Genomic DNA, 57,671 nt, shown 5'->3' with positions numbered 1-57,671 from the left:
GGATTAGCTCCTAAATCCTTCGACTACGCTCAGGATGACAATTATAATTTAAAAAAATCAGTTAGTATTTTGATATACAAATCGACTCCTTCTTCAATTTCATTTACAAAAATAAATTCGTCTGCTGAATGTGACCGCAAAGTTTCTCCAGGCCCTAGTTTTAAAGACTGACAACTCAAAACCGACTGATCGGAAAGTGTCGGCGAACCATAAGTTGTTCTTCCCAAAGCAATTCCCGCCTGAACCAAACCGTGTGAAACTGGAATTGACGATGCGTTTAAATGCATGGATCTTGGTGTTACTTCGGCGTTTACATTTGCTTTTACAACTTCCAAAATTTCAGCATTTGTGTAACGATCTGTTACGCGGATATCAACCACTAAATCACATTCTGAAGGTACTACATTATGTTGTTTTCCTGCACTGATTTGTGTTACGGTCATTTTTACAGGACCTAAAACGTCTGAGATTTTATCGAATTTATAGTTTTTAAACCATTCCATTATCGGAATTGATTTATATATTGAATTATCATCGTTTTGATGTGCTGCGTGGCTTGCAGTTCCTTTTACTTTTACATCTAAAACCAATAAACCTTTTTCTGCAACTGCTAATTGCATTAAAGTTGGTTCTCCAACAATAGCGCAATCTAATTCTGGCAAATGCTTTAAAACACTATTTAATCCATTTTTTCCGCTGCTTTCTTCTTCGGCGGAAGCCACAATTACAATATTGTGCGAAAGATTTTGATTTTCGTAAAAATGAACAAAAGTCGCTAATAATGAAACCAAGCATCCGCCTGCATCATTACTTCCTAATCCGAATAGTTTTCCGTCTTTTTCAATAGCTTTAAACGGATCGTTTGTATACGCCTGATTTGGACGTACAGTATCGTGATGTGAGTTTAATAAAAGTGTTGGTTTGTTTTCGTCGAAATATTTGTTGAAAGCCCACACATTATTGTTTTCTCTTTTGAAAGGAATTTCATTTTGATTGAACCAATTTTCGATTAATAAAGCTGTTTGGTCTTCTTCACTTGAAAATGAAGGGGTTTCGATTAGTCTTTTTAATAAACTAATTGCTTCCTGAGTAAGCGTATTTATACTTTTCATAAGTTTGGTTTCTTTGCCACGAAGGCGCGAAGTCACAAAGTTTTTAATAAAAATTGTGACATTTTTGATTTGCGCAAATTTCTAAAATTAAATTTTAAAAGCACTGCGCAGTGCTGTTTTTTTGCCACTAATTACACGAATTTTCACAAATTATTTTTTTGTAACAGATTTAAAATCAAAATAAACTTTTTAATGTAAGTCTAAAATTATTTTCTCTTTTAAAAGAAAAAATTAGAGTCAATTCGTGGCAACATCTTTTATAATGTAATCGTTGTATGCAGAATATCTGGATTTTGGAGCATTTTATGATGCCCTATTTTGATTTTCTGTACACCTCTTGATAAACTGTTGAAGCAATTATCCAGTTTTGGAATCATTCCAGAATGGATTACTTTTTCTTCTTTTAGTTTATTATATAATGCTTCGTTGATTTCTGTTATTACAGATGAATCGTCTTCTGAGTCTTGTAAAACGCCTTGTTTTTCAAAACAATATGTCAACGTAACATCAAAAACTTCAGATAATGCAATTGATAATTCGCTTGCAATTGTATCTGCATTTGTGTTTAATAATTGTCCGTTTTTATCGTGCGTAATTGCACAGAAAACAGGAACAACGCCTGCTTCTAATAAAGTTGCCAGTAATTTAGTGTTTACTTGTTTTACATCGCCTACAAATCCGTAATCGATTGTCGGGTGATTTCGTTTTGTGGACTGAATTAAATTTCCGTCAGCTCCAGAAAAACCAATTGCATTATTATCTTTTGCCTGCAATTGTGCAACAATATGCTTGTTGATTTGTCCTGCGTAAATCATTACCACAACATCAAGCATTGGAGCATCTGTAATTCGGCGTCCGTCAATCATTTGCGGAACCAAACCAATGCTCTGCGCCATTTTTGTAGCCGATTTTCCTCCGCCGTGAACTAAAACTTTATAGCCTTCAATTTTAGAAAAATCGGTTAAGAATTGTTCTAATTCTGCTGGATTGTCAATGATGTTTCCACCTATTTTTATTACTGATACGTTCATTTCTTTCAAGGTTCAAAGGGACAGAGGGACAAAGGTTCAAAGGTTTTTCTCAAGGCTATAAAACCTCTGATCCTTTGCAACTTTGAACCTTTGCACCTATAAATTATATTTTCTTCAAAATCTTTTGTAAAACTAATTGTGCCGAATAAGTTCTATTATTCGCTTGCTCGATTACGATTGAATTTTCTCCGTCTAAAACTTCGTCGCTCACAATTACGTTACGACGAACTGGAAGACAGTGCATGAATTTTCCGTTGTTGGTTAAAGCCATTTTTTCAGCTGTAACAGTCCAGTTTGGATCGCTGTTGGTTACTTTTCCGTAATCGTTGAAGTTGCTCCAGTTTTTTACGTAAACGAAATCGGCATTTTCAAACGCTTTGTTTTGATTGTATTCAATTTTGCAGTCTTTTGTAATTTCCGGGCTTAACTCATAACCTTCTGGGTGAGTGATTACAAAATCCATGTCTTTTTGCATCTGCATCATTTCTACGAATGAATTTGCTACAGCCTGTGGCAAAGCTTTCGGATGTGGTGCCCATGAAAGTACTACTTTTGGTTTGTGTTTCGTTTTGTGTTCTTCCATTGTAATGGCATCTGCTAAAGATTGTAGCGGGTGACGTACAGCGCTTTCCATATTCACGATCGGTACTGTAGCATATTTCAAAAATCCTGAAATTACTGTTTCCTGATAATCTTTTTCTTTATCAACCAAACCTGCAAAAGCACGAATTGCAATAATATCACAATATTGGGAAACTACTTCTGCTGCTTCTTTAATGTGTTCAGATGCGCCAGAATTCATCACTGCTCCATCTTCGAATTCTAATGTCCATCCTTCGTTGGTAAAATTCATTACCATAACGTTCATTCCTAAGTTTAAAGCCGCTTTTTGAGTACTCAAACGCGTTCTTAAACTTGGATTGAAAAATAACATTCCTAATGTTTTGTTTTTACCTAATTTTTTATTCTTAAGCGGATCTTTTTTGATCTTGATCGCACTTTTTACCCATTTTGATAATGAGTCTATGTCTTTTATTGAAATATAATTCATGTCTTTTTGTTTAATTTAGATAATGTGATAATTAGAAAATTGGATAATTTTGCATTATCTGATTAACTAATTTTCTAATTGACTCATTAGATTATTTTCGTAAAAGGAATCTCTTCCTTTAATGCCTTCAAAATAAAATTATCATTTAATCCGTTGACAATCCAGGTTTCTATATTTGCTGCTTTTGCAATTGCTGCAGCTTCTATTTTAGACTGCATTCCTCCTGTTCCGTGTGATGATTTTGATTCACCGATTTCTTTTTCAAGTGTTTTTAAATCATTAACTAATTTTATCGTTTCCGGAATCTCATCATGAATAGAATCTTTCGTATAAATCCCGTTTGTATTTGTCGCAATTATCAGAATATCAACATTTAAAAGAACTGCCGTTAAAGCCGCTAATTTGTCATTATCTCCAAACCGAATCTCATCTGTGGCAACGGTATCATTTTCATTGATAATCGGAATGTAATTGTTCTCGACCAAAACGTTTATTGTATTGACAATGTTTACTTTAGATTGTTCTTTTTCGAAATCAGAATAAGATAATAAACATTGCGATGTCAATAAACCTAAATCACTGAAATTTTCATGGAAAATCCGCATTAAATGTGGCTGTCCAATTGAAGCTAAGGCTTGTTTTAGTGCAATTTCTTTTCCTTTACTTTCGAGTTTTACAAATTGCTTTGCTGCCGCAATTGCTCCAGAACTTACAATTACAAATTCGTAATCTTTGTTTAAAGCTGCAATTTGCATTCCGAGGTCTTCAATCTTTCCCCGCGAAATATGATTGGTTTCTTTGGTTAAAGTATTACTTCCTATTTTTAATAAAATCCTTTTTTTTGACATGTCTTTTGTTTTTGCCACGAAGGCGCTAAGGCACTAAGTTATTTTTAACGCAAAGGGCGAAAAGTTTTTTTATATTTTTTTTGTTTACAAACGCTAAGTTAGCAAAGCTTTATATATAGTTAAATTCCAAAAAATAAATTCCAAATTCCAATAATCTGAAATCAAAAATCGTTAATCATCAATCTAAAATCTGAACTCTAAAATCTAAAATTATCGTATTTGTCCTTCTCCGTAAACGTACCATTTATTCGTTACGAGATGTTGAAGGCCAATTGGGCCGCGTTGATGCAATTTATCGGTGCTTATCGCTAATTCTCCTCCTAAACCAAATTGTCCGCCGTCTGTGAATCTTGTTGATGCATTTTGGTAAACTGCGGCTGCGTCTATCGCTTCCATAAATTGCTGAGCAGCTTCGTTATCTCTTGAAATAATTGCTGCCGAATGTCCGCCGCAATATTTGTTTATTTTTTCGATGGCATTTTCCTGAGAATCGATGGTTCCAATTACGATTTTATAATCTAGAAATTCTTCGTACCAAATATCTTCGTTTTGAAGTGTTTTGGTATTTTCGAAATTTGCTAAAGATTTATCTACAATAACTTCCACTTTTACCTCTATTAAAGCTTCGATCAACATTGCTGTGAAACCTTCAAAATTTGGCAGTTTAGAATCTATTAAAACTTTATCTAATGCATTGCAAGCTGATATTTTAGATGTTTTAGCATTTAAAATTACTTTTAAAGCTAAATCTGTATCAGCATCTTTATGAACGTAAACAAAATTATTTCCTCGTCCGCTTACGATTACGGGACAAGTTGCATGTGCTTTTACAAACTCAATTAGTTTTTCTCCGCCTCTTGGAACTATTAAATCGACTTTTTGAGTTGGTTTTTCTAAAAAAGCCTGCGTTTCTGTTCTGTTATAATTCAGATATTCAACCCAGTCTTTTGAAACTTCGTTTTCTTCTAAAGCTTTGTGCCAAAGACTTACGATTTTTAAATTTGATTTTAGAGATTCTTTTCCTCCTTTTAATAAAATCTTATTTCCGGATTTAAAAGCGATTCCACCCGCTTCGATTGTAACATCTGGGCGAGATTCGTAAATAATTAAAATCGTTCCGAAAGCAGCCGTTTTATTTATAACTTTTATTCCATTATCATGAGTAAAATGAAAACGCTCAACTCCAACGGGATCTTCTTGAGAAGCCAATTGGTTTAATGATAAAATCATTTCGTCGACTTTTTTATCATCTACTTTTAAGCGTTCTTCCATCGCTAAATCTGTGCCGTAGTAATCAGCAAGATCTTCTTGATTGGTCAAGATAATCTGGCTCCGGTCCTGCTCGACCAGCTTTGCCATAGACCGCAAAACCAGATTGCGTTTTTCAATTGATAATGGATTCATAATTTGTAGTTGGTTGGTTGTTTTTTGGTTTAGTTTCTTTTTAGAAACTTATATTTTAAACCTGACGGGTTTTAAAAACCCGTCAGGTTTAACGTAACGAGAATTAGTTTTTTAATTCTTCCAAACTTTCTTTTAAAGCTTTTACAAACGTATCAATATCAGTTTTTTTCACAGTTAATGGAGGTAAAATTCTAAGCAGATTTTTATTGTTTGCGCTTCCTGTAAAAATGTGTTTTTCAATAATTAGTTTTTTTCTTAAAGCTGCAACATCAAAATCAAATTCAACTCCAAGCATTAATCCTTTTCCTTTTACTTGTTTGATGCCTTCCACTTCTTTGATTTTTTCTAGGAAATATTCATAAACTTCATTTACATTTTTTTGTAAATCAAGTTTTTCGATTACATCTAAAACCGCAATTCCTGCTGCACAAGATAAATGGCTTCCGCCGAAAGTTGTGCCTAATAATCCGAAACTTGCTTCAAATTTTGGAGAGATTAAAATAGCTCCAACCGGAAAACCGTTCCCCATTCCTTTTGCAACTGAAATAATATCAGCATTGATTCCGTAGTGTTGGAAAGCAAAGAATTTCCCGCTTCTTCCGTATCCTGATTGTACTTCGTCTAAAATCAAAACAACATCGTGTTTTTTACATGCTTTTTCTAAAGCCTGGAAAAACTCAGTTGTTCCTTGGTCTAAACCTCCAACTCCTTGAATTCCTTCTATAATTACTGCTGTTACATCTCCTTTTGCTAATTCTGCTTCAACTAATTCGATTTGGTTTAGAGGTAAAAAAGTAACTTCCTGCTGTGCATTTAATGGCGCAACAATCTTTTTGTTATCTGTAACGGCAACAGCTGCAGAAGTTCTTCCGTGGAAAGAATTATCAAAAGCCACAACTCTTGATTTTCCGTTATGGAAAGAAGCTAATTTCAAAGCATTTTCATTGGCTTCAGCACCAGAACTGCATAAAAACAATTCGTAATCTTCAAGACCAGAAAGCTTTCCTAATTTCTGTGCCAATTCAACCTGCAAAGGATTCTGAATCGCATTTGAATAAAATCCTAAATGGTCTAATTGATTCTTCAATTTTGCTACATAATCCGGCTGTGTGTGTCCGATAGAAATCACACCATGTCCGCTGTATAAATCTAAATATTCTACTCCTTTGTCGTCAATAATTGTACAATCTACTGCTTTTACTGGAGTTATGTCGTATAATGGGTAAACGTTGAATAAGTTCATTTTTGTTTTTTGTTTATTTTGTTTCAGGTTTCAAGTTTGAGGTTACGTACAGAACGTGAAACCTGAAACTTAAAACTTGAAACTATTATTAAAATCCGCTTGGTCTCAAATTTAAACCTGTGGTTTCTTCTAAACCGAACATTAAATTCATGTTTTGAATTGCTTGTCCTGAAGCACCTTTGGTTAAATTATCTATAATTGATGTTATGAGAACCCGGTTTCCTTTTTTCAATAAACTAATGATACATTTGTTCGTTTGCACCACTTGTTTCAGGTTAATGTTTGTTGTAGTAACGGTTACAAAAGGTTCATTTTTATAGAAATCTTCGTATTTCTCTACTAATTGTTCCAAACTATCATCACATAATGTATATAAAGTTGCAAAAATTCCTCTTGGGAAATCTCCTCTGTTCGGAATAAAAAGTAATTCGCTTTCAAAATCATCTTGCAGCTGAACCAAACTTTCTGAAATTTCACCTAAATGCTGGTGTTCAAAAGCTTTATAATGCGACATATTGTTGTTTCTCCAGCTGAAATGAGACGTTTCTGAAAGTCCAACTCCTGCACCAGTACTTCCGGTTGTAGCATTAATATGAACATCATTATTTAACATATTATGTTCTGCTAATGGCAACAAAGCCAATTGTATAGCTGTAGCAAAACAACCAGGATTTGCAATATAATTTGCTTTTTTGATTTCTGCTTTGTTCAGTTCAGGTAAACCGTAAACAAAATCTTTTCCTTCGAAATGTGCATCTTTATTTAATCTGAAATCATTTCCTAAATCAATGATTTTAGTGTGGCTTGCAAATGCGTTTTGCTGTAAAAATGAAATTGATTTTCCGTGACCTAAACATAAAAATACCACATTTACGTCAGGATTTATTATATCCGTAAAATTCATTTCGATATCACCCATCAAATCGTGGTGCGCCACAGAAAGTGGTTTTCCGGCATTTGTTGTACTGTAAACAAAATCGATGTTTACTTTTGGATGATACATTAAAATTCTGATGAGTTCTCCGGCTGTGTAACCCGAACCACCAATTATTCCGACATTAATCATAGTTTCTATTTTTTTAACTAAAATTATTTTTATCTAAATTCTTATTTTGAGTTGGTAAAAATGCTCTAATTACAAAAAAGAGAATTATTACTTCTATTAGTAATCCCAGAAAAAGCATAAATCCTCCTCCAAAAAAAGCTAACATAAAAGGCACTGTACTAAATATCGCGAATACTTGATTGATTAGTTCAATTGGACTTGGAAAAATCAAAATTGTATAACTTATAGCTATTATTGAAACAGAAAAAAAACCTGCTACAAAATTTCTATTAGTAAAAAATACTGTACTTAAATTATCTTTAAAAAAGAGTGCCAGTCCCAGCATTATTAGTATTATAATAAATACCAAAATCCCAATAACCATTATGCCTCTGCCAAATTAGTCATGATCTAATTGATTTACAGATGAAAATATGTTTTGTGCATTTCCAAGAATCTTAATAAATCCTTTTGCATCATCAGATGTCCATGCATTGTTCATTTCTCCATATTGACCAAAACCTGTGTTCATTAAATCGTTTTTAGATTCGATTCCGTCAAGTGAGAAATGATATGGTTTTAATGAAACTGTTACCGTTCCGTTTACTGTTTTTTGTGTGTCTTGCAAGAAAGTTTCAATGTTTCTCATCACCGGATCTAAGAACTGACCTTCATGGAATAGCATTCCGTACCAGTTTCCTAATTGTTCTTTCCAGTATTGCTGCCATTTTCCAAGCGTATGTTTCTCTAATAAATGGTGCGCTTTTATAATAATTAACGGTGCAGCAGCTTCAAAACCAACTCTTCCTTTAATCCCGATAATCGTATCTCCAACATGAATATCTCTACCAATTGCGTAAGCATTCGCCAGTTTTTCAAGAGCAACAATATTATTTGATGGTTTATCTGTTTTTCCGTTGATTCCAACTAATTCACCTTGCTCAAAATGCAACGTTACTTTTTCTTCTCCGTCTTTTTTCAATTGAGATGGATAAGCTTCACTTGGCAATGGCTGACCAGAAGTTAAAGTTTCCTTTCCTCCTACGCTTGTTCCCCAAAGTCCTTTATTGACAGAATATTGTGCTTTTTCCCAAGAATAGTGAACTCCGTTTTTAGATAAATAATCTACTTCTTCTTGTCTTGAAAGTTTTAAATCTCTAATTGGCGTAATAATTTCGATTTCCGGAGCAATAGTTTGGAAAATTAAATCAAAACGAATTTGGTCATTTCCTGCACCTGTACTTCCGTGTGCGATAGCGTTTGCTCCTACTTTTTTAGCATATTTTATAGCTTCAATTGCTTGAAAAACACGTTCTGCACTTACTGATAATGGATAAGTATTGTTTTTTAATACGTTTCCGAAAATCAAATATTTTATAGCTTTATCATAATATTTATCTACGATTGTAAGGTTTGCGTGTTGTGCGCTTCCTAATTCGTAAGCTCTTTTTTCAATGGCTGATAATTCTTCTGCGTCAAATCCTCCTGTATCTACCAATACAGTGTGAACTTCGTATCCTTTTTCATTTTTTAAATATTTCAAACAATACGAGGTATCTAATCCTCCGCTATAAGCTAATACTACTTTTTTCATTTTTTATAATTTTGGCTAATACTTTCGTATTTAGCAGTTTGAGATTTTTTTTTGGTTAAATTTTAAATAAAAAAACAAATGACAATATTTTATTTAAAAATAAAGCCTGTTTAATTTTTTTAAGTCTGCTTAAAACAGCCTCGTTAAAAGGATGTCTTGGCGGCGTTTTTTGTTTTTCTTTTGGGTCGTATAACATTCCGGTGCAAAGGCACATTTTGTTTTCTTTGCTTTGCAGGATTTGGTAATTAGTACAAGTTTTACATCCTGACCAAAAACTAGGATCTGTCGTTAATTCTGAGAAAGGAACGGGTTTATAACCTAATTCAGAATTGATTTTCATAACTGCCAAACCAGTTGTAATTCCGAATATTTTAGCGTCTGGATATCTCTTCAAAGAGTAATCAAAAACTTTAGATTTTATCTTTTTTGCTAATCCTAAACTTCTGTAGTCAGGATGAACGATTAATCCGGAATGTGCCACAAATTTTCCGTGCTGCCAGCTTTCGATATAACAAAAACCTGCAAATTTTCCGTCTGCCAGAGCAATCATTGCATCACCATTCGACATTTTTTTCTGAATATACTCAGGAGTTCTTTTAGCAATCCCCGTACCTCTTAACAAGGCAGATGATTCTATCGTATCGCAAATTTCCTGTGCGAATTTGAAGTGTTCTTCCTGGGTAACAACAATAGAGATCTTCATTTCAATAATTGAAGTTAGAGTTAAAAATTAAAGCATATTGTTTAGTTTGAAATCCAGAATTGAATCCAATAAAATTAAGCAAAATAGAAGTAACATCTTCAAAATCAAAAAGTTGATTAAGAAAATTTACAAAATAATAAATACTTTTAGGATATGTTTGTCCAATGGACAAATTATGTGATTTCAAAATGAAAAATGGATATGAATAAATATACGGCTATAAAACTCAGTGAATACTATAGAGATAGTATCCGTACTTCGGGAGAAGTAATCGGTGAGTTTGTCCGTGACAAAGAAGTTGTATGTAAACTTATTTTATTCATCGGTGCAAAAGTACATTATTTTTTTATTCACAAAACAAAAAATCAAAATTCTAACATTTTTTTAATGAAAAGTTATTTTTTTGAAAGATGCTAAGGTTCTAAGATGCTGAGATTCTAAGATTTTAAATTCGTGCACGCAAACTTGAAACTTGAAACTTGAAACTTAAAACTTGAAACTTGAAACTTAAAACTTGAAACTTAAAACTTGAAACAAAAACAAAAACAAAACCCGATAGCTATAAATAACTATCGGGTTTTTAAATACTTCTATTTTTGAATTATTACTTTTTCGTAAATGGAATTACTTGTCCATTATCTATAAGTATCATATCGAAACCTGTTTTGGCTTCGTTGAATTTAAATTTCAATCCTGCTCTTTTTGATTCAAAAGTATCTTTTTCACCTGCAACAGGAGTTAAAGTAAATTTTGGATAGTTTGGAAGTTCCGCATTTAAAACGCTGTTTTTCTCTGTCAATTCAATTGTTAAAGGTGATTTTACAGTAACATAATTCCCTACATAACCATCTAAAATAATATCCTTTTCAACTTTTCCCTTTCCTGCTGTCCACACGTTATTACTTTCGTTATAATCTGGGAAAGCATGATCTGGATCTAATGTAATGCTTTCAATTTCTTCTGTTGAATTGTGTTTGAAAGACCACTCGTTGTTACGCTGCCAAATTTCTACCGGAAGCTTAACTCTTGTTATTTTTCCGCTTTTTGTTTTAACGTCTAAAACAATTGGCATTGGCATTTTGTCGAAGTTCTCAACATTAATGATTACCCCTTTTGCCGGATCATTTTTTACATATTTAATCCAATTGATTCCCTGATCAAATCTCCAGTTATTTACGAACCAGCTTCTCCAGAACCAGCTTAAATCTTCACCTGCAACATTTTCAATTGTTCTAAAGAAATCGTCCGGAGTTGGGTGTTTGTAAGCCCAGCGCTCTACATAAGTACGTAATGCTTTATCAAAACGCTCTTGTCCTAAAACCTGCTCTCTTAAAATAACTAATCCTGCACTTGGTTTTGCATAACATAAAACGCCAATATTAGCTTCCTTCATATTATCAGGAGAACTCATAATGGTTTCTAATTTTGGATCTGTAAAATATTCTGCTTCTTCGTGTAAATTAGATGCAGGCTGTTTGTATTCGCCATTATTAAAATCGTAAGAACTTACAGAGTTAATAAAGGTATTGAAACCTTCATCCATCCAGGCAAAATAACGCTCGTTTGAACCTACAATCATTGGGAACCAAATATGTCCGAATTCGTGATCTGTAACTCCCCATAAATCATCTCCTTTAGATTTCCATCCGCAGAAAACAATTCCCGGATATTCCATTCCACCCTCATTTCCTGCTACGTTTGTAGCTGCAGGATAAGGATATTCAAACCATCTTTTAGAATAATTTTCGATAGATGCTTTAGTATATTCTGTAGAACGTCCCCAAGCATCATTTCCTGAACTTTCTACAGGATATGCTGATAATGCTAAAGATTTTTTTCCGCTTGGTAAGTTTATTTTTGCTCCATCTAAAATAAAAGCCGGAGATGATGCCCAAGAAAAATCACGTGCATTTTTAATTTTATAATGCCAGGTTTTTTGTGCCGAAGCATTACTGTTTGCAGTTGCAGCAACTTCATCTGCAGAACGAATTATAACAGTTTTATCACTTTGAGAAGCATCTTTATATCTTTTCAATTGTTCTGCAGAAAACACTTCTGCTCCGTTTACTAATTCACCAGAACCTACAACGTAATGGTTTGCAGGAACGGTCAATTTTACATCAAAATCTCCATATTCTAAATAAAACTCAGAAGCTCCTAAATATGGTGCCGTATTCCAGCCTCTTACGTCATCATAAACACACATACGCGGATACCATTGTGCGATTGTGAATATTTTTCCGTTTTTAGTTTCTAAAACTCCCATTCTGTCTGAACCTTCAAATGGTGCAATGAATGAGAATTCGATTTTAATTTTTACAGAAGCTCCTTTTGCTGCTAATTCCTGTGGAAGGAAAATCTGCATTCTGGTATCTGTAACGATATATTTTGCCTCAACTTCTGTTTTGGTTTTCCCACCAGAAATTACTTTTACAGATTTAATTTTATTTCCTCCGTCAAAAACCTGACCTTGAGCTCCATTACGGCTTCCGGTTAAAGGCACAACAGCATTTCCTCTAGAATCTTCTTTGAACAAATTTTGATCTAAATTCAGCCAAAGAAATCCAAGTTTATCAGGACTATTATTTGTATATGTAATTTCATCTGTACCTACAATTTCATTTGTAGTTCCGTTTAGCTTTGCCGTTATTTGATAATCAGCTCTGTTCTGCCAATATTCAACGCCTGGCTGACCGCTTGCAGTACGAGTAGAAGTACCGTTTTTAGTATAAAAATGTGGTGCAAATGCATCATGATAATTATAATTGTTTGCTGGATTTGCTGTCGTCGCCGGCGGAGTCTGCTGCGCCCAAACTGAAGAAATCCCAACAAGTAAAGCCATGGTTAAAAAGGCTCTTGAAGATTGTTTTTTCATATTTTTTAGCTGTTTATGTAGCAAATTAATGAAAAAAAAAGCTATTTACAGAGAAAACGAAAAGGATAAATTTAATTTTAGCAAAAATTTATTAAAAAAATAATTCTAAGCTTTTTCCTAAAAAATAAAATTTATAAAATATATTTACATCAAGATTTAAGACTAATTCTTTTCAATAAACAACATTTTGAGCACAACTATATCAAATTCAACACTTAAGGCTTCGATTAAAAATGCCGGAGCAGAATTGTTCTCTTTAAAAGACAATCAAAATAAAGAATATATCTGGGAAGGAAATCCTGATTTTTGGGGCAAACACTCTCCTATTCTTTTCCCTATTGTTGGTACATTAAAAAACAATACTTACACTATTGATAAAAAAGAATATCAATTGCCAAGACATGGTTTTGCAAGAGATATGGAATTTCAACTTGTTGAAAAAACAGGAAATAGTGCTGTTTTTTCTTTAGAATCAAATGCCGAAACTTTAAAAAAATATCCATTTGAATTTGAACTGCAGCTTATTTATACGTTAGAAAATACTACGTTAAATATAGAATATGTGGTTATCAATAAAAGTGAATCAAAAATGCCTTTCTCAATTGGAGCGCATCCGGCGATTGCACTTCCTGAAAAGTTTGAAAATTATGCTTTTAAGTTTGAAAAAGCTGAACCTTTGAAATATAACCTTCTTGAAAATGATTTGATTTCGAATAAAACCGAAACTTTAAAAACTACAGAAAATGTTGTTCCATTAAACTATAAACTTTTCGAAAATGATGCTTTGGTTTTTAAAACACTAGAATCTAATTCATTAACTATTCTCGAAAATTCAAAACCTTATGTGCAGGTTGAATTTGAAGATTTTCCGAGTTTGGGAATCTGGACAAAAGATCAGGCTCCTTTTGTTTGTATTGAACCTTGGTTTGGATATTCAGACACAGCAGACAATTCAGGCGATTTGTTTAAAAAAGAAGGTATTTTGATTTTAGATGTCGACCAGTCATTTCATTCAAAATTCAGTATTAAAATAGTATAATTTAAGATGTTAGAATTTAACTTTCACCCATTTCCGGTAATCGAAACGGAGCGTTTACTTTTAAGAAGAATTACGAATGATGACGTAAATGAAGTTTTTGAATTGCGTTCGAATCCTGAAACTATGAAATATATTCCGAGGCCATTAGTTAAAAATAATCAAGATGCATTGGAACATATTGCTATGATTGAGGAAAAAATAGAAACCAATGTTGGAATTAATTGGGGAATTACTCTAAAAGATAATCCTAAACTTTTGGGAATTATTGGTTATTACAGAATGCAGCCCGAAAATCATCGTGCAGAAATTGGTTATATGTTATCGCCAGATTTTCATGGAAAAGGAATTATTCCCGAAGCTGTAAATAGATTAATTCAATACGGTTTTGAGGATTTAAAACTGCATTCGATCGAAGCGGTAATTGATCCTGAAAACTATGCATCTGAAAAAGTATTACAAAAATGCGGATTTGTAAAGGAAGCTCATTTAAAAGAAGCGGAACTTTATGAAGGCAAATTTTTGGATAAAGTAATTTATTCTTTGCTTCAGAACTAGGCATTTTACTATTCCGCACAAAAAACATTTCTTGTTAAAATCATCTATTCCTGCAATAGTAGATGTGCTATTGCGTTATATTTGTGGCCGAAAACAGATTACGTCCGCGATCACAAAAAAATACCATGAAAAAATTATTCGCCTTTATTGTTCTTTTTTTATCTATACAATTACAAAGTCAGACTTTTATAAAATTTAACGGAGCTACTGCTTTAGTTGGGATTCCAAATGTTGGTATCGAAACCAGTATTGGCGAAAAAACTACTTTTAGTTTTGATGTAATGGCTTCTTTCTGGAAATCGTTTAACGGAAATAATCCAATGGAATTTTACACTTTTACTCCAGAAGTTCGTTATCATTTTAAAGAAAAATACAACGGATTTTATGTTGGTGCTCACGCTGGTCCTGATTTCTATCAATTACAAAAATGGAATTACTGGGATACTAACAAATATGAACACGGATTTGGTTACCGTTTAGGAGTTACTGTAGGTTATAATATTAAATTAAACGATAAATTTTTACTGGATATTTTTGCCGGAGGCGGATGGCATCAGGGTTTTTACCACGGATATTATAATGACGGAACTCCAGGCAGATATGAAAAAGCGCCTAACTGGAATAAAAGCGGAGAATGGCTTCCGTATCGCGGCGGCGTGATGATTTCCTATAAACTGAACTAAAATCAGCTGAATTTAGGAAGCGTTTTTACATATAATTCTTCTACTTTTTTTCGCGCCCAATCGGTTTTTCTTAAAAAAGTAAGACTTGATTTTACACTAGGATTTGCGGTAAAACATTTTATAGGAATTAATTCTCCTAAAGTATCAAAACCATAATAATCAACCAAAGTTTCTACAATCTTTTGAAGTGTGATTCCGTGCAGCGGATCTTTAGATTTACTTTCCATTTTATATAATTTAAATAATACAAAAGACCGTTCCCAAAAAGAACGGTCTTTTTTGCAAAATTAACGAATTCACCTAATACAATTCGTTAAAAGCTAAAATTAGAATACGAATTTAAATCCAAAAGAAAGCGGTGAAGTTAAATTTGGATTACTTCCTGCTAAAACCGTGTTATAAAACGGATCTACATTTGCAACATGCGCCAACCCAAAATTTGTAACCGTCGTTTTTTCTCCATTTTTAGGCTCAATAGTCGTAGAAGTAAAATTAGCCAAATCGTAAGAGAACTCAACTGAGAAGTTTTCGTAACAAAATAGTCAAAACCTCCTGATACAGATAATCCTACCTGATTAACTTTCAACTCGCTTTCTTTTTCATTTTAAGTTTGTTTTATAATTACAGAACAAACTTATGAGTAAGCTTTTGTGCCAAAGCTGATTAAAATCATAGATTAAAAGAAATCTTTAATTATATTTGACAGTATGAATGTCTTGCATTTTTCTTACTTTTGCCACCATGTTAAAATCAGTCAATATACTTAATAAGAGAGCTCGTTTTGATTACGAGATAATCGACACTTATACTGCCGGAATTGTTTTGGCGGGAACCGAAATCAAATCAATACGTTTAGGGAAAGCGAATATTACAGAAAGCTTTTGCGAATTTAGCGGTATGGAGCTTTTTGCTATCAATACCTACATCGAAGAATATTCGTTTGGAAACCAGTTTAATCATAAATCAAGAAGCGAACGTAAATTGCTTTTAAATAAAAAAGAATTAAAAACACTTCATAAAAGCGTTCAGGCAAAAGGTCTTACAATCGTTCCGCTTAAATTGTTTACCAATGAAAAAGGTCTTGCAAAACTGCAGATTGGTCTTTGTAAAGGAAAGAAAAACTACGACAAACGTGAATCACTAAAAGAACAAGATACAAAACGTGACTTGGACAGAATTAAAAAAGCATACAACTAATCTTTCATTTATTCTGGCTAAATCTATGTTTATCAAAATTTTATAGTTATTTTTATAGAAACAATATAACTGTAAAATATGAAAAAGTATTTAATTCTACTCATTGCAATTCTGTCACTTTCAGGTTGTGGCAGTAATACAACTATTGTAAATAGCTGGAGAGATCCAAAGATAACGGTTGCCCAGGAACACTTTAAAAAAGTCCTGGTTGTTGCTTTAGTTAAAGATGAAGCTTCGAGGAGAATTACCGAAAATCGAATTGCATCAAGTAACCCGATTTTTAAAACTTCTTACCAATATTTAAACGAAACTACCAAAGATCTCACAAAGGAACAAAAACTAAAAATTCTTCAGGACGAAAATTTTGACGGCGTTGTAACCATGCGTTTGGTAAGCACCGAAAAAGAAACGACTTATGTTCCGGGATCTTATACCGGAATGTATTACGGCGGTTTTGACGGCTTATATTCTGGAGTTTATGGTTATGGTTTTGGAAACTGGTACGGAATGTATTCTCCTGCTTACTATGATCCCGGATATTATCAGGAAACAACTTATTATATGGTTGAAACCAATATTTTTTCTTTAAAAGAAAATAAACTAATCTGGACCGGAACTACAAAATCAGATTATGTTACAGACTTAGGCCAAACTGTAGATGCTATTATGCAAGCTGTGGTAAAAGAAATGAGAAAAGACGGTTCCTTACCTCCAAAATAAATTCAAAAGAAAGCAATATTATATTATTGCTTTTTTTATGATTTAAAAAATGACTAAATTTGTCAAGACTTAATTTTTCATCAAAAAATGAAATCACTTTTAAAAAATGCAAGAGAACAAAAGGGCTTAAAAACGCGTGAACTGGCGCAGCTTGCCGGAATTGATCAGGCATTAATAAGCAAATTTGAATCGGGAACGCGAAAACCTACTAAAGATCAAATTACAAAACTCGCCCAGCTTTTAGAAATTGATTACGAAACTTTAATGATTGCCTGGCTAAAAGAAAAAATTCTTTATGAAATTGGTGATGAAGAATTTGCTTTGAAAGCTTTAAAAATGGCAGAAGATGAAATCAAATACAACAAAACTATATCAAATCTTAAGCTATCAACTTCTTTAGAAAAAATCTTAAAAGAAATTGATCTTCTAAAAGAAAAATTAGACTCTTACAAGCAGTTTGACAGCTTTAAGATCAAACAAGCTTTAGAACTTGAATATACCTTTGAAAGCAATAGAATTGAAGGAAATACAATGACACTTCGTGAAACTGATATGGTTATTAATGAAGGTTTGACCATTTCCGGAAAAAGCATGAGAGAACATCTTGAGGCAATAAATCATCAGGAAGCCATTGGTTTTATTAAAGATTTAATGAGCAAAAATAATTCATTAAACGAACGTGATCTCTTATCTATTCATAATTTAATTCTTAGAGGAATAATTCCGGAAGATGCTGGACGTTATCGAAAAGTTCAGGTTATGATACAAGACAGCAGCCACATGCCGTCGCAGCCTTTGTTAGTTCAGCAAGAAATGGAGGAATATTTTATTTGGTATGAAATCAATAAAAACAAACTTCATCCGGTTATTTTAGCTGCTGAAATGCATGAAAGATTAGCAACAATTCATCCTTTTATTGATGGAAACGGAAGAACTTCAAGATTAATCATGAATTTAATTTTGATGCAAAAAGGATATTTAATAGCCAATATTAAAGGTGATTATGAAAACAGAATCCGTTATTATCAATCTCTGGAAACTGCTCAGACCAAAAAGGATAAAGAAGATTTTTTGCTTTTTATAGCTCAAACACAAAAAGAAAGTTTAGAAAGATATATCGCAATTCTTACTCAATAAAAAAAGGGTGTTTAAAAAGTCTAGACAACTCCTTTACTATAATTATTAAGTTTATAAAAACTGAGTTTTTCATTTTTTATCAGACATCATTCCGTAGGAATTTTTCATCGGTAGAAAAAATAGCAACCACTCAAATTTACACGTTCCGTAGGAACGTTTGATATACCTAATTATTTAAAATAATCAAAATCAAACGTTCCTACGGAACGTATAAACATCAACAACAACAACATAATTTTCTACCAATGAATTGTTCCTACGGAACATATATGTTGTTGAATACTAAAAAAGGCTGTCTCGATTTCTGACACAGCCCTTAATTTTTTTAATTTTTATCTTCTAATAAAGGAACAAATCTAAATTCTCCAAACTCGTGTTTTTCAAATTGAGTTTCGTTCTTTCTAATTAACAAAGTCATAATCTGAACGTCTTCTCCAAGTGGAATAACCAGCCTTCCTCCTATTTTTAATTGTGCCATTAATGGCTGCGGAATAAATGGCGCGCCTGCCGTTACAATAATACTGTCAAACGGAGCATAATGTGGCAAACCTTTATATCCATCTCCAAAAGAAACATGTTTAGGACGAATGTTTAACTTCGGAAATAAAATTGAAGTCTGTTTAAACAATTCGTTTTGTCTTTCGATAGTATACACTTTTGCTCCTAAAGCAAATAAAACTGCCGTTTGGTAACCTGAACCAGTTCCAATTTCCAGAATCTTGTGATCTCTTTTTACTTCTAACAACTGCGATTGAAACGCAACAGTATACGGCTGCGAAATAGTCTGCCCTGCACCAATAGGAAAAGCCTTATCCTGATAGGCAAAATCTTCAAAACTTGAATTCAAAAAAAGGTGTCTTGGGATTTTTTTTATCGCATCCAGAACCGCTCTGTCAGTAATTCCTTTTTGTTCTAAAGTGCTTACTAATTGATTACGAAGCCCTTGATGTTTTGCAGTGTCTTTCAAAATAAGTAGGTTTTATTTTCGCAAAAATAAGAAAACAAATCATCAATTATCAAGTACTTTTTAATCATTTAATTTCTATTTTTGATTTATTCTCTAACATGAATGAATTCTAATATTTTATGAAAAAAATTATACTCGGTTTATCTTTACTTTTTTCGCTCTTAGGCATTTTAAGATCCTTTTTTTTCGTTTTTTATGATTTTGAAGAGGTAACAGAATTTCTAAATTTTATAGTATTCAGGATTCAGCCATATGGTTTCGCAGGAATGGATATCTATGTTCCAAGACACTTAATTAATGGAAATGCAGAAGGCGGTTCAATTTCAATGGGACTTATAAATTTGTCTTTTTTTCTAACTTTTCTTTCGGGTACTATTATTTATTATTTTTCAAAATATAAGGAAACAAAGCTGTTAGTTTTCAATTACAGCTTAATGTTTTTAGATTCTATAATAAAAGTATTTTATTTTGTTGCTCTTTTTAATATTAGCAAACTCCGCGTTTATGATGTTCTCTATATTATAGTTACTTTATTATACATTTTTATACCCTATTATTTCATAACCAAGGAATTAAATCCTAAGATTATTGATAATGACAATCAAATAACAGAAAACAATCTCGAAAACTCATCAAATTCTAAGCGTTTTATAAATTTACTTATTGATTCTTTCGTTATAATTGTTATTGTTTTTGGATTTATCAGTTATGCGGAAAGAAATCAAGAATCAGCTTCTGTTTTCACTTATTTTAGAATAGTATTTGGAGATAAATTTGCTGCTATAACATTCTTTTGGACCATTAAATTTATATACTATTTAGTATTTGAGTCAATTTTAAAAACTACGCCTGCAAAATTTATAACTGCTTGCTATGTTACAGATGAAGAAGGAAATCCGCCTTCCTTTTCGATGATTTTAAAACGAACATTACTAAGATTTGTTCCATTCGAAAGTTTCTCTTTCTTAATGGGAAAACATATACATGACGATTATTCAGATACTTATGTTATCAATAAAAAAACTGATCGTACAATTGAAAATTACTATATACAATTTCTAACAATTGCATTCGGTATACTATTAGTCATCTACTTTTGTATGTCATTCAAAGAAATATTATTTCCTCAATAAAAAAAATGAAAGTATAGCAAATCAAAGATTAATTTATAAAAACTAAATCTTTACTGCATTCATTTTCACGTTCGACAAATAAATTATATTTTTGTTTAAAATACATTCTCATGTTAAAAGTAGGAGTTTTAGGTGCTGGTCATCTTGGTAAAATACATTTACGCTTATTACAACAATCTGACAAATACGAATTAGTTGGATTTTACGACGAAAATCAAGAAAATGCCGAAAGAATCTCAAAAGAATTTGGCTATAAAAATTTCAGTACAATTGCAAAACTTATACACGCTGTCGATGTAATCGACATTGTAACTCCAACACTTTCTCACTATAAATGTGCAAAAGTGGCAATTAAATCAGGAAAACATATCTTTATTGAAAAACCAATTGCCAATACCGTTGAAGAAGCGGAAGAAATTATCGCATTAGCAAAAGAATACAACGTAAAAGGACAAGTTGGTCATGTTGAGCGTTTTAATCCAGCCTTTATTGCTACAAAAAACATGATCGAAAATCCGATGTTTATAGAAACACATCGTTTGGCCGAATTTAATCCGCGTGGTACAGACGTTCCTGTAGTTCTGGATTTAATGATTCATGATATTGATGCAATTTTAAGTGTTGTAAAATCAAAAGTAAAAAATATTAATGCAAGCGGCGTTTCGGTTATCAGCGAAACTCCTGATATTGCCAATGCCAGAATCGAATTCGAAAATGGCTGCGTTGCCAATTTAACTGCCAGTAGAATTTCTTTAAAAAATATGCGTAAATCACGTTTCTTTCAAAAAGATGCCTACATTTCAGTTGACTTTTTAGAGAAAAAATGTGAAGTCGTTCGTATGAAAGATGCACCGGAAGTTCCTGGAGATTTTGATATGATCCTGCAAAATGCCGAAGGTGTAAAAAAACAAATCTACTTTACAAATCCTGATGTTGAGCAAAACAACGCAATTCTTGACGAATTAGAATCTTTTGCACATGCAATAAATACAAATACAACTCCGGTTGTAACGCTTGAACAGGCAACAGATGCATTACGTGTTGCTTATCAAATTATTGATTGTTTCGATAAATAATATAAAAATATAACTCATTATTTTTAAGGTTTAAAGCTGGCAGAAAAGCCACTTTAAACCTTAACTTTTAAAATTTAAATACCAAAAAAAAAATGAAAACTATAGCTGTAATTGGTGCAGGAACAATGGGTAACGGAATTGCTCATACATTTGCACAAAGCGGATTTACTGTAAAATTAATCGACGTTTCTGAAAAATCATTAGATAAAGGAATGGCAACTATTGCGGCTAATTTAGACCGTATGCTTGCAAAAGGAACAATTACGCAGGAAGACGTTGCTAAAACAATCACTAATATTATTACTTATACCGATATTAAAGACGGCGTTGTTGGTGCTGATTTAGTTGTAGAAGCTGCAACTGAAAACGTAGAATTAAAACTAAATATTTTCAAGCAGTTAAACGAAGCTTGTTCTCACAATACCATTTTAGCAACCAATACTTCTTCAATTTCAATTACACAAATTGGTTCTGTAGTTGCACATCCTGAACGCGTTATTGGAATGCATTTTATGAATCCGGTGCCAATCATGAAATTGGTTGAAATCATTCGCGGTTACAACACAAGCGATGAAGTAACTAAAATCATCATGAATTTATCTGAGAAATTAGGTAAAGTTCCTGTTGAAGTAAACGATTATCCGGGCTTTGTAGCAAACAGAATTTTAATGCCAATGCTAAACGAAGCAATCGAAACGTTATATAATAAAGTAGCCGGAGTTTACGAAATTGATACCGTAATGAAATTAGGAATGGGACACCCAATGGGACCACTTCAATTAGCTGATTTTATTGGTCTTGATGTTTGCTTAGCTATTTTAAACGTAATGTACGAAGGTTTCAAAAACCCAAAATATGCTCCTTGTCCATTATTAGTAAATATGGTGAGAGCAGGAAAATTAGGAGTGAAATCTGGAGAAGGTTTTTACGATTACAGCGAAAGCAAAAAAGCAGAGAAAATTTCTAAGCAGTTTGTTTAAGTTTTTTAAATATGATATCATTTGAGAGTGAATATAAAAATTTTAATCAACGCCTTTTTACTTTAAAAAATGTGTCATTCCTGATTGAATTCTTTACTTATTCATGTCTAATTATATTTTTTAATCTTTCGAAATTTTATACAATAATAATTGGGCTATTTCTTTTAGCAATATGTAGCTTTATCCTTATTAGCAGAAGCAAAACCAACATTGATTTAATAACCTTTCAGGAAAATAGAATTATTTTAAATGGTGAAACATTTAATACGAAATGGATAAAATCAATAGATATAAAAGAAACTTATATACAGATACTGAGTATTGGTTCTCGACAAGGATTACGTGGTGCGATTTTTTATTTAAAAATAAAAAATAAAGAAGATCACTACATTATAAACTCATTCGACACCTATTCTGACGAAGGAATAATACAGATTTTTAATGAGTTTAAAAAGTTCAAGGAAGAAAAAATAATTGTAGACGAAACATTAATATTATTGAGAATTCAAGAAAAAATAGAAAAATGTCAATAGCATTAAATTTAAATACTATCAAAGCAAGTTTACCTGAACACGTAACCTTAGTTGCCGTTTCAAAAACAAAACCTGTTTCGGACTTAATTCAAGCCTACGAAGCTGGTCAGCGCATTTTTGGAGAAAACAAAATTCAGGAAATGACTGAGAAATGGGAACAAATGCCAAAAGATATTCAATGGCATATGATTGGTCATGTTCAGTCGAATAAAGTCAAATTTATGGCACCATTTGTGAGTTTGATTCACGGTGTTGACAGTTTGAAATTATTACAGGAAATAAATAAACAAGCTTTAAAAAACAACAGAACAATAGATTGTCTTCTTCAAATATATATTGCCGAAGAAGAATCTAAATTTGGTTTAGACGAAAACGAATTAAATGAACTTTTAACTTCTGTGGAGTTTAAAGAGTTAAAAAATATTCGTATCTTAGGTTTAATGGGAATGGCAACCTTTACAGAAGATCAAAATCAAATAAAAAAAGAATTCACCCATTTAAAATCGATTTTTGATTCTATTCAAACACTGCAAACTGAAAACTGCAAACTGAATACTATCTCTATGGGAATGTCCGGAGATTATCAACTTGCAATAGAATGCGGCAGCACAATGGTTCGCATTGGAAGCAGCATTTTTGGAGGTCGTTAACTCTCAAAAATCACCTATCGTAAGACGCACTGCGGTGCGCCTCTACAAAAAACTGAATACTAAAAACTGAGACTGAACACTTAATTTGTACGCAATACTTGACATAGAAACTACTGGAGGACAGTTTAATGAAGAAGGAATTACCGAAATTGCCATCTATAAATTTGATGGACATGAAGTAATAGACCAGTTCATAAGCCTTGTCAATCCTGAAATTCCGATTCAGCCTTTCGTAGTAAAACTGACCGGAATCAATAATGCTATGTTACGCTCAGCTCCAAAGTTTTACGAAGTTGCCAAACGCATTATCGAAATAACTACTGACTGCGTTATTGTCGCGCACAACGCATCTTTTGACTACCGAATTTTACGAACAGAATTCAGACGTTTAGGCTACGATTTTGAAGCCAGAACGCTTTGCACAGTTGAATTAGCCAAAAAATTAATTCCAGAACAGCCATCGTACAGTTTAGGAAAACTAGTGCGTGCCCTCGGAATTCCAATGGCCGACAGACATCGCGCCAGCGGAGACGCCATGGCAACCACAAAGCTTTTCAAAATGCTTCTTGAAAAAGATGTCGAAAAAACAATCGTAAAAGACTTTATAAAGCTCGAAATAGAAAAAGGAATTGCGCCAAAATTCCTGGATCTTTTAAGCCAAATGCCAGCTAAAACCGGCGTTTATTATATTTATAATGAAAGTGGAACTCTAATATACATCGGCAAAAGCCAAAATATTAAAAAGAGAATTAATCAGCATTTTACCGGAATCACAACAAAAAGTAAAAAAATACAAACCGAAGTTTTTACCATAACTTATGACGAAACCGGAAGCGAATTAATTGCTCTTTTAAAAGAAAGCCAGGAAGTAAAAATTAACCGTCCAAGATACAACCGCTCGCAAAAAAAATCATTTTTCCCATTTGCCCTTTATTCAGAAAAAGATTCGAATGGTTATTTGAATTTAAAACTTGAAAAAGCTGACGGACGTAAAAAAGAAATTACATCTTATGCTTCTTTGCAGGAAGGTAAAAACGCACTTTTTAAATTTACCGCAAAATATCATTTATGCCAGAAATTGACCGGTTTATATCAAAGTAAAAAAGAGTGTTTTCAGTATAAAATAAAAGAATGCGACGGCGCCTGTATTGGCGAAGTCACTCCGGAAATTTACAATTTAAGGGTACAGCAGTTCGTCTCTGAAAACAGTTTCGAAAACAAAAGCATGATTTTAATTGACAGAGGCCGAAATGTAAACGAAAGAAGCGCTATTTTAATCGAAAACGGAACCTATCAGGGTTATGCTTATTACGATCTTAACTATCAGATTAACAATATTGAAATCCTAAAAAATATCCTAATTCCAATGTCTCATAATCGCGATGTAAAAAACATAATCCAAAATTACATCCGCAAAAGCAAATCTCTTAAAATCCTCCATTTTTAACAAAACAAAACTTTCATTATCTTCGTAGATATGAAAAATAGAAAATCAAAATACGAAACCTTTAGAGAAAAAATCAAAATTATCCTGTATGGCACAAACACCATTTTAGGACGAATGTTTGATTTAGTTCTTTTAGGTTTGATTTTATTGAGCGTTTTATTAATTATGCTCGATACAGTTGAAGGAATTAGTCAAAAGTATCATGAACAGCTGCTCATTTGCGAATGGGCTATTACTGTCTTTTTTACAATTGAGTATATTCTAAGAATAATCTCGATACAAAAACCAATTAAATACATTTTCAGTTTTTACGGAATCATCGATCTACTTGCCGTATTGCCAATGTATTTATCCATATTTTTTCCCGGTGCAAGCATTTTATCAATTGTTAGGGCATTGCGTTTTTTCAGATTATTCAAAATACTACATATCCCGCAAATTTCACATCAATCTGCACAGCTTAAGGACGCTATAGAAGCCAGTAAAGAGAAAATTCTAGTATTCATTTATTTCGTTCTTATCAGTACCGTAATTATCGGTTCGGTTATGTATTTAGTCGAAGGCAAAGAATCAGGGTTTACCAGTATTCCCATGGGAATTTACTGGACAATAGTAACCTTAACAACAGTGGGATACGGCGATATTTCACCTCAATCACCTCTAGGACAATTTATTGCAGCATTAGTTATGATTTTAGGTTATGGAATTATTGCTGTTCCAACCGGAATTGTAACAGCAGAATTTGCAAAAAATACTTTAAAAAACAACACAGTAAGCGGTAAAAAAACATGCAGAAAATGTCAATCGCAATTACATTTTGACAACGCTAAATACTGCTACGAATGCGGAACCCAATTGCCAAATAATTAATTTATGGAGCTAATCCAGCTGTACATTGCAACTCCTCCTTATCTTTGTTGTTTTTTTAAGGCATAAAAGGAGCTTCCGCCGGTCGCTCTTTTACACCAAAAAAAACGAACAAATATAAGTCCGGGGTTTCCATTTCCATCTGGGCTAAAAAATATGAAATACCTAATAACCATTGTCGGACCAACAGCTATAGGCAAAACAGCCTTAAGTATTGCTTTGTCACAACATTTTAAATGCGAAATCGTTTCTTGCGACAGTCGTCAGTTTTTTAAAGAAATGACCATTGGAACCGCTGTTCCCAATCAAAACGAACTCAATTCAGCCCAACATCATTTCATTCAAAATAAATCCATTTTCGAAAATTACACCGTTGGCGATTACGAAAAAGAAGCTTTAGCCAAAATTGAAGAATTATTTCAAACCAATGATTTTGTAATTCTTATTGGCGGATCAGGATTATATGTTGATGCTATTTTAAAAGGTTTCGACGAATTTCCAGAAATTAATCCACAAGTTCGCTCAGAAGTAAATTCAAATTACGAAAAACTAGGAATTGAATATCTTCAGGAACAATTAAAAAACTTGGATCCAGAATATTATCAAAAAATAACTTTAGAAAATCCACAAACCTTACAAAATCCGCAGCGAATGATGCGTTTTGTAGAAGTCTGCATTGGAACACAAAAACCGTATTCATCATTTCTAAATCAAAAGAAAAACAATAGAAACTTCACTCCTATTTTAATAGGTTTAGATGCAGACAGAGAAATCATTTACAACCGAATCAACCAGCGCGTTGACATTATGATGAACGAAGGTTTACTTGAAGAAGCAAAAACATTGTATCCTAATAAAGCGTTAAATGCGCTTCAAACCGTGGGTTATAGAGAATTATTTAGTTATTTTGATGAAGAATTCACTTTACCATTTGCCATTGAAGAAATTAAGAAAAATACCCGAAGATTCTCCAAAAGACAATTAACGTGGTTCAAACGAAATGAAAACACAAAATGGTTTGATTATGCAGCAGATAGAAAAAATATCATAGATTACATAGAAAATCTTCTAAAGTAAAATCAAAAATCTTTTTTCTATACTCTATATTCTATCCTCTAAAAAAATCTAAAATCAACTATCTAAAATCAAAAAATGCCAATATCTCCAAATTTCACATCAGTTTTAAGTAAAGACTGGGAAATCAATTTCACACAATGCACGCCAGCAGGTTTCTTAAAATATACCGATTTGTGTAATATTTTACAATTAACCGCCGCAGCGCATTCAGAAATTGGAGGAATTAGTTTTTATGATATGCAGGAATTTCACCAAGCCTGGGTTTTAAGCCGAATGCGCGTTGAAGTTCATGCCTTACCAAAATGGCAGGATGTTGTAACCGTAAAAACATGGATTAACAGTTTAGAAAATTCACGCTCCGTCCGTGCGTTGGAAATGTATGTAAACGGAAAAAAAATCGTAGGCTGCGAAACGTATTGGGCAGTTTTCAATACACAAGCGCGTCGTCCTGAAGCTTTAGCTTTACCTTACGAACATTTTGAATTATTCCCCGAAAACAGAGCTACAGAAGAAGGTTTTTCTAAAATAAACATCAATCATGAAAAAGAAGCCGTTTTTGAAAAAACAGTTTATTTATCTGATTTAGACATTGTAAATCACGTAAATAACGTTAAATATCTGGAATGGTGTTTGGATCATGTTGACCCAAAAAGAATCATGAAACAAGAAGTTAAAAGCTTCGAAATGAATTTCATGAAAGAGCTTTCGCTAAAAGATAATGTTGTAATTCACGAAAGCGAAGACGATGATCATACAACAGCAACATTCAGCATTACAAAAGGTGAAAAAACCTGCTTTGCTTTGGAGCTGCATTGGAAATAAAATTGCCCACAGATTTAACGGATTAAACCGATTGTCACAGATTATAAAATAAAATTTGTGTAAATTCGGGAAATTCGTGGCAAACAAAAAAACGATGCGATTCAATAACCACATCGTTTTTTCTTTCAATCAAAATCATTTCGATTTCTTTTTAGAATCTTTTTTAGATTTCTTTTTCTTCTTTAGCAAATCAATTTTGCCTTCAATTCTTTTCTCTACATCGCTAATATTGCATTCGTATGCAAATTGTAAAGAATGAAGCTTAGCATTTTTAATCTCTTTCAAAGCTTTCTTAAACTCATGCTGTGCTTCAAAAAGAATTGCTTTTTTAACGTAAATATCAGATTTGTTTATTCCTTTTATCGTTAAAGCAAAATCAATTAATTTTTGTGCTTCCTCATAATCTTCGTTTAAAATTAAAGTCTGCAAATAATACGGATAAACTTCAAGCGCATGAATATTAATCGATAAAGCTTCCTGAAAATAGGATTTAGCCTCTTCATAATTCATTAATTGTTCAGCCTGAATTCTTCCGTACAAACACAAAACCATTGTATTTTTTGCATCATATGAAAAAGCATAATCTAAAGATTCAATCGTTTCTTCAAGTGAATACGGATAGTTATCCAAAGCCTGAAAAAGGTATTTATCAATTGTTTTCATGTCGTAAATCGTTTTTTAATTTCTGACGAGTTCCTTTATAGCTTTTATCTACTTTGTTCTTTTTAAAATCACTTCCGGTAAAAACTCTAACAGGATTTCCACGCTCAATATTGAGTTGATTTTCCCATTGTTTCCCCACGTGATTTTTTAGTTGAACCAGTTTCTCGTCTTCTAGTTTTTTTAATAATCTTTCTGTTGCCAGTTTTTTGTTTTGGTGCTGCGATCGGCTGTCCATAGAAACAACTGCAATTCCCGTTGGAATATGCGTTGCCCGAATTGCCGAACTAACTTTGTTTACGTGCTGGCCACCAGCACCAGAACTTCGCATTGCCTGAAATTGAATATCATTTTCTGAAACTGATGCATTTTTTTGCGGTTCGATTTCAAAAATGCCAATAAACCAGTTCTTGCGTTTGTGCATTTTCCTAAACTGACTCTGACCAATCCACTGAATAGTTCCAATCCAGGATTTTACAAATTGGTCAGCATTTTTTCCTTTTATCGAAATGGAAGCTGTTTCAACTGTTCCGTTTTCTTCTCCAACTTCTCGTTGCAACAACACAACATCTAATTGTTGATCTTGCGCTTCTTCCAACACTTTTTTAAGCACTTGGGCAACAACCCAAGTGCATTCTGCAGGTCCGCGACCCGCTGTTATTTGAATTATTCTTTCCATTTCTTTAAAATTTTAAGCAGCTTTTCTCTGTTTTTTGCTGCTTTTACAAATTGTGGTAAATGCGCCACTAAACTCGACGTATAATTGACCTTTGAATTTCTTTCTCTTAAACCAGCTTGAATATATCTTTCCAGATAATCAATATGATCCTGATTATAAGCCCAGAAAATGTTGCCATCGATTTCTTTTTGAAACCAAAGTGGTAAATTATACCACGTGTCCCTAACTAAACCATCATCAAGTTTTGACTCTATTTTAATTTCATTAAAGGCTTAACTTCTTCCTGAAAATTGCAATGCGGGCATCTGGTTTTATAAATCAAAGGCTTTATTTTAAAGGCCCGAGATTCAAATTCAAATTTCTCAAAGCACTTACTACAATATATTTTTCCATAAGCAACATACTTGAAAATAGGTGGTTTAGATTTAGAAAAACACTGTTTGCATTCAAAATACATCGACTTACATCTACCGCATTTACAATCATCTTTTAACTTTTTTATAATAGCTGATTTAGATTCACATTTTGGGCACTTTACCGAAATTTCATCATCAAAATTTCTCAACCATTTATTTTCATCTTGAAATCTTTCCATAATTTTACTTTTTTAACGATCCATTCTAACAATCTTCGGCGTAAAAGTTCCTAAGACTTCGACCAAATCGGTTTGGTTTGCCATCACTTTTGTAATGTCTTTGTAGGCCATTGGCGCTTCATCAATATTTCCACCAATCAAGGTTACATCGTTGGCTTTCAAAACCTTTTTGATTTCGCTTTGCGTAAAAGTGCTTTTGCATTTCGCTCTCGAAAACAAACGTCCGGCGCCATGCGAAGCAGAATTTAAACTCTCTGCGTTTCCTTTCCCTTTTACAATGTAACCCGGAGCAGTCATTGAACCGGGAATAATTCCCAATTGACCTTCTCCTGCTGGAGTTGCTCCTTTTCGGTGCACAATACATTCCTGACCGTTTACCATTTCTTTCCATGCAAAATTGTGATGGTTTTCAATTGTAACCACTACTCTTTTCCCAATTGCTTTGGCAATTCGTCTGTGAATATCATCGTGACAGGCTTTTGCATATTCTCCGGCTAAATTCATTGCCAGCCAATATTCCTGACCATCATGTGTATTCAAATCCAGCCAGGCTAAATGCTGTACATTTTTTGGTAACGGACATTGTTTTGTTGCCAAGTAGGTATAATGTTTCGCAATATTAGCACCCAAACCACGAGAACCACTATGTGAAAGAACTGCGAAATATTCGCCTTTTTCAAGCTTCCATTCATTCTCCGGATTATCAATTTTAGCAATTCCGAATTCTACAAAATGGTTTCCTCCGCCTGAACTTCCTAATTGTTTGTAGGCCTTTGGCAAAAGATTCTTTAGTAACGGAATATCCTGAAATTCACTTTTATGAAAAACTTCATGATCTACTCTTGAAGCGTGTGTTTCATTCATTCCGAATTTTGTATTGTCTTTTAAAATTGCTTCTAACTGATGTTCTTTTCCTTTGAAATGCGACGCTGGCAAATCAAAAATTGAAAGGCTCATTCGGCATCCGATATCAACTCCAACACCGTATGGAATCACAGCATTATCTGTTGCTAAAACTCCTCCAATTGGTAATCCATATCCCGAATGTGCATCCGGCATTAAAGCTCCGGCTACTGAAATTGGCAGTTTCAACGAATCATACAATTGAAATTTTGCCTGCTGATCAATCTCATTTTCACCAAAAATCGTAAAAGGAGCTCTTGTTGCTTTAAGCTGATGCATTCTTACCTGAACCGGTTTTATCAAACCTTCAGCAACTTTTCCCCAAGTTCCGTGACCTTCAAATTTTTCAGGATTCAGCAGAACGTCTTTTGCCTCTGTTAGAATAGATTCCTTTTTTTCTCTTTTTCTATATCTGTTTATCTGCCCTAAAGCAATGTTTATTGAATTATTCTTTGGAAATCCCAATTTAATCAGGTCTTTTCCAGTTAATTTATTTCCCATGATTTATATCATTTCGTCTACATATTGTTGATACAATAAATGCCGACTTTTATTTTTAATTGGGTTTAACTCTCTCGGATTTTTATAATCATAATATCCCGAATAACGAGAGTAACCATCTACTAACTTGTTTATTTTATTTCTCAAATTAAGATTAACAATATAATTATCAAGAAGCTGGATTTCACTTTCTAAATCTGAATCGACCATTATAGTATGCGTTATCATATAAGGGCTAACGCGAAGTACATATCTCCAAGACTCATTAAACATATAATGAATTCTATGCCGCTTGAAATTGCTGCACCAGCGTTCTCGCTTATAAAAATGTGCTTTTTCTTTTTCTGTCAATTCTAATTTTGAGCTTCTCCACTCCCATTCCGAAAATTCCTTTACAGTTTGAATCTTTTCAACATAAACATTTCTTCTTTTTCTCTTTTTCTTTCTTTTAAAAGATTTTTCAGAGGAAAACTGCCATGTGTTTATTTTTTCCAATAGTGATCTGTAAAATGAAGATTCATTTGATCTTGCAACATCTTCTCTCAGTACAAAACTGCGCTGCCATCCCTTTTGATAAGGATTTTCAAGCGGAACCAATGGTAAATTATTTTGTTTTTTCCAAAGATCCTTTTGTTGCTTTCTTAACTGAATTAAATGTTTTTCAAAATCTTCTTTTGCTAATCTTTTTTTCCTTCTTTTACTTTTAAAACGAGTACACAAAGCATACTCATCTACCGTATAATTTTCCATTAAAAAATTATAGTGTATTAAATTAACAGCCTAATAGGCTTAAACATTTTATCCTTGACGGACAAATAAATAAAATCGGTTTTTCGGGAAAATTTTGAAGTGTCTAGAATAAAAAAAGCCCGAAACTAAATGTCTTCGGGCTTTTTTATATATCTAAAAATGTATTTCTAAGATTGAAATAAGCCACGAAGAAGTGCTGCACCAAATCCGTTTGGTGTGAAGCTTTGTGATGTCAATGTAAGTACAAACATTTTTCTTCGTTTTTAAAGGGTTATTATTTTTTTCGTCTGCAAATATTCAGAATTGTTTTTTGATTTTCCAAATTATTTTTCAGAAAAGTCGTGTGAAAAATATTTCCGGCATTAAATTCCTCAACAAATAAGAAGTTATTGTCTTAAAAATGAAGATAATAACTTATATAGAAATAAAATTAAAATTTTTAATATTTCATGTAATGTTTGTCATTTCGACTGAAAGGAGAAATCGCACATGTATATCGACAAAGATTGGCGATTCTCTTTGCGTAGACGCACTGCTGTGCGTCTCTACGATATACGTTATCTATAAATCAATCAGAATTTTAATGTAGAGATGCCCTGCAGTGCATCTAACCAAAGATTGGCAACATTTAATTTTCTTTCTAAACATAAAAAAAGCCCTGATTTCTCAGAGCTTTTATATTGTTTTTAGGTGAATTCGTTATTCAGAAACTTTGCTTTTCACAACTAATCTGAAACCTTCTCCGTGAATGTTAAGAATCTCAACATCTTCATCAGATTTAAGGTATTTTCTAAGTTTAGCGATGTAAACATCCATACTTCTTGAAGTAAAGTAGTTGTCATCTCTCCAGATTTTAGTCAAAGCTAATTCTCTTGGCATTAAGTCATTTTCATGAAGAATTAACATTTTAAGCAATTCATTCTCTTTTGGAGACAATTTGATTGGCTCTTCATCCTGGAAAGTCAAGAATCTAAGTTTTGAGTTTAAGTGGAATTTACCAATATTAAATTCAAATTGTACTTGTTCTGCTTTTGTATCAGCTGATTTTCTTTGAATAATCGCTTTGATTTTCATCAATAAAACTTCTGAATCAAAAGGTTTATTTAAATAATCGTCAGCACCAGCTTTGTATCCTTTTAACACATCTTCTTTCATAGATTTTGCTGTCAAGAAGATAATTGGCACTTCGCTGTTCTTTTCTCTAATTTCTTTTGCTAAAGTATACCCATCTTTATAAGGCATCATTACATCAAGAATACATAAATCGTAAACGTCTTTCTTGAATTTCTCGAAACCTTCCATACCGTTTTTAGCTAAAGTAACTTCAAAGTCATTTAACATTAGATAATCTTTAAGAACCGCCCCAAAATTTAGGTCATCTTCTACTAAAAGTATTCTTTTGTTAGTATTTTCCATATTTTAATTTATTAATGGTATTTTTATAATAAAGGTGCTACCTTTTCCTTTTTCGCTTTCAACATATACTTGACCATTATGGTCCTCTACAATTCTTTTTACGTACGCAAGACCTAAGCCGTGCCCTTTTACATTATGAAGGTCTCCAGTATGTTCTCTATAGAACTTCTCAAACACTCGTTTTTGAGCTATCTTACTCATTCCCAAACCATGATCTCTTACTTTTATCAAAATCATGTCTTTTACATTTTCTGTAAAAATTTCAATTTCAGGAGTATCAGGTGAATATTTTATGGCATTCTCTAAAATATTAACCAGAACGTTTGTAAAATGAACTTCATTGATCAAACAAGTCGTTCTTGCTGCGTTATAATGTTTTACTACCGTACCTTTTCTATCTTCTAAAATCAAATTTACATGCTCAATTGCATCGTCAATTACATCAGTTACAACAGTTGGTTCTTTAGTGATATCAAGTTCACGTTTTTCTAGTTTAGAAATACGTAAAACGTTTTCAACCTGGGCATGCATTCTTTTATTTTCATCCCTAATCATTTGAAGATATCTATAGACTTTGTCTTTATCTTCAATAATTTTAGGGTTTCTAATCGCATCAAGTGCTAAATTTATTGTCGCAATTGGAGTTTTAAACTCGTGCGTCATATTATTTATAAAATCTGTTTTGATTTCAGAAATATGTTTCTGACGCAACAATTGATTTAAGGCACTTGTGTATGCAACTATTATAATTAATGTAAAAACTATTGATAAAATAGTAATACTTAATAATTCTGATAGTAAAAATTTCTTTTTATGAGGAAATGTAACTGACAATTCATATCTGCTATTTCCTTCGTTATCAGTATATATCGGAATATTATAAGTTGCTTCTTTATCGTAGTGAAATCCATCCGATTTAATTTTGGTTGGAACACCACTGCTATAAATTCCAAATTCAAATTTGGTTTTAACTCCGTATTCTTGTAATTCTTTCTTTAAAAGCTTAGAAAGTTTATCTTTAGTAATTCTACCTTCAATTGGAGTTAAGGACGCAATATCTTTATACTGAATTTGCTGCTGAACTTTATTTAAAATATCTAAACTTCCTGATTTTTCAATTGTAAGGTCTGGTATTATACTTTGACCTAAATTGTTATTATCAATTCCGTTATTGTTATTATAAACTTCGGTTACTCTTTTAGAGCTGAAATTCTTAAATCGCTCACTGCTGAATTTTTTATTAAAAAACGATCCGCTTATATCGTAATCTTCAGAAGTCAGTGTATTAGAATAAACAATTGTTTTATTTGTTTTTGCATTTCTCTGCACATAAAACACTTGAAGTAAGTCCTCTTTTTTGGGAATTTTACCTGTGCTGTCTTTTATGCGGTTGTATTTATCGTAAAAACTGTATTCTTCCTGCTGTTCAAGCTTGTCTGCTACATTTCCGATAACTTGGGTAACGTGGTATTTAAACTGCTCTTCATTATTTTTAAATGAAGAGTTAAACCAAAATACCTGCACTAGAATTATCCCTATTAAGGACAAACTCATCAGTAAAACAAGTATTCTAAAAAATAATTTATTCATCGAAACAAAATTAATATTTTAACAATATACTAAATAATACATTAACCAAATATTAACATTTAAGACTGTTTTTGTTTTATTTTCAAAATTTTAAGAATTTCAACTACTTCTTCTTTAGCAATTTTAAGATTACTGTTATTAATAACAAAATTGCTCAAAGAAATTCGTTTTTTATCATCCCACTGCATTTTCATTCTGCTTAAAACATGTTCGCGTGTTGTATTATCACGCTTCATCACTCTTTCAATTCTTAATTCTTCTGGAGCAGTAACGGTAACTATATAATCAAATTCTTTGTATTTTCCGCTTTCAAATAAAATGGCAGCTTCGTAAACTACAAAAGGTTCGTTTTTATTTTGAGAGAGCCAAAATTGAAAATCCTTTTTTACTGCAGGATGTACAATCGAATTTAAAACTGCTAATTTATCTGCATCATTAAAAACAATATCAGCTAATTTTGCCCGGTTTAAAACATTATTTTCAAAGAGCGATTCTCCAAAAGCATTTTTTATTGCAGCAATAATTTCTGCCGACTGCATTATCTTTTTAGCTTCATCATCTGCGATGTAAACAGGAATTCCCATTTCCTTAAAAAAAGCAGTGATTGTTGTTTTACCGCTTCCTATTCCGCCGGTCAAGCCGATAATTTTTGTCATATTATATCTTAAAAAACATACGAGGAAAAGCTTCTTGTGGTTTCTTCTTTAATAAAATGACTTTTACAAAAGATTCCAAAAATCCTGTTCCGTAACCGTAAAATTGTTTCCAAACAGCAATAACCGATAAATACCCAATTTTGATACTTTTATTTTGAATACTTGCTGTAAGAAAAATAATAACGAAATATACAAAATATAATTGTAATAAAATATCAATATTGAAAATTAATAGTAAAAAAGCTATCAATAAACCTACGATAAATACGGTTGGAAAGAAGAAAGTAAGCTTATTATGTTCTGGATACCAACTGTTTAATATTGGTCTTGCTATGCCGAATTTTTTTACCTGAATGGAGAATTTTTCCCAGTCAATTCTACGTTTGTGATACACAAAAGCCTCAGAAAACAGTCTGGTTTCAAATCCTAAGTTCCATAAACGGATCGATAAGTCGGGATCTTCGCCGGGATGAATGTTTCCAAAGCCTTTTGACGCTTCAAAAGCTTTCTTCGAAATTCCCATATTAAAACTTCTTGGCTGGAATTTATTAATTTTTTCAGAACCGCCGCGAATTCCACCTGTCGTAAGAAAAGAGGTCATGGCAAAATTGATTGCTTTTTGAATGTTCGAAAAGCTTTTCAAGGCTTTATCCGGCCCGCCAAAACAGTCCACATATTTTTCATCTAAAGCTTTACGAACTTCAGTTAAATAATTGGGAGGAATAATACAATCTGAATCAAAAATGATAAAATAATCCCCTCTCGCCTTTTCCATTCCAAAATTTCTGGAATCGCCGGGACCAGAATTTGGTTTAAAATAATATGAGATATTCAATTTCCCATCATAGTTCATTACAACATCTTTACAAGGAATCGATGATCCGTCTTCAACCAGAACAATTTCAAAAGGTTCGTTGTAATCAGATTTTGTAAGACTTTCTAAAAGTTCATCAACTTCGTCCGGACGATTATACACGGGTATAATTAAAGAAAAAATCATAGCGGGAATGCGGTTTTAAGTGGAATATTTTAAAAATTTAAAATTTCAGCAAAGATAGGTTATATTCATAAAAAAACCACCAACTTTTGGTTGATGGTTTTTACTGTAAGATTTATGTTTTTATTTGATACTGTCAATATTAACTACTTCATTAGCTTCTGCTTTGTAGTCAACTCCGTCAAATTCAAATCCAAATAAATTTAAGAAATCATTTCTGTAACCTGCTAAGTCTCCAATAGCCGGTAACGTTTCTGTTGTTGCTTCTTTCCAAAGTTCAGCAACTTTTGCCTGAACATCATCACGCATTTCCCAGTCATCAATTCTAATTCTTCCTTTTTCATCAACAGGAACTTCAGAACCGTTGTATAATCTATCCTGGAATAAACGCTGAATCTGCTCGATACATCCTTCGTGAATACCTTCTTCTTTCATGATTTTGTATAAAAGAGAAATATATAACGGAATAACTGGAATTGCAGAACTTGCTTGTGTAACTAATGCTTTGTTTACAGAAACGTAAGCTTTCCCTCCAATAGATTTTAAGTTATCTGTGATAGTGAATGCTGTAGCTTCTAAATGGTCTTTTGCACGACCAATTGTTCCTTTACGGTAAACTGCTTCTGTTAATGCTGGCCCAATATAAGAATAAGCTACTGTTGCAGCACCTTCTGCCAATAAATTTTCATTTTTTAAAGCATCGATCCACATTGCCCAGTCTTCACCTCCCATTACAGCAACTGTGTTTTCAATATCTTCCTCGTTTGCAGGAGCGATTGAAACCTCAGTTACGTTTCCTGTATGAAAATCAACTGTTTTGTTTGTAAATGTCTGTCCGATTGGTTTTAAAACTGAACGGTGTGTAACTCCTGTATTAGGATTTGTACGCACTGGAGAAGCTAAACTGTAAATTACAAGATCTACTTGTCCTAAATCAGCTTTTATTAAATCTAATGTTTCTCTTTTTATTTCATTTGAAAAAGCATCTCCGTTGATACTTTTTGCATATAGACCTGCTTTATGAGCTTCAGCTTCAAAAGCTGCAGAATTATACCATCCTGGTGAAGCTGTTTTTCCTTCAACTGGCGGTTTTTCGAAAAATACTCCAATTGTAGCAGCATCAAATCCAAAAGCACTTGTGATTCTTGAAGCTAATCCGAAACCTGTTGAAGCACCAATAACTAATACTTTTTTTGCTCCGGCAATTGCACCTTTTGATTTGATATATTCAATTTGATTTTTAACGTTTTGCTCAGCTCCCTTTGGGTGGGCAGTCAAACAAATAAATCCTCTCATTCTAGGTTCTATAATCATACTCTTTTTATTTACTCATAAATTAATCATTATCAAGATAAATGACAACTTATGCCTGTTTTGTTTAATTATTTTTCGATGACAAATATAAAGTATTTCTTTAGTTCAACAAGGCTTTGGCGTGATTTAAAGCCGAATCTGAAACGACTGCTCCTGATAACATTTGAGCAATTTCTATAACTCTTTCGTCCTGAGACAGTAACTTTAATTCTGACTGTGTATGATCACCTACTGTTGCTTTAGAAACTTTAAAGTGCGAATCGCCTTTTGCTGCAATCTGCGGTAAATGCGTAATCGCAAAAATCTGCATTTTGGCACTCATTTCTTTCATAATCTCACCCATTCTAATGGCAATTTCTCCCGAAACTCCGGTGTCAATTTCATCAAAAATTAAGGTTGGTAATTTTGAATACTGCGCTAAAATTGCTTTTACTGCCAGCATAATACGTGACATTTCCCCGCCTGAAGCCACTTTTTTCAATAAACCAAAATCAGTTCCTTTATTGGCTGAAAACAAGAACTGTAATTCATCTTTTCCGTTTTGGAAATAGGTTTCTGATGACAGAAGTTCCATATTAAAACGAACATTTGGCATTCCTAATGTTTCTAAAATCGATATTAACTGATTTGATAAAACCGGAATTGCATTTATTCTGTTTTGATGAATTGTTGCTGCAAAAGCATCTAATTCTGCTGCTTTTTCTTCGATTGATTTAGATAAGTTTTCGATTTCTTCCTCAATATTATCTAATTCTAAAAGTGTATTTCCTAAATCGGCCTGAATTTGAAGTAATTCGTCTACAGAATTAACATGGTGTTTCTTTTGCAGATTAAAAATTAACTGCAATTTTTGACTTACTAATTCTAATTGCTCCGGATCGTTTAATAATTTTTCTGAAGCATTTTGTAATTCTTTTGAAACATCATCAAATTCAATTGAAATACTGGTGATTCGTTCAAATAAGTTTTGATATTCTGCTGAAAACGGCGCAATCTTTTGTAGTGCGTTTTTAATTTCATTAAGATTATGAAATACACCAAATTGCTCTTCGTTTGCAATTACAAGCGATTTATCAATTGATTCTTTGATAATTTCGACGTTATTCAGTTTTTCAAAATCAGCTTCTAATTCTGCCTGTTCTCCAGATTTTAATTTAGCCGAAACCAATTCGTTCAATAAAAAAGTATTGTACTCCTGCTCTTTTCCTGAATCGCTTTGTTTTTTTAGTAAAGCATTTAATTTTGATTTCTCTGATTTATAAAGTTTTAATAGATTTTGATACGTTAGAATAGTATCAAAATTATTTGCAATAGCGTCAATTATTTTGAATTGAACCGTTTCATCAGACAATTCCTGAGTTTGCTGCTGCGAATGTATATCTATTAAAAAAAGACTCAAATCCTGCAATTCCTGAAGATTTACAGGACTGTCGTTTATAAAAGCTCTTGATTTTCCCGAAGGTAAAATTTCACGTCTAATTATGGTTTCATCTTCATAATCGAGATCATTTTCTGCAAAAAAATCTTTTAAGTTGTATTTAGAAATTTCAAAATGCGCTTCAATAACACATTTTTCTTCTTTGTTTTTTAATGAAGTTAAATCGGCTCTTTTTCCTAAAACGAGTCCAATCGCTCCTAATATAATCGATTTTCCTGCTCCTGTTTCACCAGTAATTATAGAAAAACCTTTTGAAAAATCAATAGAAAGCTTTTCAATCAGAGCATAATTTTTAATCGATAGTGAAGTTATCATAAAGGGGAATTATAAAAATAAAGTGCTACGAAGAAAGGAAAAAAAATTAAGTTTTTAAAACTTAATTTGCGACCATTTTGAATTATTTAAAGGTGAAACCCTATTCAAAATATCTGTTAAGTCCGTAACAGGAATACTTGGGCCTCCGGAAAAAATAGAAACTATCTCATCTGATTTTGCATCAAAAAATACACGGGTCAAAAATGCATTAGGTCTTACTGAATTTACTTTTCCAATAAGCAATAAAGAAGATTTTACTTTTTCTTTTGCTGCTTTTAAATCATTGCTCATCGTATCTAAGCCTGTATGATACAAAAAGGTGGTCTGACGTAAATCAGCATACATAGGAGAAAGCATATCTGTTATTAAATAATAACGGTTTTGAAGCCCGTCTGTCTGGCTCCAACCTCTAAATCCACCTTGCTGTGCAACGCTTGCAATGTTTTGAGCTGTTTCAAAATACTGATTTCCGGCGCCGCTTTGAAACGTATCAGCATCCATACCTAAAATTATGTAACTGTAAAAAGATACTACAGATACTAAATTTGATTCAAAAACAGTTGGATTAAACAATAATGGCTCGTACTCTGTGTATCTAAAATTAAAGTCTTTGTCATTAAAATTCAGAACAGGTGAAGAATAAGTCGAATTGTAAATTAATCTTGAAGACTGTACCTGAATAGTTCCTGTAAACTGGTCAGAACTATACGATGACAATGTAATATACATGGAGCAATTAATTCTTTCATGCTGTTTTAAGGCAGATCCAGTTCCTGTCCAGTCTGTTTTGTTTACAAACTCAGATAAAGAAGTCTGCAGCGTTTTAAAAACCTGCTGATTTGGTGTAGGAAGCCTTTCAGTATTGATAGTTACTGTACAATTTAGCTGCTGCGCCTGAGTAAAGCCAAAAATAAAAAATACGAAAAGTGTAACTATTTTGTTCATACAAATAAAATTTTATTATCAGCAAAAATAGAACAACTATTCTTACTTTTTATAAAATATTTTAAATCTTTATGATTTTGAAAAATGTGAAATCACTTTGTTTAAAATATCGACTGCTACAAATTCTTTCGATTTTAATTCCATAGGTTCGATATTAAAGTTTTTATCAATAAATGTTACTTTATTGGTTTCTTTTTTAAAACCGGCACCTTCATCCTGCAAAGAATTTAGAACTATCAAATCTAAGTTTTTTTTCTGGATTTTCAGCTTAGCATTTTCAATTTCATTTTCGGTTTCAAGGGCAAAGCCTATTAAAAACTGATTCTTTTTAATAGCTCCTAAAGAGGATAAGATATCTTTTGTTTTCTCTAATTCAATCGAAAACTCACTTGCATTTTTCTTAATCTTTTGTAACGCAACCTCTTTTGGTTTGTAATCTGCTACGGCCGCTGCTGCGATTGCCGCATCAGAATCATCATAATGTTTGTGGCAGGCGTCGTACATTTCCTGAGCCGACATTATATTTATAACTTCAATCGAAGGATTTTTAGCTTTATAATGTGTTGGCCCTGAAACTAAAACAACCTGTGCTCCAAGATTTGCTGCCGCATTTGCAATATCAAATCCCATTTTTCCAGAAGAATGATTTCCTATAAAACGTACGGGATCTATTGCTTCGTATGTTGGACCTGCAGTTATTAGTATTTTTTTTCCTTTAAGGGGTAATTTGCTTTCTAAATCTGCTTCAAGAAAAGCTACGATATTTTCCGGCTCAGCCATTCGGCCTTCTCCGGATAAACCGCTTGCTAATTCGCCTTTTTCAGCTGGAATAATAATGTTTCCAAATTGTTTTAAGGCATTAAAACTAGAAATTGTAGAGGGATGTTTGTACATATCCAAGTCCATTGCCGGAGCAAAATAAACAGGACATTTAGCCGATAAGTATGTTGCAATTAAAAGATTATCGCAATTTCCTGTGGCCATTTTAGACATTGTATTTGCTGTTGCAGGAGCAATCAGCATCAAATCTGCCCAAAGACCTAATTCAACGTGATTATTCCATACCGCATCTTCATTGTCATCGTTAAAGAAACTGGAATGTACAGGATTTTTTGATAAGGTAGATAATGTAAGCGGGGTTATAAAATCCTTAGAAGCAGGTGTCATTATCACTTGGACATGTGCACCTGCTTTTATAAAAAGTCGTACTAATGAGGCTGTTTTATACGCTGCAATTCCACCGGAAACTCCCAGTAAAATCTTTTTTCCGTTTAAAACTGACATTATACTATATTATTTGTTTGAACCTCTGTGGTAAGTTTTTCCGTCTAACCATTCCTGAACAGCTAAAGCGTGTGGTTTTGGTAATTTTTCGTAAAATTTAGAAACTTCGATTTGTTCTTTATTTTCAAAAACTTCTTCAAGACTGTCATTGTAAGTAGCAAACTCTTCTAATTTCTCAGTTAATTCTTTTTTAATTTCAGAATTAATCTGGTTTGCTCTTTTAGCCATAATGGTAATTGCTTCATACACATTTCCTGTTGGCTCTTCAATAACTGTTTTATTGTAAGTTATTGTGTTAACAGGAGCATTCGTCTTTTTTAAATCCATGACTTATTTTTATTTAGTATATTTTTGTAAATCCGTTTCAACTCTGGCATTCATTTCGTCTGCCTCTTTTTTATATTTTGTATCGCTTTTAAACTTAATTAAGTTTGCATAAGCTGTTTTTGCAATATTTAAACGTTCTTCCATTTTTGAAGGAACACTGTTTATTGCTAACTTATATGCTGAATCATATTTGTAAAACAAAGCGTCTTCTTTGAAAGGAGTTCCCGGAAAATCAGCTATAAAATTATCAAAAGCTACAAGAGCTGATTTATAATCTGAAATTGTGTTGTATCCTTTAGCATTTTCGTATGCTTTTTTCTCTAATTTTCCATTCAAAACCTGCACCGTTTTATTTGCCTCAGGTATATATTCTGAATTTGGATAATTATCAATAAATGCTTGTAATTTTTCTAAAGCTTTTACGGTATCAGCCTGATCTAAACTGTAAACCGGAGATAATTTTGAATAACTATAAGCTCCTAAATAAGCACATTCCTGTACTTTTTCGCTTCGTGGATATCCTGAAACAAAACTTTCAAACTGGTATCCTGCCAGATAATATTGTTTTGTTTTGTAATAAGACTGTGAAAACATATAAAAAAGTTTTTCAGCCTGAGGTTTACCTCTATATGTTGGCGCTAATTGTTCAAAAAGACGAATGGCTTTATTATACTTGCCAGCTTCGTACATTTTTGTCGCCACTTCAAACTTTGCTGCAACATCTTCATTTTTTAATGCCTTTTGGTAATCACTACAAGAACAAAAAAGGGCTACAACAATTAATAGAGATACTATTTTTTTCATTTATTTACTTTTATTATGATTTTCTTAGACATTATGCCAAAGTAAAAATCACACCGAAGCTTTCGGGTGCAAATTTAGTCATTAATTTAGCGACTGCAAAATAATTTTTTAGTATCTTATAATACTAACACTTTAACAATTATTTAATGCTATTTTTTACAAACTCATTTAATCTTGCTGCTAAAGCGTCATCTACAGAAACCAAAGGTAATCGCACCACATTTTCAGCAATACCAAGGGCTTGAAAGATTTGTTTTATTCCGGCAGGGTTTCCCTGTTCGAAAATCATATCAATACAATCTGCTAAAAAGTATTGTGTTTTAAACGCTTCAACTGCTTTCTTATTCAATCCTAAGCGAATCATTTCTGAAAATTCTTTTGGAAAACCTTGTCCAATTACTGAAATTACACCTGCTCCACCCGCTAAAACGATAGGCAAAGCAATCATATCGTCTCCGGAAATTACCAGAAAATCTTTTGGTGCATCTTTTATAAGTTTTAGTGCCTGAGCCATATCTCCTGCTGCTTCTTTTATTGCTACGATATTTTTAAAATCATTAGCTAAACGAACAACTGTCGACGGAAGCATATTGCTTGATGTTCTTCCCGGAACGTTGTATAATATTACAGGAATTGGAGATGCTTCTGCAATTGCTTTAAAGTGCTGGTAAATTCCTTCCTGTGTTGGTTTATTATAATATGGTGAAACTGAAAGTATGGCTTCAAAAGCAGAAAAATCTCTTGTTTTTAATTCTTCAACAATCTGCATGGTGTTATTTCCTCCAACTCCAAGAACTAATGGCAGTCTTCCTTTATTAACATCAATTACGGTGCTGATAACTAACTCTTTTTCTTCTAATGTTAAGGTAGCATTTTCTGCTGTTGTTCCCATTACAACAAGATATTCAACTCCTCCGTCAATCGAAAAGTTAACGACACGCTGCAACGCTTCGATATCTACTGAAAAGTCTTTTTTAAATGGGGTTACAAGCGCAACACCAGTTCCTATTAATGATTGCATATTTTGATTTATATTTTATTTTATACTTTTTAAATACTTAAACAATTCTGAAATGAAAAGTTTATACTCTGCTATTGTAGTGTTAATCATCCAGCGATTTAATTTATCATCGACGGAAGAAAATCCTACTTTAAATTTTGCTTTTGATTTACTTGTGATCATCATTAAAACGGGAGTCTCCTCTTCATAATAACTAATCAAAAGATCAAATTCTGTATCTGTAAATTCATTTAAAAAAACTTCTGTAACCTGTCCTTTCCAATCGATATGTTTTTTACCAAAAGTTGGTCTTGAGTACTCTTTTTTCTTGTCGAATTTACGTCTGTACGCAACAATTTTTATGTTTTTTGGAGCAATTCCATTTGCTTCAAGTTCTTTTATTAACTCTTTAGATTGGCGAAAATTACTCTCATCAACCAGCAAGCCAATGGTTTGTATATTGCTTGTAAAAACTTCGTTTTTGATAGTTTTTAAGTTATTTTTTAATGATTTTTTTACAAAAAATTCTCTTGTATAATCTAAAAACATAGTACTTTTACGAATTACAAAATTAATTATTTAAGCCGCATTTAAAATGGTAAAACTAAAAAAGTATAACCGATTTTTAAAACTTTTTGTTATATTCTTAACACTAACTACAATATTTTCTTGCAGCCCCAAGAATTATAATTTAACGAAGATAGAAGGAAAACAGATTCCGGTTGCAGAAAATAGCGCACAAACTCCAGAAATTGAGAAATTTATCAAACCTTATCGCGATCATATTAATAAGGATTTAGACAGCGTTTTAGCCTATTGTCCTGAAACTCTTGATAAAAGTACAGGAAAATGGCAGACTTCTATTGGAAATTTATTGGCCGATGTCTGCTTAGAAAGAGGCAATAAAGTTTTTAAAACTCGTGAAAACAAAAGTATCGATATCTGCTTTTTAAATCATGGCGGTATCAGGGCAATTTTACCTAAAGGAAATGTTACAACGAGATCTGCTTTTGAAATTATGCCTTTTGAAAATAATATGGTTGTTCTCGCTTTAAAAGGGGAACAGATTTTAGAAATTACATCTTATATAATAAGAGAGAAAAAACCGCATCCTTTGTCTGGTATGACTTTTACTATTGCAAAAGATAATACGGCAAAAAACATCCTGATTCAGGGAAAACCGCTTGATGTAAATAAAACGTATTATGTTGCTACAAATGATTATTTGGCAAATGGAGGTGACAACATGAGTTTCTTTGCAAAAAATATTCAGAAATATGATTTGAATTATAAACTTAGAAATGTTTTAATTGATTATTTCAAGGAAGTTGATACGATTCCGGTTACTAAGGATATCAGAATTACAGAAGAATAAAAAAGTTTGCCACTAATTACACTAATTTACACAAATTTTAAGTGCTTAAAAAGAAAATTTAATTCGTGGAAATTCGTGAAATTCGTGGCTAAAGAAAACATCAAAATATAAAGTTCCCCGCAAAAAATATACAAAATGAAAAGAAGAGAATTTATCGAAAAAACAGCTGCAAGTACTGCCTTATTAAGTTTAGGATTGTCATTGAGCAGTTTTGGCACTGACGATATAAAACACTTAACTATTCTGCATACAAACGATGTTCACAGTCATATAGATCCGTTTCCGGCTGATGATCCGCGTAACCCAAATAAAGGCGGCGTGTCTCGTCGTGCGGCGCTTATTGAAACGATTCGCAGAGAAAATCCAAATGTTCTTTTGTTAGATGCGGGTGATATCTTTCAGGGAACTCCGTATTTTAATTATTACGGGGGTGAATTGGAATTCAAACTGATGAGTATGATGAAATATGATGCATCGACTATTGGAAATCATGATTTCGACAATGGTCTTGATGGTTTGTATGCTCAAATGCCTCATGCAACTTTTGAATTTATAAATTCTAATTACGATTTTAAAAATACCGTAATGAACGGTTTGGTGAAACCGTATAAAATCTTTAATAAAAACGGAATTAAGGTTGGTGTTTTTGGTGTAGGAATTGAACTTCAGGGTTTGGTTGATAAACAACTTTATAAAGAAACTGTTTATAATGATCCTGTTGAAATTGCTCAGGATATGACACGTTTGTTAAAACAAGAAGAAAAATGCGATTTAGTAATTTGTCTTTCGCATCTTGGATATAAATATAAAGATGAACCTTCGAAAATTTCTGATTTAAAATTTGCGGAACTTACGCAGGATATTGATTTAATTATTGGCGGACATACGCACACTTTTCTTGACAAACCTACCATTGTAAAAAACAAAACCGGAAAAGAGGTATTGGTTAATCAGGTTGGCTGTTACGGAATCAATTTAGGCCGTATCGATTTTTATTTTGATAAGGATAAAGCGCACAGCAATCAAGCGAGATCAATTATTGTATAAGGCTCTTTTATGCATTTTTATTTTTTCGAGGAAATATTCGACCATAAAGTAGTAGGCTAAAATTTGTGTTATATCACGAATTAAAACTAAAACAACGGAGTGCGAAAAGTATTCGTTGAAAATGTAGAATATATCTGAAAATATATAACTTACTGCCATTAATGACATTAAAAGGGTTATAAATGTGCCTTTTGTAATATAACTTACAAAGGAGAAATAGCTTATATAACTGAGAATTATTCCGTAGATGATATAGATGTAATCGAACTTTTTTGTGTTGTCAAATTTCATACTGAGTACTGAAATGAGCAGGTAAACAATAAAAATTATGACTAAGGATATTGGTAAAATATCCTTTTTTTGTAGTTTGATTTTTTCGTGTTCTACTATAAAAAGCTTCATGATTAGGGCGTAGACGACAAGAAAACTTATTACGGCTCCAATTTCTGAAACCTCAACATCCATAAGGTCAAAAACCTGGCCTATAAAGCAAAATACAAAAATAAAGCTTTCTGTTTTCTTGATTTTGAATTCACTGCTTATTAAAAAATAAATAAAAATGGCAGGCAAAACTATTGCCTTTGCATAAATGGCAAGGAAGTCTTGTTCTGTCCAATCAAAAATAATTGTAAACAGCAGCGCCAGGAAGAATAAAATTAACGATGGTTTATTAGCCTTCATTCAGTTTAGTTATAAAATCATCTTCAGATAGTATAGGAATATTCAATTTATTTGCTTTTTCTAATTTAGCCGGTCCCATGTTATCTCCCGCCACGACAAAGTCGGTTTTTGCAGAAATCGAACTTCCTACTTTTCCACCGTTATCTTCAATTGTCTTTTTTAAATCGTCTCTCGAAAATTGGCTGAAAACTCCTGAAACAACAAAAGTTTTTCCAATAAATTTCTCGGTAGCATTTGGGTTTATTCTTTCTACGGTTTCAAATTGAACTCCATAACTTTTAAGACGTTCAATTATGATTTTATTTTCTTCGTTTTCAAAAAATTCTATTACGCTTTTGGCAATTCTTTCTCCAATTTCATCTACCAGAATTAAATCCATTAAAGAGGCCTGACTTAAAGCGTCGATATTTTTATAATGTTTAGCCAGTTTTTTGGCTACGGTTTCTCCAACAAAACGAATTCCGAGTGCAAACAGTACACTTTCAAATGGAATTTCTTTTGATTTTTCTACTCCTTTTACCAAATTTTCGGCTGATTTTTGCGCCATTCTTTCCAGATGCAAAATATCTTCCACTTTCAATTCGTATAAATCGGCGTAATTGTGAACTAGATTATTCTTGAAGAGCAGCGCTACTGTTTCTCCACCAAGTCCTTCGATATCCATTGCTTTTCTCGAAATGTAATGCTGCACTCTTCCGATAATCTGCGGTGGACAGCCGTAAAAATTCGGGCAGTAATGATTTGCTTCTCCGGCATTTCGAACCAATTCGGTCTGACATTCCGGACAATGCGTTATGTAGTGTGTTATTTCTGAATTTTCTGGACGTTTCTCTAAATCTACAGCGATAATTTTAGGGATAATCTCTCCTCCTTTTTCAACAAAAACGGTATCATTTATTCTGATATCCAGTTTTTCAATTTGGTCTGCATTATGTAGAGAGGCTCTTTTTACAATAGTTCCGGCCAATTGAACTGGCTCCAAATTTGCCACGGGAGTAATCGCTCCTGTACGCCCAACCTGATACGATATTGATTTTAATTTGGTTGAAACCTGCTCTGATTTGAATTTATAGGCGATTGCCCAGCGTGGTGATTTTGCTGTATATCCTAATTCTTCCTGAGAGTGTATGCTGTTTACTTTGATTACAACACCGTCTGTTTCATACGGTAATTGATGACGATGTACATCCCAATAATCAATAAAGTCGAAAACTTCCTGCATGTTATTGACTAACTTGGCTTCGTTTGGTACTTTGAATCCCCATTTTCTGGCCGATTCTAATCCTTCGTATTGGGTTTTAAACGGAAGGTTATTTCCTGTTACAAAATACAGTAAACATTCGAGCGGACGTTTTGCAACCTCAGCGCTGTCTTGTAGTTTTAAACTTCCCGATGCTGTGTTTCTTGGGTTTGAATAGGGAGTTTCACCAATTTCGATCAATTCCTGATTCATTTTTTCGAATCCTGCATGCGGCAGAATAATTTCTCCCCGAATGTCAAATTTTTCAGGGTAATCTCCTTTTAATTTGATTGGAATTGACTTGATTGTTTTGATGTTATTGGTCACCTCATCTCCCTGAAAACCGTCACCGCGCGTTAACGCCTGAACTAGTTTTCCGTTTTCATAAGAGATACTGATTGAAGCTCCGTCGTATTTTAATTCGCAGGTATATTGCAGGTTTACATTTCCCAGTACGCGTTGAATTCTGTTTTCCCAATCGATTAAATCTTCTTTCGAATAGGAATTATCAAGAGAATACATTCTGTATTGATGCGCAATAGTTTTGAAGTTTTTTGTTACGGCCCCGCCTACTCTTTGCGTTGGCGAATCTTCATCAAAAAACTCAGGGTGTTTATTTTCTAAATCCTGAAGCTGCTTTAGTTTAATATCAAAATCGTAATCAGAAATTGTGGCGTTATCTAACACATAGTAGTTGTAATTGTGTTGATTAAGTTCGTCTCTTAAGGTTTGAATGGTTTCCTGAATACTCATAAAATACTAAAATAATGCTGATTTTGATTTGAAATAAATGAATATCAAAATTAGGATTATTTTTGTTCAAATAACATTAAACACAAAAGTTTTATAAAATCAAAAATCAGGCTGCAAAAATTTGCGGCCTGATTTTCTCCTTGTCCATTATTCTTAAAAAAGAATTTTAAAAAACCAACTTCCAAATGGTTTCTACGTTCTATACCTTAAAATCTGATTATCAATAAATTAGATCGCAAATATAGTACTATTTTTGAATAATGATGAAATCGGAGCGTCTGTTTAACAAATGTTCTTCTTCAGTACATTTCACTCCATTTTTGCATTTATTGATTAATCGGGTTTCACCGTAACCAATGGCACTTTCGATTCTTGAAGCATCAATTCCCTGAGAGATAATATAATCTCTTGTTGATTTTGCTCTGTTATCTGAAAGTTTTAAATTATAAGCATCTTTCCCTCTTGAATCTGTATGTGATTCAATTTTGATTCTGATGTTTGGAAATTTCTGCATGATGAAAACTACTTTTGTCAATTCTTCGACTGCCAAAGGTGTAATGTCGTATTTGTCGTAGTCAAAGTAAATTGGGTTAACATCTACTTTTTCAACACCTTTCTTTTTCACCACTAAATCGTCATAATTGCTAAGTTCAAAATTGATATTTGGAATTTCACCTTCGTTTTCCTTTGTAGTTTCTACGGTTTTTTCGTCGCTGCTGTAATTTGGTTTGGCAGCAATCATGTTAACCAATTTATTACATGGAACCACAATGGCATATTTTCCTTCGTAGTTTGTTTTGGTTTCACCTAAAACTTCTTTAAAAGAATTGTAAGCCATAACAGTTACATCTGATAATGGAAGTTTAGATTTTCTGTCAATGGCAATTCCCGAAATACTTTGGTTACAAACTGGTTTTCCTTTTACAAAAGAATAAATATCATCGTCGCCTTTTCCTCCAGCTCTGTTTGAGGAAACATATCCGTAACTGTCTGACTTATCTACGATATAAGCAAAATCGTCTTTGTTACTGTTTATTGGAGCGCCAAGATTTCTTGGTGTTGTAAAAGTTCCGTCTGACAAAAATTTACTTTCGTAAACATCTAAATCTCCTAAACCATAATGCCCATCTGAAGAAAAATAAAGCATTCCGTTTCTGTAATAAGGAAAAAGGTCATTACCAATTGTATTGATTTTTGGTCCCAAATTGAGCGGCGTGCTCATTGTTCCGTCATCTGAAATTTTTACCACATACAAATCGGTTTCACCAAATCCGCCCGGCATATCTGATGCGAAGAAAAGCCATTTTCCGTCATCGCTTAAAGAAGGATGCCCAACAGAATAATCATCGCTGCTAAAGAATACGTTTTGCGGATTTTCTAATTTATTATCTACAACATCTCCTTTAACAATTTGAAAATTATTGACTTTATCGCCGTCAACAACTAATTTGTTTTTCTTTAAAATATTTGTTGTATAATAAATTGTTTTTCCTGCTGCATCAAATGTCGCTGTTGCTTCATGGTATTTGCTCATTACGTTTGGTATAAACAAACTTTCATTGAAGAGGCTTCCATCTGCAGGATTTCTTTCGGAAACATATAAATTCAGGAATGGCTGATTGTTCCAGGTGTATAGTTTTTCGCTAAACTTGGTTGTATCTCTTGCCGATGTAAAGACAATTTTTTCCTGAAAAAATGTGGTTCCAAAGTCAGATTTACCGGTATTGATATCCAGATTTTTAATTTGATACAGTGGTTTTGCTTTCGCTAAACTATCAAGCTGCTTTTTCTGGGCAACATAACGGTCTATTTCCTTTTGATCTCCTTTTTTATCCAGATATTCCTTTGTTACTCTATCTGCTTCATCATAATCCATGACTGCTTTCATGGTTTGAATGTATCTTAGATAGTAAATATCAGTTAGGTTATTACCCTGTGCTTCGTATAATTTTCTATACCATTTTAGGGCATTTCGTGCATCAGAAATAAAATAATACGAGTCTCCGGCATTTTTTAATGTTTGTGTCGACGGACTTTTAATATTCTGTAATATTTCTTCGTAAGCCTTTGATGCATCTGTATAGGAATAATTTCTAAACAAAGCATCTGCTTTCTTTAAATTAGTCTTTTGAGCAAAACTAAACGTAATGCTCAAGACTAAACTTAGGATATATAATTTTTTCATATGTTTTGTTTTTAGAAGAATCGAGGAGATTTAATTTTGCTTTGTCCTTTGTTGAATGAATAACGTAAGATGAATTCGTGTGTTCCATCGTTGTATTTATTCAATTGACTTGTGGTGTAATCAAAAGCATAACCTAGATAAAAACTAGGTGATATTTGAAAACCTGCCAGAATACTTACAGAATCGTCTGTTCTGTATGATCCTCCAATAACAAATTTCTCAGCAATCATAAAATTCGCCGATACGTCAGCAGTTATCGGTGCCCCGCTTACTGCTTTTACTAAAAATGCTGGTTTGAACTTTAAATTTGGGTTCAAATCAAAAACATATCCTCCCATTAAATAATAATGTAAACGATCGTAATCTATCGATTCCTGTACATCATCATAATAATTGTTTTCAATAAAACTTGGAATAGAGAATCCTAAATACCATTTTTCTGTGTAATAGTAAATTCCGGCTCCTACTGCTAGTTTCATTTGATTGTCTATATTTTGGTTTAGGAGAACATCATTATCATTATAATATCTTCCTTTTGACCAATCTATATTTAGCATTCTCATACCTGCTTTTATACCAAATGCTAATCTTTTTTCGTACCCAAGAGGTAATGAATAAGAGAAGTTTCCGTCAAGGTATAATTCATTTGAAGGACCAATTTTGTCGTTAACAACACTCAATCCTAAACCGATTTTTTCATTTGAAAGCGGTCCGTGAATGGAAAACGATTGTGTTTCTGGTGCTCCTGAAATTCCTACCCATTGTGAACGGTGTAAAAGTGTGGCTTCGAGAGTGCCGGTAGATCCGGCATAAGCCGGATTTACCGCCATTGTATTATACATATACTGCGTATATTGAGGATCTTGTTGTGCACTGACGCAAACTGTAATAAAAGAACATATTAAAATGAAATACGTTTCTAATGGTTTTATATATAGTTTCATAACGATACTTATTTAGTTTAATTAATTAGATGATTAATAGAATGTTATCTCATTATTGATAGCCATCCTTTTTTAACCGTTCCATCTCCAATGGTAATCACATAAAAATAAGTACCTGTTGGCAGCATATCTCCTCTATTAACTACTCCGGATACATTTGCAGTTCCGTCCCAATCGTTCTCATAGTGTGCTTTGCTGTACACTAATGCACCATATCTGTTAAAAACTTTTAACTCGTTGTTAGGGAATGTTTCGATACAATCAATTCTAAACAAGTCATTAGCTCCGTCATTATTTGGTGTAAACTCATTGTAAACTGTTAAACAAATTGGCTCAACCGAAGCTGAAGCTGAATTGTTTGTTGCATCGACATCTAAAGGAGTTGAGTTTTCGATAGTAGCAACATTTAAGTAGTTTCCGCTTGAAAGTACTTCTGCAACTATTGTTAACGTTACACTTTGTCCTGCAGGAAGTGTTGGAATTGTCCAAAGTCCTGTTGCCGGATTAAATGTTCCTGTTGATGTATTAGAGCTAACTAAATTATATCCTGTTGGTAATAAATCACTAACAAGTGTATTGATGAAACTTCCTTCGCCAACATTGTTTACTGTTATCGTAAATGTTACGTTGTCTCCAAAATTTGGCGTTGGATTATCAACCACATTCGTAATTGTTAAATCAGAACATGTTGCTACTGTTACGTTTAGGAATTTTGTTGTGGTTTCGTCACAAGTATTTGTGTAAGTAACCTCAACTCTTCCCGGTCCAATATCTGACCATGAGATTGTTGCAGATCCGTCTGCAGTTCCTCCGCCAGAAGTAATTGTTCCGTTTGTAACTGACCATACATAATTTGATTTTCCATTTGCAATTGAATAGGTTACTCCCTGGAAAACACATGGTGTGTCGTCTGTAGTTGTAAGCTGTACTAAAGCATCATTTTCAAAGGCAATTGTAATACCCAATCTTGTCGCGCTTTCACACCCGTTTGTTGTGTTACTAAGTGCAGCAGCATAATACGTACCGACTGTTAGTAACGTTCCTGCCGGTAGTGGTGTTCCTCCTGTTGCAGTAGCGTAGAATACAACGTTTGGTTCGTTAACTAAAATGTTGGCTAATGTTGGCAGTTTAGATAAACAGAACGTTTGTGTTGTATTTGGCGTTGTAATGATACCCGGAGTATTTACATTTACCGCAACTGCTAATCTCGCTGGATTTTCACAATTTATTGCACTTGATACAGCTCCATAATATGTTCCTGTTGCTAAAGCTGTTGTGGCTGGCAATGCTGTTCCGCCTGTAGCAGAAGTATACCAGATCACATTTGCTTCGTTTACCTGAATATTAGCAACTGTTGGTGCATTTATTGAACAGAAATCTTGTGTAGCATCTGTTGTAGTTGGCGTTGGGCTCGGATCTGTTACTGTTACTGTAACTTGTAAACGAGTTGAGCTTTCACAACCTGTTGCCGGATCTACAATATTTCCATAGTAAATACCTGATGTTAAGGCTGTAGTTGCCGGAATTGCTGTTCCGCCAGTTGCAGAGCTAAACCATGTTACGTTGCTTTCGTTTACCTGAATGCTTGCAATTGTTGGTGAAGCTGTTGAACAGAAGCTTTGCGCAGCGTTATTCGTTGTTGGATTAATTGTGTTTCCAACTGTAACTGCAACTAATAACCTCACGCTGCTTTCGCATCCTGTTATCGGATCCTGAATCGCTCCATAATAATTACCTGTTGCCAAAGCTGTTGTTGCAGGAATTGCTGTTCCGCCTGTGGCAGTTGTATACCAAACTACATTTGTTTCATTTACCTGAATATTAGCAACTATAGGTGCGTTTCCAGAACAGAAAGTCTGTGTAGCATCTGTAGTTGTTGGTGTAGCAGGATCAGTTACTGTAACTGCAACTGCTAATCTTACTGCACTTTGACAATTTGTTGCCGGATCTAAAATGGCAGCATAATAAGTTCCATTTGTCAAAGCAGTTGTAGCTGGAATCGCTGTTCCCCCTGTTGCTGTACTGTACCAAACAATATTTGATTCATTTACCTGAATATTGGCAAAAGTTGGTGCATTAACTAAACAGAAATCTTGTGTTGTATCTGTAGTAGTTGGTGTTCCCGGATCAGTCACGCTTACGGCAACTGCTAATCTAACACTGCTTTCGCAGTTTGTTGTTGGATTTAGAATTGAAGCATAATATGTTCCTGTTGCTAAAGCTGTTGTTGCTGGAACTGCTGTTCCGCCTGTGGCAGCTGTATACCAAACTATTGTGCCTGCCGCTGGTGTGTTAACCTGAATATTTGCAACTGTTGGCGCATCAATTAAACAGAAGTCTTGTGATGCATCTGTAGTAGTTGGTGTTCCCGGATCTGTTACACTTACTGCAACTGCTAATCTAACATTGCTTTCACAGTTTGTTGCTGGATCTAATATTGAAGCGTAATATGTTCCTGTTACCAATGCTGTTGTTGCTGGAACTGCTGTTCCGCCTGTAGCAGCTGTGTACCAAACTATTGTTCCTACCGCTGGTGTGTTCACCTGAATATTGGCAACAGTTGGTGCATCAACTAAACAGAAATCTTGTGTGGCATCTGTAGTGGTTGGTGTTCCCGGATCTGTTACACTTACTGCAACTGCTAATCTAACACTGCTTTCGCAATTTGTTGCTGAATTTAGAATTGAAGCATAATATGTTCCTGTTGCTAAAGCTGTTGTTGCTGGAACTGCTGTTCCGCCTGTAGCAGCTGTGTACCAAACTATGGTTCCAACGGCTGGTGTGTTTACCTGAATGTTAGCAACGGTTGGTGCATTAACTAAACAGAAATCCTGAGTTGCATCTGTAGTGGTTGGTGTTCCCGGATCAGTCACGCTTACTGCAACAGCTAATCTTACCGCACTTTCACAATTTGTTGTTCCGTTAAAAATTGATGCATAATAAGTACCTGTAGTCAAAGCTGTCGTAGAAGCGATTGCTGTTCCACCTGTGGCAGCTGTATACCAAACTATTGTGCCTACCGCTGGTGTGTTTACCTGAATATTAGCAACTGTTGGCGCATCAACTAAACAGAAGTCTTGTGTTGCATCTGTTGTAGTTGGTGTTCCCGGATCAGTTACACTTACTGCTATTGCTAATCTAACATTGCTTTCGCAGTTTGTTGTCGGATCTAGTATTGAAGCATAGTAGTTTCCTGTTACTAATGCTGTTGTAGCTGGAATCGCTGTTCCGCCTGTAGCAGCTGTATACCAAACTATTGTGCCTGTTGCTGGTGTATTCACCTGAATATTGGCAACAGTTGGCGCATCAACTAAACAGAAGTCTTGTGTAGCATCTGTTGTGGTTGGTGTTCCCGGATCTGTTACACTTACAGCAACTGCTAATCTAACATTGCTTTCGCAGTTTGTTGCTGGATTTAAAATGGCAGCATAATAAGTTCCAGTTGTTAAAGCAGTTGTTATAGGAATTGCTGTTCCGCCTGTTGCTGTACTGTACCAAACTATATTAGTTTCATTAACTTGAATATTGGCAACTGTCGGAGCGTCAACTAAACAGAAATCCTGAGTGGCATCTGTTGTGGTTGGTGTTCCCGGATCAGTTACACTTACTGCAACTGCTAATCTAACATTGCTTTCGCAGTTTGTTGCTGGATTTAGAATTGAAGCGTAATATGTTCCAGTTGCTAATGCTGTTGTAGCTGGAATCGCTGTTCCGCCTGTAGCAGCTGTGTACCAAACTATTGTTCCTACCGCTGGTGTGTTAACCTGAATATTAGCAACTGTTGGTGCGTCAACTAAACAGAAATCTTGTGTTGCATCTGTAGTTGTTGGTGTTCCAGGATCGGTTACACTTACTGCAACTGCTAATCTTACGCTGCTTTCGCAGTTGGTTGTTGGATTTAGAATTGAAGCGTAATATGTTCCTGTTACTAATGCTGTTGTAGTTGGAATTGCTGTTCCGCCTGTGGCAGCTGTGTACCAAACTATTGTTCCAACGGCTGGTGTATTTACCTGAATGTCGGCAACTGTTGGTGCATCAACTAAACAGAAATCTTGTGTCGCATCTGTTGTAGTTGGTGTTCCCGGATCAGTTACGCTTACTGCAATCGCTAATCTAACATTACTTTCGCAGTTTGTTGCTGGATTTAGAATCGAAGCATAATAGTTTCCTGTCACTAATGCTGTGGTAGCTGGAATCGCTGTTCCGCCTGTTGCAGCTGTGTACCAAACTATTGTTCCTACTGCTGGTGTGTTAACCTGAATATCGGCAACTGTCGGAGCATCAATTAAACAGAAATCTTGTGTTGCATCTGTTGTGGTTGGTGTTCCCGGATCAGTTACACTTACTGCAACTGCTAATCTAACATTGCTTTCGCAGTTTGTTGTTGGATTTAGAATTGAAGCGTAATAATTTCCTGTTACTAATGCTGTTGTAGCTGGAATTGCTGTTCCGCCTGTCGCAGCTGTGTACCAAACTATTGTTCCTACTGCCGGTGTATTTATCTGAATATCGGCAACGGTTGGAGCATCAATTAAACAGAAATCTTGTGTTGCATCTGTTGTTGTTGGAGTTCCAGGATCAGTTACGCTTACTGCAACTGCTAATCTAACATTGCTTTCACAATTTGTTGTTGGATTTAGAATTGAAGCGTAATATGTTCCTGTCACTAAAGCTGTTGTTGATGGAACCGCTGTTCCGCCTGTTGCAGCTGTGTACCAAACTATTGTTCCAACGGCTGGTGTGTTTACTTGAATATTAGCAACGGTTGGAGCATCAACTAAACAGAAGTCTTGTGTGGCATCTGTTGTTGTTGGTGTTCCCGGGTCAGTTACACTTACTGCAACTGCTAATCTAACACTGCTTTCGCAATTTGTTGTTGGATTTAGAATTGAAGCGTAATAAGTTCCTGTCACTAAAGCTGTGGTAGTTGGAATTGCTGTTCCGCCTGTGGCAGCTGTGTACCAAACTATTGTTCCTACCGCTGGTGTGTTCACCTGAATGTCGGCAACTGTTGGCGCATCAACTAAACAGAAATCTTGTGTTGCATCTGTTGTAGTTGGTGTTCCCGGATCGGTTACACTTACTGCAACTGCTAATCTAACATTGCTTTCACAGTTTGTTGTTGGATTTAGAATTGAAGCATAGTAGTTTCCTGTTACTAATGCTGTTGTAGCTGGAATTGCTGTTCCGCCTGTCGCAGCTGTGTACCAAACTATTGTTCCTACTGCCGGTGTATTTATCTGAATATCGGCAACGGTTGGCGCATCAATTAAACAGAAATCTTGTGTTGCATCTGTTGTGGTTGGAGTTCCCGGATCAGTTACGCTTACTGCAACTGCTAATCTAACATTGCTTTCACAATTTGTTGTTGGATTTAGAATTGAAGCGTAATATGTTCCTGTCACTAAAGCTGTTGTTGATGGAACCACTGTTCCGCCTGTTGCAGCTGTGTACCAAACTATTGTTCCAACGGCTGGTGTGTT

At 33.6% G+C, this 57,671-nt stretch carries 54 protein-coding genes; 18 read left to right on the top strand and 36 right to left on the bottom strand.

From position 1 onward, the window contains the following. Positions 1-41 precede the first annotated feature (41 nt). The 10 genes from ACODSB_RS11365 to ACODSB_RS11320 all read right to left on the bottom strand — a co-directional run bounded on the left by ACODSB_RS11365 (position 42) and on the right by ACODSB_RS11320 (position 10,031). Positions 42-1,112 carry a M20 family metallo-hydrolase gene (locus tag ACODSB_RS11365; protein WP_488937130.1) on the bottom strand — a complete coding sequence of 357 codons (1,071 nt, stop codon included), beginning with the start codon at positions 1,110-1,112 and terminating at the stop codon, positions 42-44. 257 nt (positions 1,113-1,369) lie between these two features. Further along, complete coding sequence (gene argB / locus ACODSB_RS11360) at positions 1,370-2,143, bottom strand: acetylglutamate kinase (RefSeq protein WP_488937129.1); 774 nt, start codon at positions 2,141-2,143, stop codon at positions 1,370-1,372. Between the two features lie 103 nt (positions 2,144-2,246). Beyond that, positions 2,247-3,194 (bottom strand): N-acetylornithine carbamoyltransferase, encoded by a 948-nt coding sequence (locus ACODSB_RS11355; RefSeq protein WP_488937128.1) that lies wholly within the window; start codon positions 3,192-3,194, stop codon positions 2,247-2,249. 86 nt (positions 3,195-3,280) lie between these two features. Next, on the bottom strand, positions 3,281-4,042 hold the full coding sequence (proB, locus tag ACODSB_RS11350; protein WP_488937127.1) for a glutamate 5-kinase: 762 nt from the start codon (positions 4,040-4,042) through the stop codon (positions 3,281-3,283). Positions 4,043-4,252: 210 nt separating this feature from the next. Beyond that, entirely contained in the window at positions 4,253-5,446 is a 1,194-nt protein-coding gene (locus ACODSB_RS11345; protein ID WP_488937126.1) for a glutamate-5-semialdehyde dehydrogenase, read from the bottom strand. Positions 5,447-5,549: 103 nt separating this feature from the next. Beyond that, complete coding sequence (locus ACODSB_RS11340; protein ID WP_488937125.1) at positions 5,550-6,689, bottom strand: aspartate aminotransferase family protein; 1,140 nt, start codon at positions 6,687-6,689, stop codon at positions 5,550-5,552. Positions 6,690-6,777: 88 nt separating this feature from the next. Then, a complete protein-coding gene (gene argC / locus ACODSB_RS11335) occupies positions 6,778-7,755 on the bottom strand; it encodes an N-acetyl-gamma-glutamyl-phosphate reductase (protein WP_488937124.1) in 978 nt (325 codons plus the stop codon). Between the two features lie 13 nt (positions 7,756-7,768). After that, a complete protein-coding gene (locus ACODSB_RS11330; RefSeq protein WP_123959140.1) occupies positions 7,769-8,080 on the bottom strand; it encodes a hypothetical protein in 312 nt (103 codons plus the stop codon). A 54-nt stretch (positions 8,081-8,134) separates the two neighbouring features. Beyond that, positions 8,135-9,328 (bottom strand): argininosuccinate synthase, encoded by a 1,194-nt coding sequence (locus ACODSB_RS11325; protein WP_488937123.1) that lies wholly within the window; start codon positions 9,326-9,328, stop codon positions 8,135-8,137. Between the two features lie 55 nt (positions 9,329-9,383). Next, positions 9,384-10,031, bottom strand: a complete 648-nt coding sequence (locus ACODSB_RS11320; protein ID WP_180856961.1) for a GNAT family N-acetyltransferase — start codon at positions 10,029-10,031, stop codon at positions 9,384-9,386. 201 nt (positions 10,032-10,232) lie between these two features. On the opposite strand from ACODSB_RS11320, the gene ACODSB_RS11315 reads away from it, so the two are divergent. Then, positions 10,233-10,448 (top strand): hypothetical protein, encoded by a 216-nt coding sequence (locus tag ACODSB_RS11315; RefSeq protein WP_180856962.1) that lies wholly within the window; start codon positions 10,233-10,235, stop codon positions 10,446-10,448. Positions 10,449-10,635: 187 nt separating this feature from the next. Here the strand turns inward: ACODSB_RS11315 and ACODSB_RS11310 are convergent, their stop codons facing one another. After that, positions 10,636-12,906 carry a M1 family metallopeptidase gene (locus ACODSB_RS11310; protein ID WP_488937122.1) on the bottom strand — a complete coding sequence of 757 codons (2,271 nt, stop codon included), beginning with the start codon at positions 12,904-12,906 and terminating at the stop codon, positions 10,636-10,638. A gap of 187 nt (positions 12,907-13,093) precedes the next feature. On the opposite strand from ACODSB_RS11310, the gene ACODSB_RS11305 reads away from it, so the two are divergent. From ACODSB_RS11305 to ACODSB_RS11295, 3 genes are all read left to right on the top strand, one after another. Next, positions 13,094-13,945 carry an aldose 1-epimerase family protein gene (locus tag ACODSB_RS11305; RefSeq protein WP_488937121.1) on the top strand — a complete coding sequence of 284 codons (852 nt, stop codon included), beginning with the start codon at positions 13,094-13,096 and terminating at the stop codon, positions 13,943-13,945. Between the two features lie 6 nt (positions 13,946-13,951). Next, positions 13,952-14,500, top strand: a complete 549-nt coding sequence (locus ACODSB_RS11300; protein ID WP_256634498.1) for a GNAT family N-acetyltransferase — start codon at positions 13,952-13,954, stop codon at positions 14,498-14,500. Between the two features lie 125 nt (positions 14,501-14,625). Further along, entirely contained in the window at positions 14,626-15,183 is a 558-nt protein-coding gene (locus ACODSB_RS11295; protein ID WP_053472257.1) for a DUF3575 domain-containing protein, read from the top strand. A 2-nt stretch (positions 15,184-15,185) separates the two neighbouring features. Here ACODSB_RS11295 and ACODSB_RS11290 read toward each other — a convergent pair whose 3' ends face one another. Together ACODSB_RS11290 and ACODSB_RS11285 are read right to left on the bottom strand one after the other, a co-directional pair. Then, positions 15,186-15,410 carry a VF530 family protein gene (locus ACODSB_RS11290; protein WP_488937120.1) on the bottom strand — a complete coding sequence of 75 codons (225 nt, stop codon included), beginning with the start codon at positions 15,408-15,410 and terminating at the stop codon, positions 15,186-15,188. Between the two features lie 99 nt (positions 15,411-15,509). Next, the gene (locus ACODSB_RS11285; protein ID WP_488937119.1) at positions 15,510-15,683 is read right to left on the bottom strand and encodes a hypothetical protein; all 174 of its coding nucleotides are present in this window, start codon (positions 15,681-15,683) and stop codon (positions 15,510-15,512) included. A 241-nt stretch (positions 15,684-15,924) separates the two neighbouring features. On the opposite strand from ACODSB_RS11285, the gene smpB reads away from it, so the two are divergent. The 3 genes from smpB to ACODSB_RS11270 all read left to right on the top strand — a co-directional run bounded on the left by smpB (position 15,925) and on the right by ACODSB_RS11270 (position 18,237). Continuing rightward, on the top strand, positions 15,925-16,380 hold the full coding sequence (gene smpB, locus ACODSB_RS11280; protein ID WP_053472163.1) for an SsrA-binding protein SmpB: 456 nt from the start codon (positions 15,925-15,927) through the stop codon (positions 16,378-16,380). Positions 16,381-16,458: 78 nt separating this feature from the next. Next, the gene (locus ACODSB_RS11275) at positions 16,459-17,100 is read left to right on the top strand and encodes a DUF4136 domain-containing protein (protein WP_053472162.1); all 642 of its coding nucleotides are present in this window, start codon (positions 16,459-16,461) and stop codon (positions 17,098-17,100) included. 87 nt (positions 17,101-17,187) lie between these two features. Continuing rightward, positions 17,188-18,237, top strand: a complete 1,050-nt coding sequence (locus tag ACODSB_RS11270) for a Fic family protein (RefSeq protein ID WP_488937118.1) — start codon at positions 17,188-17,190, stop codon at positions 18,235-18,237. Between the two features lie 325 nt (positions 18,238-18,562). Here the strand turns inward: ACODSB_RS11270 and ACODSB_RS11265 are convergent, their stop codons facing one another. Continuing rightward, complete coding sequence (locus tag ACODSB_RS11265; RefSeq protein ID WP_488937117.1) at positions 18,563-19,204, bottom strand: protein-L-isoaspartate(D-aspartate) O-methyltransferase; 642 nt, start codon at positions 19,202-19,204, stop codon at positions 18,563-18,565. A gap of 119 nt (positions 19,205-19,323) precedes the next feature. Here ACODSB_RS11265 and ACODSB_RS11260 point away from each other — a divergent pair, with 119 nt between their 5' ends. From ACODSB_RS11260 to ACODSB_RS11220, 9 genes are all read left to right on the top strand, one after another. Further along, the gene (locus tag ACODSB_RS11260; protein ID WP_488937116.1) at positions 19,324-20,337 is read left to right on the top strand and encodes an RDD family protein; all 1,014 of its coding nucleotides are present in this window, start codon (positions 19,324-19,326) and stop codon (positions 20,335-20,337) included. 110 nt (positions 20,338-20,447) lie between these two features. Next, positions 20,448-21,413: a Gfo/Idh/MocA family protein gene (locus ACODSB_RS11255; RefSeq protein ID WP_488937115.1), complete on the top strand. Its 966-nt coding sequence runs from the start codon at positions 20,448-20,450 to the stop codon at positions 21,411-21,413. A gap of 92 nt (positions 21,414-21,505) precedes the next feature. After that, positions 21,506-22,393 (top strand): 3-hydroxyacyl-CoA dehydrogenase family protein, encoded by an 888-nt coding sequence (locus ACODSB_RS11250; protein WP_488937114.1) that lies wholly within the window; start codon positions 21,506-21,508, stop codon positions 22,391-22,393. A gap of 11 nt (positions 22,394-22,404) precedes the next feature. Next, positions 22,405-22,926 (top strand): hypothetical protein, encoded by a 522-nt coding sequence (locus tag ACODSB_RS11245; RefSeq protein WP_180856973.1) that lies wholly within the window; start codon positions 22,405-22,407, stop codon positions 22,924-22,926. Beyond that, positions 22,917-23,576 (top strand): YggS family pyridoxal phosphate-dependent enzyme, encoded by a 660-nt coding sequence (locus ACODSB_RS11240; protein ID WP_180856974.1) that lies wholly within the window; start codon positions 22,917-22,919, stop codon positions 23,574-23,576. Before ACODSB_RS11245 ends, ACODSB_RS11240 begins: the two co-directional genes overlap by 10 nt. An 85-nt stretch (positions 23,577-23,661) precedes the next feature. Beyond that, positions 23,662-25,023: an exonuclease domain-containing protein gene (locus ACODSB_RS11235; RefSeq protein WP_488937113.1), complete on the top strand. Its 1,362-nt coding sequence runs from the start codon at positions 23,662-23,664 to the stop codon at positions 25,021-25,023. 30 nt (positions 25,024-25,053) lie between these two features. Then, positions 25,054-25,893: an ion transporter gene (locus tag ACODSB_RS11230; protein ID WP_053472153.1), complete on the top strand. Its 840-nt coding sequence runs from the start codon at positions 25,054-25,056 to the stop codon at positions 25,891-25,893. A gap of 153 nt (positions 25,894-26,046) precedes the next feature. Continuing rightward, the gene (miaA, locus tag ACODSB_RS11225) at positions 26,047-26,967 is read left to right on the top strand and encodes a tRNA (adenosine(37)-N6)-dimethylallyltransferase MiaA (protein ID WP_488937112.1); all 921 of its coding nucleotides are present in this window, start codon (positions 26,047-26,049) and stop codon (positions 26,965-26,967) included. Positions 26,968-27,042: 75 nt separating this feature from the next. Next, positions 27,043-27,789, top strand: coding sequence for an acyl-[acyl-carrier-protein] thioesterase (locus ACODSB_RS11220; protein WP_488937111.1), 747 nt, complete (start codon positions 27,043-27,045; stop codon positions 27,787-27,789). 135 nt (positions 27,790-27,924) lie between these two features. On the opposite strand, the gene ACODSB_RS11215 is transcribed toward ACODSB_RS11220, so the two are convergent. The 17 genes from ACODSB_RS11215 to ACODSB_RS11135 form a co-directional block, all read right to left on the bottom strand. Then, complete coding sequence (locus ACODSB_RS11215; protein WP_291144627.1) at positions 27,925-28,452, bottom strand: tetratricopeptide repeat protein; 528 nt, start codon at positions 28,450-28,452, stop codon at positions 27,925-27,927. Continuing rightward, entirely contained in the window at positions 28,439-29,128 is a 690-nt protein-coding gene (gene prfH / locus ACODSB_RS11210; protein ID WP_488937110.1) for a peptide chain release factor H, read from the bottom strand. Before prfH ends, ACODSB_RS11215 begins: the two co-directional genes overlap by 14 nt. A gap of 250 nt (positions 29,129-29,378) precedes the next feature. Beyond that, positions 29,379-29,723 carry a hypothetical protein gene (locus tag ACODSB_RS11205; RefSeq protein ID WP_488937109.1) on the bottom strand — a complete coding sequence of 115 codons (345 nt, stop codon included), beginning with the start codon at positions 29,721-29,723 and terminating at the stop codon, positions 29,379-29,381. A 12-nt stretch (positions 29,724-29,735) separates the two neighbouring features. Further along, positions 29,736-31,127, bottom strand: a complete 1,392-nt coding sequence (locus tag ACODSB_RS11200) for an RtcB family protein (protein WP_256634481.1) — start codon at positions 31,125-31,127, stop codon at positions 29,736-29,738. A 3-nt stretch (positions 31,128-31,130) separates the two neighbouring features. Next, positions 31,131-31,877 (bottom strand): hypothetical protein, encoded by a 747-nt coding sequence (locus ACODSB_RS11195; protein WP_488937108.1) that lies wholly within the window; start codon positions 31,875-31,877, stop codon positions 31,131-31,133. A gap of 699 nt (positions 31,878-32,576) precedes the next feature. Further along, positions 32,577-33,293, bottom strand: a complete 717-nt coding sequence (locus tag ACODSB_RS11190) for a response regulator transcription factor (RefSeq protein ID WP_012025443.1) — start codon at positions 33,291-33,293, stop codon at positions 32,577-32,579. A 3-nt stretch (positions 33,294-33,296) separates the two neighbouring features. Then, a complete protein-coding gene (locus tag ACODSB_RS11185; RefSeq protein ID WP_053472145.1) occupies positions 33,297-34,883 on the bottom strand; it encodes a sensor histidine kinase in 1,587 nt (528 codons plus the stop codon). 59 nt (positions 34,884-34,942) lie between these two features. Further along, entirely contained in the window at positions 34,943-35,539 is a 597-nt protein-coding gene (gene coaE, locus ACODSB_RS11180) for a dephospho-CoA kinase (RefSeq protein ID WP_488937107.1), read from the bottom strand. 1 nt (position 35,540) lies between these two features. Further along, positions 35,541-36,539: a glycosyltransferase family 2 protein gene (locus ACODSB_RS11175; RefSeq protein WP_488937106.1), complete on the bottom strand. Its 999-nt coding sequence runs from the start codon at positions 36,537-36,539 to the stop codon at positions 35,541-35,543. Positions 36,540-36,659: 120 nt separating this feature from the next. Continuing rightward, positions 36,660-37,850: an enoyl-ACP reductase FabV gene (gene fabV, locus ACODSB_RS11170; RefSeq protein WP_488937105.1), complete on the bottom strand. Its 1,191-nt coding sequence runs from the start codon at positions 37,848-37,850 to the stop codon at positions 36,660-36,662. Positions 37,851-37,950: 100 nt separating this feature from the next. After that, positions 37,951-39,603, bottom strand: a complete 1,653-nt coding sequence (gene recN / locus ACODSB_RS11165) for a DNA repair protein RecN (RefSeq protein ID WP_488937104.1) — start codon at positions 39,601-39,603, stop codon at positions 37,951-37,953. Between the two features lie 54 nt (positions 39,604-39,657). After that, a complete protein-coding gene (porD, locus tag ACODSB_RS11160; protein WP_488937103.1) occupies positions 39,658-40,548 on the bottom strand; it encodes a type IX secretion system protein PorD in 891 nt (296 codons plus the stop codon). A 69-nt stretch (positions 40,549-40,617) separates the two neighbouring features. Next, positions 40,618-41,832, bottom strand: coding sequence for a bifunctional phosphopantothenoylcysteine decarboxylase/phosphopantothenate--cysteine ligase CoaBC (gene coaBC / locus ACODSB_RS11155; protein WP_488937102.1), 1,215 nt, complete (start codon positions 41,830-41,832; stop codon positions 40,618-40,620). A 9-nt stretch (positions 41,833-41,841) separates the two neighbouring features. Next, positions 41,842-42,159 carry a DNA-directed RNA polymerase subunit omega gene (locus tag ACODSB_RS11150; RefSeq protein WP_007807938.1) on the bottom strand — a complete coding sequence of 106 codons (318 nt, stop codon included), beginning with the start codon at positions 42,157-42,159 and terminating at the stop codon, positions 41,842-41,844. 9 nt (positions 42,160-42,168) lie between these two features. After that, on the bottom strand, positions 42,169-42,963 hold the full coding sequence (locus tag ACODSB_RS11145; protein ID WP_053472138.1) for an outer membrane protein assembly factor BamD: 795 nt from the start codon (positions 42,961-42,963) through the stop codon (positions 42,169-42,171). 139 nt (positions 42,964-43,102) lie between these two features. After that, entirely contained in the window at positions 43,103-43,984 is an 882-nt protein-coding gene (gene dapA / locus ACODSB_RS11140) for a 4-hydroxy-tetrahydrodipicolinate synthase (RefSeq protein WP_488937101.1), read from the bottom strand. Between the two features lie 15 nt (positions 43,985-43,999). Beyond that, positions 44,000-44,512: a DUF6913 domain-containing protein gene (locus ACODSB_RS11135; RefSeq protein WP_488937100.1), complete on the bottom strand. Its 513-nt coding sequence runs from the start codon at positions 44,510-44,512 to the stop codon at positions 44,000-44,002. A gap of 46 nt (positions 44,513-44,558) precedes the next feature. On the opposite strand from ACODSB_RS11135, the gene ACODSB_RS11130 reads away from it, so the two are divergent. Further along, complete coding sequence (locus ACODSB_RS11130) at positions 44,559-45,338, top strand: 5'-nucleotidase C-terminal domain-containing protein (RefSeq protein WP_488937099.1); 780 nt, start codon at positions 44,559-44,561, stop codon at positions 45,336-45,338. A gap of 135 nt (positions 45,339-45,473) precedes the next feature. Then, a complete protein-coding gene (locus tag ACODSB_RS11125) occupies positions 45,474-46,385 on the top strand; it encodes a bifunctional metallophosphatase/5'-nucleotidase (protein WP_180856991.1) in 912 nt (303 codons plus the stop codon). Here the strand turns inward: ACODSB_RS11125 and ACODSB_RS11120 are convergent. The 5 genes from ACODSB_RS11120 to ACODSB_RS11100 all read right to left on the bottom strand — a co-directional run. Beyond that, positions 46,371-47,066, bottom strand: a complete 696-nt coding sequence (locus ACODSB_RS11120) for a hypothetical protein (protein ID WP_488937098.1) — start codon at positions 47,064-47,066, stop codon at positions 46,371-46,373. The two genes, ACODSB_RS11125 and ACODSB_RS11120, sit on opposite strands and share 15 nt — an antisense overlap. Then, positions 47,056-49,059, bottom strand: a complete 2,004-nt coding sequence (ligA, locus tag ACODSB_RS11115; protein ID WP_488937097.1) for an NAD-dependent DNA ligase LigA — start codon at positions 49,057-49,059, stop codon at positions 47,056-47,058. Before ligA ends, ACODSB_RS11120 begins: the two co-directional genes overlap by 11 nt. Before the next feature lie 247 nt (positions 49,060-49,306). Next, positions 49,307-51,244: an OmpA family protein gene (locus ACODSB_RS11110; RefSeq protein WP_488937096.1), complete on the bottom strand. Its 1,938-nt coding sequence runs from the start codon at positions 51,242-51,244 to the stop codon at positions 49,307-49,309. Between the two features lie 11 nt (positions 51,245-51,255). After that, positions 51,256-52,188, bottom strand: a complete 933-nt coding sequence (locus ACODSB_RS11105; protein ID WP_053472130.1) for a PorP/SprF family type IX secretion system membrane protein — start codon at positions 52,186-52,188, stop codon at positions 51,256-51,258. Positions 52,189-52,232: 44 nt separating this feature from the next. Then, the coding region (locus ACODSB_RS11100) for an Ig-like domain-containing protein (RefSeq protein WP_488937095.1) at positions 52,233-57,671 on the bottom strand (5,439 nt) is incomplete at its 5' end.

The organism is Flavobacterium sp. FG68 (assembly GCF_057808895.1).
The sequence above is the reverse complement of the archived record's forward strand: the minus strand, read 5'-3'. Positions and strand labels throughout refer to the sequence as shown.

What these genes read in the sequence shown, in the direction of transcription:
- ACODSB_RS11195 (WP_488937108.1), bottom strand. Translation starts at nt 31,877, where the DNA reads ATGGAAAATTATACGGTAGATGAGTATGCTTTGTGTACTCGTTTTAAA.
- ACODSB_RS11105 (WP_053472130.1), bottom strand. Translation starts at nt 52,188, where the DNA reads ATGAAACTATATATAAAACCATTAGAAACGTATTTCATTTTAATATGT.
- ACODSB_RS11290 (WP_488937120.1), bottom strand. Translation starts at nt 15,410, where the DNA reads ATGGAAAGTAAATCTAAAGATCCGCTGCACGGAATCACACTTCAAAAG.
- ACODSB_RS11365 (WP_488937130.1), bottom strand. Translation starts at nt 1,112, where the DNA reads ATGAAAAGTATAAATACGCTTACTCAGGAAGCAATTAGTTTATTAAAA.
- ACODSB_RS11320 (WP_180856961.1), bottom strand. Translation starts at nt 10,031, where the DNA reads ATGAAGATCTCTATTGTTGTTACCCAGGAAGAACACTTCAAATTCGCA.
- ACODSB_RS11315 (WP_180856962.1), top strand. Translation starts at nt 10,233, where the DNA reads ATGAATAAATATACGGCTATAAAACTCAGTGAATACTATAGAGATAGT.
- ACODSB_RS11200 (WP_256634481.1), bottom strand. Translation starts at nt 31,127, where the DNA reads ATGGGAAATAAATTAACTGGAAAAGACCTGATTAAATTGGGATTTCCA.
- ACODSB_RS11220 (WP_488937111.1), top strand. Translation starts at nt 27,043, where the DNA reads ATGCCAATATCTCCAAATTTCACATCAGTTTTAAGTAAAGACTGGGAA.
- ACODSB_RS11330 (WP_123959140.1), bottom strand. Translation starts at nt 8,080, where the DNA reads ATGCTGGGACTGGCACTCTTTTTTAAAGATAATTTAAGTACAGTATTT.
- ACODSB_RS11310 (WP_488937122.1), bottom strand. Translation starts at nt 12,906, where the DNA reads ATGAAAAAACAATCTTCAAGAGCCTTTTTAACCATGGCTTTACTTGTT.
- dapA (WP_488937101.1), bottom strand. Translation starts at nt 43,984, where the DNA reads ATGCAATCATTAATAGGAACTGGTGTTGCGCTTGTAACCCCATTTAAA.
- ACODSB_RS11130 (WP_488937099.1), top strand. Translation starts at nt 44,559, where the DNA reads ATGGTAAAACTAAAAAAGTATAACCGATTTTTAAAACTTTTTGTTATA.
- coaBC (WP_488937102.1), bottom strand. Translation starts at nt 41,832, where the DNA reads ATGTCAGTTTTAAACGGAAAAAAGATTTTACTGGGAGTTTCCGGTGGA.
- ACODSB_RS11275 (WP_053472162.1), top strand. Translation starts at nt 16,459, where the DNA reads ATGAAAAAGTATTTAATTCTACTCATTGCAATTCTGTCACTTTCAGGT.
- ACODSB_RS11295 (WP_053472257.1), top strand. Translation starts at nt 14,626, where the DNA reads ATGAAAAAATTATTCGCCTTTATTGTTCTTTTTTTATCTATACAATTA.
- proB (WP_488937127.1), bottom strand. Translation starts at nt 4,042, where the DNA reads ATGTCAAAAAAAAGGATTTTATTAAAAATAGGAAGTAATACTTTAACC.
- ACODSB_RS11175 (WP_488937106.1), bottom strand. Translation starts at nt 36,539, where the DNA reads ATGATTTTTTCTTTAATTATACCCGTGTATAATCGTCCGGACGAAGTT.
- ACODSB_RS11230 (WP_053472153.1), top strand. Translation starts at nt 25,054, where the DNA reads ATGAAAAATAGAAAATCAAAATACGAAACCTTTAGAGAAAAAATCAAA.
- ACODSB_RS11135 (WP_488937100.1), bottom strand. Translation starts at nt 44,512, where the DNA reads ATGTTTTTAGATTATACAAGAGAATTTTTTGTAAAAAAATCATTAAAA.
- smpB (WP_053472163.1), top strand. Translation starts at nt 15,925, where the DNA reads ATGTTAAAATCAGTCAATATACTTAATAAGAGAGCTCGTTTTGATTAC.
- ACODSB_RS11120 (WP_488937098.1), bottom strand. Translation starts at nt 47,066, where the DNA reads ATGAAGGCTAATAAACCATCGTTAATTTTATTCTTCCTGGCGCTGCTG.
- argC (WP_488937124.1), bottom strand. Translation starts at nt 7,755, where the DNA reads ATGATTAATGTCGGAATAATTGGTGGTTCGGGTTACACAGCCGGAGAA.
- prfH (WP_488937110.1), bottom strand. Translation starts at nt 29,128, where the DNA reads ATGGAAAGAATAATTCAAATAACAGCGGGTCGCGGACCTGCAGAATGC.
- miaA (WP_488937112.1), top strand. Translation starts at nt 26,047, where the DNA reads ATGAAATACCTAATAACCATTGTCGGACCAACAGCTATAGGCAAAACA.
- ACODSB_RS11325 (WP_488937123.1), bottom strand. Translation starts at nt 9,328, where the DNA reads ATGAAAAAAGTAGTATTAGCTTATAGCGGAGGATTAGATACCTCGTAT.
- porD (WP_488937103.1), bottom strand. Translation starts at nt 40,548, where the DNA reads ATGAACAAAATAGTTACACTTTTCGTATTTTTTATTTTTGGCTTTACT.
- ACODSB_RS11125 (WP_180856991.1), top strand. Translation starts at nt 45,474, where the DNA reads ATGAAAAGAAGAGAATTTATCGAAAAAACAGCTGCAAGTACTGCCTTA.
- recN (WP_488937104.1), bottom strand. Translation starts at nt 39,603, where the DNA reads ATGATAACTTCACTATCGATTAAAAATTATGCTCTGATTGAAAAGCTT.
- fabV (WP_488937105.1), bottom strand. Translation starts at nt 37,850, where the DNA reads ATGATTATAGAACCTAGAATGAGAGGATTTATTTGTTTGACTGCCCAC.
- argB (WP_488937129.1), bottom strand. Translation starts at nt 2,143, where the DNA reads ATGAACGTATCAGTAATAAAAATAGGTGGAAACATCATTGACAATCCA.
- ACODSB_RS11260 (WP_488937116.1), top strand. Translation starts at nt 19,324, where the DNA reads ATGAAAAAAATTATACTCGGTTTATCTTTACTTTTTTCGCTCTTAGGC.
- ACODSB_RS11205 (WP_488937109.1), bottom strand. Translation starts at nt 29,723, where the DNA reads ATGGAAAGATTTCAAGATGAAAATAAATGGTTGAGAAATTTTGATGAT.
- ACODSB_RS11300 (WP_256634498.1), top strand. Translation starts at nt 13,952, where the DNA reads ATGTTAGAATTTAACTTTCACCCATTTCCGGTAATCGAAACGGAGCGT.
- ACODSB_RS11150 (WP_007807938.1), bottom strand. Translation starts at nt 42,159, where the DNA reads ATGGATTTAAAAAAGACGAATGCTCCTGTTAACACAATAACTTACAAT.
- ACODSB_RS11250 (WP_488937114.1), top strand. Translation starts at nt 21,506, where the DNA reads ATGAAAACTATAGCTGTAATTGGTGCAGGAACAATGGGTAACGGAATT.
- ACODSB_RS11145 (WP_053472138.1), bottom strand. Translation starts at nt 42,963, where the DNA reads ATGAAAAAAATAGTATCTCTATTAATTGTTGTAGCCCTTTTTTGTTCT.
- coaE (WP_488937107.1), bottom strand. Translation starts at nt 35,539, where the DNA reads ATGACAAAAATTATCGGCTTGACCGGCGGAATAGGAAGCGGTAAAACA.
- ligA (WP_488937097.1), bottom strand. Translation starts at nt 49,059, where the DNA reads ATGAGTATTCAGGAAACCATTCAAACCTTAAGAGACGAACTTAATCAA.
- ACODSB_RS11245 (WP_180856973.1), top strand. Translation starts at nt 22,405, where the DNA reads ATGATATCATTTGAGAGTGAATATAAAAATTTTAATCAACGCCTTTTT.
- ACODSB_RS11190 (WP_012025443.1), bottom strand. Translation starts at nt 33,293, where the DNA reads ATGGAAAATACTAACAAAAGAATACTTTTAGTAGAAGATGACCTAAAT.
- ACODSB_RS11255 (WP_488937115.1), top strand. Translation starts at nt 20,448, where the DNA reads ATGTTAAAAGTAGGAGTTTTAGGTGCTGGTCATCTTGGTAAAATACAT.
- ACODSB_RS11185 (WP_053472145.1), bottom strand. Translation starts at nt 34,883, where the DNA reads ATGAATAAATTATTTTTTAGAATACTTGTTTTACTGATGAGTTTGTCC.
- ACODSB_RS11340 (WP_488937125.1), bottom strand. Translation starts at nt 6,689, where the DNA reads ATGAACTTATTCAACGTTTACCCATTATACGACATAACTCCAGTAAAA.
- ACODSB_RS11270 (WP_488937118.1), top strand. Translation starts at nt 17,188, where the DNA reads ATGAAATCACTTTTAAAAAATGCAAGAGAACAAAAGGGCTTAAAAACG.
- ACODSB_RS11355 (WP_488937128.1), bottom strand. Translation starts at nt 3,194, where the DNA reads ATGAATTATATTTCAATAAAAGACATAGACTCATTATCAAAATGGGTA.
- ACODSB_RS11110 (WP_488937096.1), bottom strand. Translation starts at nt 51,244, where the DNA reads ATGAAAAAATTATATATCCTAAGTTTAGTCTTGAGCATTACGTTTAGT.
- ACODSB_RS11240 (WP_180856974.1), top strand. Translation starts at nt 22,917, where the DNA reads ATGTCAATAGCATTAAATTTAAATACTATCAAAGCAAGTTTACCTGAA.
- ACODSB_RS11215 (WP_291144627.1), bottom strand. Translation starts at nt 28,452, where the DNA reads ATGAAAACAATTGATAAATACCTTTTTCAGGCTTTGGATAACTATCCG.
- ACODSB_RS11345 (WP_488937126.1), bottom strand. Translation starts at nt 5,446, where the DNA reads ATGAATCCATTATCAATTGAAAAACGCAATCTGGTTTTGCGGTCTATG.